The sequence below is a fragment of the Sneathiella sp. genome, assembly GCF_036960985.1.
Lineage (GTDB): Bacteria > Pseudomonadota > Alphaproteobacteria > Sneathiellales > Sneathiellaceae > Sneathiella.
Genome location: NZ_JBALWD010000012.1, coordinates 1 through 57,197, shown reverse-complemented (window position 1 = coordinate 57,197; position 57,197 = coordinate 1). Strand labels below are relative to the sequence as shown.

The window sequence follows — 57,197 nt, the reverse complement described above, 5'->3', positions numbered from 1 at the left end:
CATGCAGGACAACGACATTTTCAATCGGAATTTTGTAAAATCTCATGGCTTCACCAACGGATCGACCGGATTCATTCATATAAGTGGTAGGTTTCAGCGCGAGGATTTTTTGCCGCCGATTTTTCCATCTGCAACCAGTCCCTGAAATTTAATGCGTTCCGGCATAAAGGAATGGCGGTGAATGATTTCATCCACCGCCATAAATCCAAAATTATGCCGATTGTCGGTGTATCCCTTACCGGGATTTCCAAGACCAACCAGCAATATCATCTGTGGTACCTGCTACTCGTCGCTAGTGGCTTCAGCAGTGCCTTCAGCGGCTTCGCCTTCGGCACCTTCTTCGCCTTCAGCACCTTCTTCGCCTTCGACTTCTACTTCTTCCGGCTCTTCTTCAACCGTTGGTGAGGCAATCGTTGCGATCGTGAAGTCACGGTCAGAAATTGTGGGTTCACACCCTTCTGGCAGAGTTACTTCGGAAATATGGACACTGTCGCCAATGTCGTATTTTTCCAGATCAATCTCAATGGCTTCCGGAATGTTTCCGGCAGGCACCATCATTTCGATTTCATGGCGGACAACGTTCAAAACACCACCCCGTTTCAAGCCTTCACATTCTTCTTCGTTCAGGAAGCTCACGAGCACCATGACAGCGATCTGTGATTTCGCGGAAACGCGAAGGAAATCAACATGCATTGGCGACTCTTTAACCGGATGAAGCTGCATGTCACGAGGCAAAACGTTATGTTTCGTTGATCCGACTGTTACAGTGTAAACCGTTGAAAGAAAAGCATCCCGGTAAATGGCCTTAACCAATTCACGGGTTTCCAACGAAATCGAAATAGGGTCTTTCTTATCGCCATAGATGACGGCCGGTGTACGACCTTCACGACGCAATGCACGGGAGGTCCCCTTTCCAGCCCGGTCACGCGTTTCTGCAATTAATACTGCATTCTCGCTCATTATATTTCTCCTAAGTAACGAGCAACACCGGGAAAACCCGGTGCCAAAAATGACGCTTGCCTCCAGGGGTGCCCGCGCCGTGATATGTCTATTCGGTTAATCGAACAGACTGGAAACCGAAGTCTCCTTAGAAATTCTGAACATTGCCTCGCCGATCAACGGTGCAATGGATATTTGTCGCATCTTGTCGGAATGCTTAAAAGCCTCCGTCGCCATAATGCTATCTGTTGTGACCATTTCCCCTAGCTCAGAGTCGTTTATACGGGAGATTGCTCCCCCCGATAACACACCATGGGTTACATAGCCGGTTACGGACTTGGCACCTTGTTTCATCAACGCTTCCGCAGCGTTGCACAATGTGCCCGCACTATCGACGATGTCATCAACAAGAATGCAGCGCTGGCCTTTCACGTCACCAATAATATTCATGACTTCTGAGACGCCAGCTTTTTCACGGCGCTTATCCACGATTGCGAGGTCTGCGTCAAGCCTTTTAGCGTAAGCCCGAGCCCGGACAACACCGCCCACATCGGGAGAAACAATGGTTATATCGCTACCCCGGCCATAATTTTCTTCTATATCTGGTACGATGATGGGCGCTGAAAACAAATTATCGGTCGGAATATCAAAAAAGCCCTGTATCTGGCCTGCATGCAGGTCCATTGTCAGAACACGGTCGGCACCGGCTTTTGTGATGAGATTAGCAACTAGTTTTGCAGAAATTGGTGTGCGAGGTCCCGGTTTACGGTCCTGCCGTGCATAGCCAAAATAAGGAAGGACGGCCGTGATTCGAGCGGCAGATGCACGCTTGAGGGCGTCTATACAAACCAACAGTTCCATTAAATGGTCATTTGCTGGAAAGGAGGTCGGTTGAAGAACGAAAACATCCTCACCCCGGACATTTTCGTGGATCTCTACGAAAACTTCCATGTCCGAGAAACGTCGAACGTCTGCATTTGTCAAAGGTAGTTTCAAGTAGCTCGTAACAGCTTCAGCCAACGGCCGATTACCATTTCCCGTAAGCACTTTCATGTGAACAGTCCTTCGCCTATTTTAGGCTTTGTTCAGTCAAATATTACAAACTGCGCACGGCACCGAAACGACACTTGGGCAACAGCGGGCGGAACTTACCAAGGGCCTTTGATCCTGTAAACGGTATAAAGAGATTTTTTGGCAATATCGGGAAATAAATTCAGGATTTTGACTGGAAATACTCAGGTTCACTGCTTCGAAGCAATTTAAGAACCCCTTGTGCGCCACCTTTTGCGGCCAAAGGCGCGGTCGAGCCCCACGCACCATTTAATGACCCTGCCTTGATTCTATTGCGCTGCTGGATCTTACCGACTTGTTCGCCATTGCGACGTTCCAGGCTCCAGGTGAGAAGAATGACCTGTGTTCCAGCTTTTGCCGGCGTTAATTCTGCTTGTCCCCTGACAATATAATTGGCGCCGCTTTCCGTAGGCAACACGTCGAACCCCATGCGGACCAATTCTTCCTGAATGGCATAGGACAGACTTTCCGCGCCATCGCCCGGAGCACCGCGGACGATCGGAACATAAAGAACTGGCTTTTTCAACGTCGCAAAATTAAAACCGTCTCCGCCCAACAATCGATCAATATTGCTAGCTGAAAGCAGGACAAATTCCTCTATGTTCTGTGGCTTTGCAGAGCTTGTTTGCGCCATATCCGGAAGCTTTTCCAACGTGTAAAGGCCTGTATTCTGGTTTTGAGGATCGAATATGGTCCATTGAACGAACTGCAATCCACCTTCATCTATCATATCTCCGCGGACGTAATAGCGGCCGGGAACTTCCTCGCCGGCAAAGGCAGCAATACCCAATTCTTGCAGTTTTGTAGCAACAGCCGTATCAAGATCAGCAGGGCCATCCTGAACAGTCGCAACATACAGATAGGCCCGGGGTCCGGGAACAGTTCGCAAGCCCGTCTTTACCTCAGGCTGAAAAGGCCTCTCGAGTGGTTGGCAAGCAACCAGGAGAAGGACGCCAAGAATAGAATATCTTTTTATGAAATTCCTAAATCGCACAGGTTGCTAATATCCCCAGCAGACAAATTATTATAAAGACTACCATATACGGCATTTTGGACCTTCAGTACAAGTTTGCGATAAATTGTAGGTATTTTCGGTTATGCGCTTTTAAGGGCGATAGCCGATAATTGCCGACCGTAATCAGTTTCACCTCTTTTTGTCATGCGCCGATAACTATAGAACAGGTCTTCTTCGGCACATGTATCATTTTCAAGCATGTCAACGCGCCCAATTCCGGTTTCACGTAATCTGTCGCAGACAAATTCTTTCAGATTGAACATATGATGCCCTGAATTGACGGACGGCGTAAAATACCGGACCGCCTGCGGATCAACATCTAGAAAGGGGGCCGGGAATTCCGGACCAACTTCATATGAGTTTTGCGTGATCGCGGGGCCAACAGCCGCCGTTATGTCGGATTTATGGGCCCCCAACTGAATCATAGCCTCAACGGTGTTCTTGCCAATATTTGCCAGGGCACCCTTCCAGCCGGAATGGGCGGCCCCGATTACATGATGGGACGCGTCCGCAAAAAGTATAGGGACACAATCCGCCGTGAGAATGCCTAAGGCGACGCCCGGCACATTGGTGACCATTGCATCAGCTTTCGGTTTCTCGCGTAATTCTCGCTGATCTTGAATGACGACGACATCGGCACTGTGAATCTGATATATGGTCCTGAGTTTATCTGGCCCAATTCCAAGTTCCCGCATTGCCCGCGCCCGGTTTTCAGAAACATCTTCTGCGCGATCTTTTGAACCCGGACCACAATTCAGGCTGCCATAAATACCGTGCGATACACCGCCTTCGCGGGTAAAGAAACCGTGGGAAATGTCGTTACTTTCAAGTACAGAGCTGGTGAGCATTTTAAAGGTCAAATCCTTCCAGAGGTGCCGTCAAATTGTAAGAAATTGCGAGGACCTTGAATAGAGTTCCCATTTCCGTTGCACTAGTCAAGCGGCGCAGATCAGAGCCGATGGATTTTTCTTGTTCTTCTGTGGCAGATCGGCTCAACAGGGCGGCTCTGGCTTCAATTCCGAGACGCTCGAGGAACCGTCCTTGAGACGTTGGCCCCTGAATATCCACAAGATGTTTTTGCGCCTCTGCTATCAATTGAGGGAACTTGACATGCGCCGTGAGGTCTGACATTCCCGGATCTTCAAGTGGGTTCTGGGTCGTATGATCCCGCACAGCCTGAAAACTATCGCCATAAATGGCTTCAGCGGATCCATAGTCGATTATCAATGCTGCCCCGCCGGTTTTTTGCAAAGATTGGCTGATCTTTTCAATAAAGCGGATGCCCAGAGGGCAGATTTCCAGGATGTTTGTGCTGTCTGCTTCCGCAGGCGGCGGAAATCCCACCGTCGGATCATCAGCCAAAGAAAAAGCAAATTGATGGTCTTTCCAATTGATACGTCTCTCGTGCCATTGGCCAGCCGAAGATTCATATTGATGTATTGGCAATGCGTCAAAAAATTCGTTGGCAATGACAATTGTCGGATCGTTGTTCAAAATCGGAAAATCGGAATGCCAGAAAACGGAAGGGTGGTTTATGGCCGATTTTTGCCGTTCTCTAAGTTGTTCGCTGGTCTCAACCAAGTGGATTTGTGCGGCTTTGGCAAATTCAGGGACTAACATGCTACTTCTCAGAGCGTCCCCCATCAATGTGCCGTTACCGGGGCCAAGTTCCACTAAATTAAGTTTGGCCGGCGCTCCGAGCTTTGACCAGGTATCGATACACCACAGACCAATGAGTTCTCCAAACATCTGACTGATTTCCGGTGCTGTCACAAAATCCCCGGATTTACCGAATGGATTCTGACGGGCGTAATATCCATATTCCGGGTGAGTGAGGGCCATCTCCATATAATCATGAACCGAGATAGGACCGTGTTTCTCAATCTTGTCTCTGAGAATTTCGGTCAGCGGCGTCATTTTTTAACAGGAGATTTCCGGAATAGAAAATACAAACCGATAAGGATCATCGGGACGGACAGAAACTGCCCCATGGTAAAACCGCCGGCGAGGAAACCAAGATGCGCATCCGGCTGGCGGAAAAATTCGACAAATCCTCTTGCTAAAGCGTAGCCCAAGAAAAAGACACCGGTTAAGAAGCCCGGCTTTTTGACCAAGTCTGTCTTCCGCAGGATGAGCATGATGACGAAAAGCAGCAGTCCTTCCAGTAAAGCTTCATAAAGCTGGCTTGGATGACGCGGCAGATCACCACCGTTGGGGAATAATACTCCCCAAGGCACATCCGTGGTCCGACCATAAAGTTCCGCATTGATGAAATTGGCGATGCGGCCGAAAAACAAACCAACCGGTGCGACCGTCGCCAATAAGTCAGCGAAATCCAGCAAGGGAATTTTCTTCGATCTGGTAAAAAGAATGGTTGCAACAATAACCCCAAGGAAGCCGCCATGAAAGGACATGCCTCCTTGCCATACCATGAAAATTTCGGCCGGGTTGGACAGATAATATTCTGGCTTATAAAATAAAACGTATCCCAGCCGTCCGCCTAAAATAACACCTAAAGTTGCCCAAACCAGAAAGTCATCTACATTTTTGTCGGTGACGCTGGAGCCCGGCGCATTTGCAAATCTCATCATCAAACGCCACCCAATCACCAGTCCGGCAATATAGGCGAGGGCATACCATCTGATCGCAAAGGGGCCCAATTCGAAAATTATGGGATCTATTTCCGGAAAGGCAATGGCCAAAAATTGTGTCGATAAAGTCATGGCGGACACTATATAAAGCTATATGAGGAAACCGCAAGCTAATCGGCGTTCAAAGGGTTTGCTTTTGTAAAATACCCTTGCCATTATGCGCGCTAACCTGAGGAGCATGAGTGATGCAGACAAATTCGCGATTATTTGATGATCTGGCCCGCCTGGCCACCGGTGCGCTTGGAACAGCGCAAGGGGTCAAGTCAGAGTGGGAGAATCTTTTCCACCAGCGGCTCGAGCGATTTATCGCGGATATGGATCTGGTTCCGCGCGAAGAGTTTGACGCCGTGAAGGCCATGGCAGTTCTGGCGCGAGAGGAAAATGAAGCTTTGAGCAGTCGCCTCGACCAACTTGAAAAACAATTTGCCGCGTCGCAAAAAAAACCGGCAGCAAAGAAAACAGCACGAGCCGCTAGCGCGAAGTCTGCAAAAGAATAAACAGGCGTTCTGCACAGGTTAATTTTCTGCCTGTTCAATTTTATCCACAAGAAAATGCGAAATGATCCGCTTTCTTTGTTGCTAAGGTTCCAAAGGCAGATTACGCTACATGTATGGCGGCTGTTTTTTAATGCCACCATATATGGCCTGTAGTTGATTTCCTTTCTGGCGGCGATTCACGCCTGGGCCGAAGAAGAAAGCCGGTGAGGATAGTTCTGAAAGGAATGGCTCCATGACGTCATTGTACCTGTCCCACGAAGAGCTTGAAGACACCAACCCCCTCGATTTAGTCGAAAATATCATTGTTGAAAATGATTGGTCATTTGATCGTCAGGGCCGCAATGAAATTACGGTGGGTGTCGATGGAAGCTGGTGTCAGTATCATCTTTGGTTTTCTTGGCGTTCAGATTTAAAGGCCGTTCACTTCTCCTGTGCCTATGACATCAAAATTCCAGAACGCCAATATCAGATGATTTACGAACTTCTCGCCCGTGTGAATGAGCGGATGCCTGTTGGGCATTTCGACACATGGAGGGAAGAGGGAATGGTGTTGTTCCGGCATTCACTCTTGCTTGGCGGGGCCTCTGAGGTAAGGAGCGAGCAATTCCAGACGCTCGTTGAAATCGGAATGAAAGAGCTCGAGAAATTCTATCCGGCGATCCAGTTTTGTATCTGGGGCGGTAAAACCCCGGAAGAAGCAATTGACGCCGCAATGTTCGAAACCGTGGGTGAAGCTTAAAAAATATGTCTAATACTATACTTCTCGTCGGCTCTGGAAAAATGGGGCAAGCGATGCTGGGCGGCTGGATTGATACTTTCGTCAAGCCCTCGGATATCGTTGTGATTGATCCGAATGCAGAAAATCTTGCGGTGGCGAAAGGACTTGGATGTGCGGGCCATTCATCGCCGGATGATATTGAAGGCGCGTTTCGGCCCGATGTCATCGTGCTCGCGGTAAAACCCCAGATGATGGTAGATGTCCTGCCGACATTTCGAACGCTTGCGGCGGGCGGCGCGTTGATAATTTCCATTGCGGCGGGAACAGGCATTGCACAATTTGAAACGGCCTTCGGCGTGACCGCTTCAATTATCCGGGCCATGCCAAATACCCCCGCAGCTGTTCGGCAAGGCATGATTGTCTGTTGTCAGAACGGGCATGCTAGTCCGCAGCAACTGGAGATTTGCGACAAACTGATGACAGCAATCGGCACCGTCGCGTGGATTGAAGACGAAAAATTGATGGACGCTGTCACCGGCTTGTCGGGTTCGGGGCCAGCTTACGTTTTTTACATGATTGAAGCCATGGCGGCGGCCGGTGTTCGTGCGGGGCTTCCTGCGGATCTGGCGGAAACCCTTGCGGAAGTGACCGTAGCGGGCGCCGGAAAACTGGCCATCTCATCGGATGAGCCGGCCTCTAAATTGCGTGAGAATGTCACCAGCCCGAATGGCACAACTGCGGCAGGATTGGCGATTTTGATGGCGGAAGACGGCCTTGCCCCCCTTATCGAGAAGACCGTGGCTGCCGCGACTAAAAGATCCCGAGAGCTTGGTTAAAAGAGCCTTATCCTAAATAACACTTTAAAATAGAATAATATTTATCATATACACCTAAATAGAAAAAAGGGTGATGATAATGAATGATACAACGCAATCAAGTGGAGCGGGCGCACCGACAGTGGCGGGCGGACTGGTTATTCCAGATCTCAGTGCGTTATCGACACTGCAAAATCAGAATGTGAAGAAAATGACAGAAGCCGTGCAGACAGCTTCGCACGGGTTACAGGATATCGTCGGCCAGCAGAGAAATACGCTTCAGGAGACAGTAGAAAAACTACAGGCTTCTTTTCAGGCTTCCAGTCCATCCGGCCAATCCGGAACTGTTGCCTTTTCGGATATTCAATCCCAGATCAGCAATCTGACGACGATCATCGAGAATATGAACTCGGTTGCCACTAACCTGACCGCATCAACAACAAAATCATTCGATACGGTCACTCAATCCATGACCGCATCGTTGGCGACCATTGAGAAGGTTGCCCAGAAATTTTCGTCCGGCGGATGATTTCCTATTTTTTGGATTGTCCTTCGGCTTGCCGTCCCATAGCATTCGCGCTGGTTGGAAATAGAAGAGGCAGTTGATGACAAACGAAATTACATTTGACGATTTCCTAGCGGTGGATATTCGCGTAGGCCGGGTTTTGGAGGCCAGTGAATTTCCGGAGGCGCGGAAACCGGCGTATAAACTGAAAGTCGATTTTGGGGAGGACATAGGTATTAAGAAGACGTCTGCACAAATTACAGATTTGTATGAAATAGAGGATCTGGCCGGACGACTGGTTGTCGGAGTGGTCAATTTCCCGCCGCGACAAATCGGACCCTTTATGTCGGAAGTCTTGGTCCTGGGTTTTAGCGATGACGAAGGACGTATATCCTTGATTTCACCAGATCATAAGGTGCCCGTCGGCGGCCGCCTTCAGTAAAACAGGGACGCGAGAGGATGACGGAAAAGGACCAAAACGAGGAGCCGGCAGAACCGATGCCCGAGCCGCCTAAGTTGGATGCCCTTTTCAAAACCCAAACGCAGCAGATTGAGGATGCTATCCAGAGCGCCAATAAAGCGTTTGAGGTATTTAAAAGCCGCGATCGGGATGTGACCGTTCTTACCCAAACCCTCAATACGGAGGTCAATGCGGTCTTTCTTCTAGCAGCTGCCGCGCAAACACCGCAATTGGCGGCAGCAAGTATCCCGGCGGTGTTGGCGTTGGCAAATGCGGCTTTTGCGACCGTTCCGGTGACCCTGCAAAAGGCAACAATCGACATCTCGCAAGCCTTCGTACCGAGTGACGTGTGACCAACTAATAATAGATTATCGGGGAAACCGGATTTCAATACGTAAGCCACCCGTCGGGGCAACTCCAAGGCTGATTTGCCCGCCATGCCCGTGGATCACATCGCGGGCAATGGTCATCCCAAGGCCACTCCCACCAGTTTCCGTATTTCGGGAGGGGTCCAGTCGATGAAACGGTTTGAAGACGTCGTTGCGGCTGGCTTCGGGGATACCCGGACCATCATCATCAATGGTGACAATGACTTCAAAATCCACCGCATGGACAGTAATCCAGACTTCGGTTGCGTAGCGGGCGGCATTATTTATCAAATTGGTAATACAACGTTTCAAGCTGTTTGGACGTACGGTTGCCCATAACTCTTTGGGTGTATCGAGGGAGACAACCGTTCCTTGCCGGCGGGCATTGACAACAATGTCCTGAAACAAATCGGGTATATCCGTATTCTCAACCGCTTCCGCTTCCTGGCCTCGGGCAAAAGCGAGGTAGCCTTCGACCATTTTCTCCATATCAGCGACATCACCCTCAAGGCTTTGCTTATCATCTTGCTCCGGCATCATGGCGAGTTGAAGTTTCATCCGGGTCAGGGGCGTGCGTAAATCATGACTTACCCCTGCAAGCATTTCAGTGCGCTGCGTAATCTGCCTGAGAATACGATGTTTCATTACGTGGAATGCCCTGGACGCTAATCGTATTTCCTGCGCACCACTTGGCTTGAAGTCTTCTACATACTGACCCTTGCCAAATTTTTCGGCGGCGACGGAAAGCTGCCGGATTGGACGCATTTGATTGCGTAGAAATACCAGCGCGATTCCGAGCAATGCGAGGGATATCCCAACCATCCACATGACAAATATATATGTCGTGCTTGAAAACAGGCGCTTATCGCGAACGATTACCTGCATGACGGAATCTGGCAGCTGGATAAGTAAGACGACAGACTCAAGCTTTTTATTGGCGGAGATACTGAAGGGCCGAGCGGGGAGGCTTTCTTGAAGAGCGCGGGCGAGATGCCCTTCTAGAAACCCATATTTTGTAATAATCTCGCTGCCTTCCAGCAAAGTTGCTTCCGGGTCAATACTGACCGCAAGCCGCATTTGATTGCGAGCGCTATTGAGGATATCGGTTTGTGCCGTTGCGCCCGGAAATCTATCCATGAGGGAGATAACAGCGGCGACATCGCCAGCAACCCCTTGGGCCAATCGCCTGGCCACATTGTCCCAATGCCGTTCATAAAAAATATAGGTGACAAGCACTTGCAGCAAAATAATTGGCAAGACAACAATCAATATGGATCGACCGAAAAGCGTTCTCGGCATCAACTTCTTCAAGAAGTCAAAATTTACCTGCGCGAGGGCATTCTTTAGAAACCCTAATCCACCCATAAAACATATCCCTCACCACGGACTGTCTGCAAATAACGCGGTAATTTCGGGTCCTCTTCTATTTTCCGTCTTAACCGCGTTATCTGAACGTCAACAGCCCGTCCTTGATTGCCGCTCGTTAAGGATAGGTTGTCGCGGCTGATCGGGACGCCAGGTGTCGACGCCAGAGATTTAAGTAAAAGCGATTCACCGGAGGTTAAATTGATAATCGCTCCGCTGCGAAGAAGTTCGCCTTTCTCCGTATTGAACGTGAAGTCACCAAAGCTGAGCTCTTCAATTTTTTCTATTTTCGCCCGCCTGAGAATGGCGTCTATTCGCAAAAGCAGCTCTCGCGGTTCAAAAGGCTTTGTCAAATAGTCATCAACACCGCCTTCTAGGCCGTCAATTCGGTCGCTGGATTCGCCCATTGCTGTCAGCATTAAAATTGGAATATCCCGATTGAAATCCGAGCCCGTCCGAACTGTCTTGGCCATTTCGAGGCCATCTTCGCCCGGCATCATCCGATCCAGGACAATAAGGTCGAAGTCGAACCCAGACATTTTGCTGCGCGCCATATCAGCGGTTCCCGCCGTTGAGACACGATACTTGTTATCCATTAGGTATTTTCGAAGAAGCGATAACAACCGCGTATCATCGTCTACCACTAGGATATGGGGCGCATTGTCCAACATACGAATTTTTCTCCAGCCCTTTGCTCTTCAAGGGTTATAAATTCGGCCAAGGGCCATATCCCGATCTTTCTCGTCTATCAGGCCCGCGAGAACCTGACGGTATCCTGCTACGGCGTCTCCGCCGGCTTCGCGAAAAGCCTTTGCAACTAGATCCCGTTGAACGCGGCTTATCTTTTGCTCAAGTTGCTGCCCGCTTTCCGTCAGGTACAGCAATCGTTGGCGGCGATCTACTTTGCCAGCTCGTTGCTCAACAAATCCCCGATCAATCAACGTACTGAGAACCCGACTGAGGCTCTGTTTTGTTATACGTAATATATCGAGCAATTCAGAAACAGTCATTCCCTCATTGCGGCCAATAAAATGGATAACGCGATGATGAGCCCGCCCGAATTTATATTCTTTGAGGATTTCATCCGGCCCGGCGGTGAAGTCCCGGTAGGCGAAAAAAAGCAGCTCAATACTCTGCCTTAATTCTTCTTCCCGAAGGAAAAGAGGGTTGTTTGTAGATTTTACGTCAGTCATGTTGACATATATTTCTCATAATGTTACAAAATAGGAGTTCGATTCGACATAAACGAACTCTATACACGAATATACGACATATAATAACTCAAGGTGCTTTATTATGGATACCTCTTCTTTTGCTGATCGGGACGGCCTTATATGGTTTGATGGTGAACTCGTACCATGGCGAGACGCAAACATCCACGTCCTAACTCATGGATTACATTATGCGAGTAGCGTGTTTGAAGGAGTGCGGGTCTATGACGGTGAAATCTTCAAACTGGCCGAACATACGGACCGTTTAATTAATTCGGCTAGAATCCTCGGGTTTAAAATCGAGCAAACCGCAGACGAAATTAATAAGGCTTGTTGGGATACCATCGCGGCAAATAAGATCGTTGAAGGATACATCCGTCCGGTTGCCTGGCGTGGATCAGAAATGATGGCGGTATCAGCTCAACAATGCAGAATTCATCTGGCGATTGGCGCCTGGGTATGGCCGAGTTATTTTGATCCCGAAGCCCGCATGAAAGGGATAAAACTCAAATTATCGCCCTGGAAGCGGCCTTCACCGGAAACAATCCCGACGCAGTCCAAAGCAGCGGGTCTGTACATGATTTGTACGCTGAGCAAACATGAAGCAGAATCTGAAGGCTTTGACGATGCGCTGATGCTGGATTATCGAGGGCGGGTGGCGGAAGCGACCGGTGCTAATATATTCTTTGTCCAGGACGGCAAGCTGCATACACCGGATCCCGACTGTTTTCTCGACGGCATTACACGTCGAACCGTTATTGATTTGGCAAAAGCGCGGGGCATTGAAGTCATTGAACGCGCCATAATGCCAGAAGAGATGGCGAATTTTACCGAATGTTTCCTAACAGGTACCGCGGCCGAAGTTACGCCCGTCAGCTGCATTGACGATTACAAATTCGTTCCAGGCGAAATTTGTCAGCAGCTCATTGCCGATTATGAAAATTGCGTACGCCGAAAGGCTGCCGCGTAACGCAAGCGCTTCGTACTTATGCGCTTTTTTACCCGCTTGCTCTTGTCGCAAGCGGGTATTTTTTGCATTTTTAGGCAATTTACTTTAAAATACTGTATATTATATGTAGAAACAGGAATTCCGTATTTTCTGTGGGAACACGAAATAAATGTATTGTAAGCGAATAGGTGCGGCGATCGGTGTGTTTCTAATGGGAACACAATTGGCCTCGGCAGATTTTCAGGCCGGTCAGAAAGCCTTTGGCGAGAACGATTTTTCAACAGCCATTGAGCAATGGCGTCTCGCTGCCCATAAAGGGGACGAGCGGGCGCAGTTCAGTCTGGGAAAGTTATTTGAAGACGGCGCTGAGGGCGTTGAGACTGATTTGGTCAGGTCATATGCCTGGTTCAAATTGTCGGCGGCGCAAGATGCCGATGGCGCAGAAGACGCGTTGAAACGTCTGAAAAAAGATATGACACCGGGACAAATAGAAGAGGCTAATGCGGCAGCAGTGGCGGCTCTGGGTGTTTGGTATCGGAAGTTTTTAAATCAAGACGAAGACGCTTTTCAGAAAATGAAGGCGGATCTTGCAATTCAGGATCAACAAAAATTGGCTCTGGAAAAAGAGGCAACAAAATCCCGTGCGGATAATCAGGCGGATCTGATTGCACAAAGAAATGCGGACGCGAAAGTCGCTCTGCAATTGGAAGAAAACAATAAAAAAGTGGCACTTTTAGCCGCACAACAGCAAGCAGAAGAAGCAAAACTTATCGCTTTTCAAGAGCAGCAAAAAATTGAAGAGCAGCAACGTTTGACAGCATTTCAACAACAGCAAGACGAACAGAAGAAGCTGGACGAAGCTCGGACGCGGCTTGATGAACTCAAAGCCAAGCAGCAAGGAGTTGCGCCGGAAAAATCATCGACAGTATTGCGAACCGTGCCCGTTGCCGAAACGGCGGTTGCGGCAGTTGTCGTTAGTTCTGTGGCGACGCCCGCGGCTAGCAGTGCGGCCTCTGTTGCGAGCGCCGGTACCGCCGCATCTGCACCTGCCGCTGCCGCTACAAGTTCGCAAACAGCGGCTGTCGTCGCACCTGTAGTGGTAGCTGTCGTTGCGCCCGTAGCTCTGTCAGCCAGCGCGACGGAAAAGCCAGGTGGCTCCAATGTCGTTATGCAGGATGCCGAAACAACGTCTGAAAAGATTAAGCTTGAGGAAGAGGCGCCGGTTGCGCAAGAAACAGTAACGCTCGCGACGCAGCCGACAAATATTCCACCCGAACTGCTCAACCAACCCGGACTGGATGAGGCGGCCCTCACAGAAATGTTTGAATTGGCGCAATCAACACCGCTGGATTCAGAAGCCGCACAAACAGAAATTTCAGAATCTCTCGTGCGAATTGATGCGTTGAAATGGTCGCTGATCTCGGGTGTCAAAGGAGATGCTGCGGCGCCAAAAATGAATAAAGTGCTGATGTCAAAAATGACCCCGGTTCAGATTGCGGAGGCCAACCGGTTGGCAGGGCTATGGTTAGCAAAGCGGCAAAGCCGCCTCTAGTGGTGTTCAGATATTAGTCTTTCCAACGCTTCGCGGCCTCAATATCGCTCTGCCGTTCTTTGACCCAATCAAGGGTACCGCTTGAATTTTCTTCCTGTTTCCAGAACGGTGCTTTGGTTTTTAACCAATCCATCAAGAAAGACGCAGCCTCAAAGGCCTGTTCACGATGGGCGGAGGCAGTAACCACAAGCACGATTGGTTCGCCAAGGCCCATGGTGCCGAAACGGTGAATGATCAGGCTGGCTTGCAAATCCCAGCGGGAATTTGCTTCTTCCTCAATTTTTTCGAGCTCTCGTTCCGTCATCCCCGGGTAATGTTCCAGAGTGAGACTGGTGACGTCCGAGCCATCATTAAAATCTCGGACTAAACCGGTAAAGCTGACGACAGCTCCAATATCTGTTCTGCCCGCTGTCAGCCGCTCTATCTCTTGTCCGGTCTCAAATACTTCTGGCTGAACCCGGATCATGTCAACCTCCGGTAACCGGCGGGAAGAAGGCAACTTCATCGCCGTCTTTTAACGGAACGTTGGTGATGACATATTCCTGATTTACAGCGATACGCACAACATCCATATCGATAAAGGCCTCCTGAAATTGCGGCCCGCGAGATTTGATCCAGGCAACGAGGCTGTCAACGTCACGAATTTCTGCGCTGCAGGCAACTGTTTCCTCGGAGATACCAAGTTTGGTTTTCAACCAGGCAAAATAAAGAATTTTCATCTCATAAGCTCCGAGAACGGAAGAAACGTTACCAGATCTCCTTGATTAACTTCTATCACGTCGTCTCCCAGTTCGATCAATCCGTTTGCCCATATCATAGACGATAGCACGCCGGATCCATCTGTAAGAAATTTTTCGACATTGCCGATACTTTGCGGGGCAGCAGTATAGTGCCCGCGAAGCCATTCCGTGCGGCCATGCTTTTTTCGAATGGAGAAGGCTGCATGGGCCTGAAAAGACAAGGCGGCTGTCTGGGTTATACCACTTAATGCGGCGACAAGGGGCCGGACAAATTTCAGACAACAAACCATGGCGGCTATGGGATTGCCCGGAAGCCCGACGAAAGCCGCGTCCCCGATTTTCCCAAGCGCGAGGGGCCTGCCTGGCTTAATTGCGATGCGCCAAAAATTAAGCTCGCCAATTTCGAGGAGGGCATTCTTGACATGATCCTCATCCCCCATGGAAACCCCGCCCGACGTTATGACCAGGTCATGTGTCTCGGAAGCTTTTAACAGAGCGGGACGAACAATTTCCAGTTGATCTTTGAGGATACCGAGATCCGTCACGAGGCAGCCAAACGAGCGAAGTATTGCAGCCAGGATCATCCGGTTGCTGTCAAAAATACTTCCCTCAAATTCCGGGCTGCCAGGATTAAGCAGTTCATCTCCTGTGGAAAATAAAGCAATGGTGACGGGCCGATAAACCAAAACTTCTGATAACCCGACGGAGGCCAGATATCCGACTTCTTGCGGCCGCAAAAAAGTTCCTTTTTCCAACAATAAGTTGCCTTGCGTGATATCTTCTCCTGCTTTTCGGCAGTTGGCGCCGGGCTTTAAGCCCAAAGGAAGCTGGATTTCGTTGTCTTCAACCAGGACATCTTCGATCATCGCAACGCTATCCAAGGCTTTTGGCATTATTGCGCCTGTCAAAATCTTGACAGTGTCCTCCTTCGAGACTTGACCTTGGTACGGCGCGCCAGCGGCACTTCGCCCGACGACCTTTCTAAACTTCTGTGGTTCTTTTTCATAGTCGCTATAGGCGAATGCAAATCCATCTACCGCGGAATTATCGGCAGGTGGGACATTTCGCGAGGCGTAAATTGTCTCGGCGAGAACTCGGTTTGCACTATTGGCCAGCGCACATTTTTCGGTACCCACGGATTGATCAACTGCGTTATTAATACGTTTGAGCGCTTCTTGGGCGCTGATCATATCTTCGCTGTTGGCGAAACAATCGTTAACCAGCCGGGACATCTATGACGGCCTCCAGTTGGAAATAGGAAACAATAAAATCAGCTATTTCATTTTCGTCATTCAGGTTTAGTATGGGTATGGTTGCCTCAAAATCCTTATTGGGGCAGGCGAGGGCGATAATTGTCTTATCAACATCCATACGAGGGGTCGTGCCACTTTCTTCTCGCCAAACTTCGATTTTTGGAAAATCCTCAGTTTTAAATCCCTCAATCAGCAGCAAATCGACGGGCGCCATTTTTTCCACGAGCTGATCGAGATGCGCCTCCCCTTCGTCCAAATTTTCATGCATTAAAGCCCAGCGATTGGTTGAAGAGATCAGGACTTCATGAGCGCCGGCTTCGCGATGACGAAAAGAGTCTTTGCCTGGCCGGTCAATGTCAAACTTATGATGTGCATGCTTTATTGTCGAGACTGTATGACCACGTTGAATTAACGCCGGAATAAGGCGCGTGAGTAAAGTCGTTTTTCCATTCCCACTCCAACCCGAAATACCTAAAATATTCATATTGTCCATGCCTTTTGGAACTAATTCTGATTTTGCGCTGAAGCGTCAATTAAGCCCGTTAAGGGGCATCTTCCACCATATGCTTTAGACCGAGCCGCAAGTAGTCATAGCCGGTCCATACGGTCAGAATACCCGCCACCCATAGCAGCGCCTCGCCGATGAGCATGGCATCGAACGTCTCATGCACAGCTGGTCCACCGAGTAAGAAACACAAAGCCAGTATTTGCGATGCGGTTTTCCATTTTGCCAGTTTGCTGACAGGGAGGCCTACTCTGAGTTCCGCTAAATATTCTCGTAACCCGGATACCATAATTTCTCGACAAAGAATAATCACGGCGGGAATAAGCTCCCAACCGGACACACGACCGATGCCAACGAGAAACAATAGGACGGATGCCACAAGTATTTTGTCCGCCACAGGGTCGAGAAATCTGCCGAGGTTGGATGTTTGTTGATACCGCCGTGCAATGTAACCATCGAGGAAATCTGTGATTCCAGCAGCGACGAAAAGTCCAAGCGGTAACCAGCTGGATAAATCTCCTGGTAAAAACAGCGATGCCAAAAGCAACGGAATGACAACGATGCGTGACATTGTGAGTATATTCGGTAATTTAAAGAGCATGCGTCGTCGGACCTTGGAGGCCTATTGAAAAAGGCCAGTATAGGGTGCTCAAAGCGGGAGTGAAAGGGCTGAAATCAGCTTTCTTCATGGAAAAAATCGTAAATGATGGTCGCCGTTCTTTTGGAAATCCCGTCGACGGCTTCCAAATCGCTTAGTGCAGCTTGCTCGACTCCTTTGGCGGATCCAAATCTGTTAAGAAGTGCTTTTTTGCGCTTGCCACCGATCCCGGGAATTTCGTCAAGGGGTGAGCGGCCTATGGCCCGTGATCGTTTTGCCCGATGCGTTGTAATTGCAAAGTTATGCACTTCGTCTCGCAAGCGCTGTAAAAAATACAAAGTTGGGTCTTTTTCGGGAAGCGAAAAGGGCGCTTTTCCCGTCATGAAAAACCGTTCACGGCCTGCGTTTCTATCAGGGCCTTTCGCGATCCCGACCAGCGCCACATCCTTGATACCTAATTTATCGAAGACAGATTGAACCACGCTTAGTTGGCCTTGACCACCATCAATCAGGATGAGATCTGGCCATTGCTCTCGAGATCCAGATGAATCCGGACCGGCCTTTTCTGGATCTTCTTTTTGCAGTCGGATGAAGCGTCGTGTAAGGACTTCGCGCATCATTCCATAATCGTCTCCTGGCGTAATATCTTTGTCCTTAATATTGAACTTGCGATAGGCTTTTTTCTCAAACCCTTCGGGACCCGCAACGACCATGGCGCCCGTGGAATGTGCGCCGGAAATGTGGCTGTTATCGTAAACCTCTATTCTGTTGGGCGATGCCGAAAGATTAAATGCCGCAGCGACACCTTCTAAATGTTTTCGCTGCGTCGCGTTTTCCGCCATACGGCGTGCCAAAGCGCCTTTCGCATTTAATACCGCATGATCTACCAATTCCCTATTAAGTCCACGTTTTGGTGTTTCAATTTTAACAGCACGCTCTGCCGCAATTGAGAGGGCATCTCCAAGAAGACGAGCATCCCCTACGTCATGACTTGTCCAGATACGCCGCGGAGCCGGCCGGCCATCATAAAACTGGCCAATGAAAGCGCTGAGGATATCAGCGGGCTCGTCATCTTTTGTATGTGATGGATAATGCGCTCGATTTCCGAAATTTTGTCCAGAGCGAATAAAAAACACCTGAACGCATGTTTGCCCGCCTTCCTGATGCGCGGCAATGACATCAACTTCATCTATTTTCGGCAAGTTGATGGTTTGTTTAGATTGAATATGAGCCATGGCTTTCAGTCGGTCTCGCAGCACGGCGGCTTGCTCGAAATCAAGCTCGTCGCTCGCGGTTTGCATTCTATCGGCGAGTTTCTTTTGCAGGCTATGACTGCGACCGGATAAAAACGACCGAGCCTCTTCAACAACCGTCAGATAATCCTCGCGGCTAATTAATTCTACGCACGGGCCGGCGCACCGTTTGATTTGATATTGAAGGCAAGGACGTGTCCTGTTCTGAAACTCTGTATCTGAACAGGATCGCAACGGAAATATGCGTTGAAAGGTTGCCAAGGTCTCGTTAACCGCACCGGCTGAAGCAAAGGGGCCATAATATTCGCCCTTTCTGGATCGCCCGCCCCGATGTTTTGTGATTTGGGGCCATTCGTGATCGCTGGTAATCAAAATATAAGGGAAAGATTTGTCATCCCGAAGAATAATGTTGTAGCGCGGCTTTAATTTTTTAATCAAGTTGGCTTCTAGCAGCAGCGCCTCAACCTCTGTGTGCGTAGAGACAAATTCCATTGATCGTGTCAGCGATACCATCCGCATAATACGACTAGATTGCCCTGCCGTTTTAATATAGCTGCTTACCCGCTTTTTCAGGTTTTTGGCTTTGCCGACATATAATATGGCGCCACCTTGGTCTATCATTCGATAAACGCCGGGTGTGGATGGCAGATTTTTCAACACCTTTTGTATGATGTCCGCACCGCGCCGAAACGGCGATTCGGTCAACTTGCCGGATGATTCTATGTTTTCTGAAGCCAAATCTGACATATGAGCCATTTATGCGGTTAAGAGTTACGGAAACTATCTAATACTATGATCAATAAAATACCCTAACTCCCTTATAAAAAAAGAACATTAGTGAAATTATGATTTCGTATCATTTCTATTTTAACAGTTTTTTTACACTATCCACCAAACCTGTGGAAAACTTTGTGGGTAAGCCGGTTACATAACCCTGTAGGTCACAAGAAACCTAGACTTCGACGGGTCTGCCTAATTATTGTGCAATTTCGTAACTTATTGAATTTGTTATATTTTTTAAATGTCAAGCGCGACCCTGCAAGATTTTCACTATTATTCAAGAACATGACAGTTTGATTAAGGCACGCTCAACGCAATGTGCACAACTGTTTGTGGGATTCAACAAATTTTAGCCTAATTTGAACGAAAACACGTTGATTTTATTGCTTGCCGCGAACGATTTCAACGCCAACACTGGTGGTATTTTCAATAGCTTTGAGTTTCTCAATCTTCACTTTAACCAGACTAACCCGTTCATAGTTAAGGCAGATTACAGCTACTTTTTCTGCCAGCGTTTCGACTAAATTGACGTGTTCACGCATTGCAAGATCCACAACAGCAGATGCTATTGTCTGATAGCAAACCACGTTGTGATAATCATCTGCGACAGGTACCTGGCTATCATCAACAGTCATTTCGATAGAAACGCGAACGGGCTGCGGCGTTGTTTTTTCGTGGGCAAAGACACCAATCAGCATATTTATCAGAAGGTCAGTGATAAAAACAGTATGGGACGCCGTTGGGTGCGTTACCCGAAATGGGTGATGGAATTTCGCAGTTTCCGATTTAGCCATTGTGTTCCCCTTCCGTCGCGATCTTTGTGGCTGGCAAATGCTGTCCACCATCAAGAGCGATAAATTCGCCGGTCATTGAGGGCGATTCCAAAATAAAATGAACGGCCCTCGCAATTTCCTCCGGTGACGGTCCATATCCTAACGGTACGGACTGTTGTTGCTGTTTAAATTGCGCCGCTGATTGTCTCGTGTTGGCCAGAGTAGGGCCTGGACCGATAGCATTCACTCGAATATTTGGTGCCATGGCCATGGCCGTTGTTTGTGTCAATGTCCATAAGCCCGTCTTGCTTAAAGTATAAGATAGAAATTCCGGGCGTAAATTAAAGACGCGTTGGTCAATTATATTGATAATGTTTCCCTGAAGGTTCTCAGGTAATTGTTTGTGAAACTCCTGCGATAATAAAGCTGGTGCCAGAAGATTTGATTTAAGATGTGAATCAAAACTGCCGGCCGTAAGGTCAAATATACTGTCCACTTCAAAACGGGCAGCATTATTGACCAGGCATGATATCGGACCAATTTCGGCAGATGCGTTTGATATTATTTCTGATACAGCCGCTGGGTCACCTAAATCTGCTTTAAGCAATGCAACGCGGGCTCCGAGGGCTTCAAGCTCCGTTCCAGTTTTTTCCGCCGCATCACGCGAGGTGTTGAAATGTAGCGCGATGTCCCAACCGGCTTTTGCAAAAGATAAAGCAATGGCACGCCCTATGCGTTGGCTGGCGCCAGTTATTAAAACACTCTTCGACATTTGAATTGACGTTCCGCTGACAGATTATAAAGAAGCAGTATAGATCCCAGACATACCATAGAATTGTGTGGCGATATAGGCGACATACGCAACACAGAATACGCCACCCAGTATCCGTCCGATAGGTTTTTTCGAGAGAAAAATTGGAACCATGAGGAGTGAAACAAATAGCATGATCCACAAATCGAAATGAAGTATTTGCGTTGGTGCGCTCAATGGTTCAATCATCGCCGTCACACCGATAATGCCGGTAATGTTAAACAGGTTCGATCCAAGCACATTGCCAATGGCGACGTCGCCGTGGCGGCGAACGGCAGCTATTATGGAAGTTGCAAGTTCCGGCAATGACGTGCCAAGTGCAACGAGTGTTAAACCAATGATTTCATCTGATACGCCGGCGATTGTGGCAATAGTTACCGCACCGTCTACCAGTAATCGAGAGCCCAATATCAATCCGGCTAAGCCAAAAAGAATGAACAAGAGGCTTATCCATATGCTCTTTGGCATATTTTGCTCATATTCTTCCAATGCCTCCTCGGCACCTTCATCGCCTTCTTTTCGGGCTCTAAAATAGGAACGTAATATGACGGCGATAAGCACTCCGAGAAGGATTGCGCCTTTCCATAAGTCGATCATTCCATTCCAGGCCAAAACCATGAATAGAACTGAACCAGCGACCATCACCACGCTGTCTCGTAAAGCAGAGCGATTATCGCAGACAATGGGATATATTAGTGCAGGTACTCCCAGAACCAAGAGGACATTAGCGATATTACTACCGACTACATTGCCAATCGCGATACCCGGTGCACCGTCCAACGCAGCTTGAATACAAACGACCAGTTCCGGTGCAGACGTACCGAAGGCGACGATCGTAAAACCAATGACGAGCTTGGAGATGCCCATCTGTTCGGCCAATGCCACCGAACCTCTAACCAGAAGTTCACCACAGACAAGAAGGATTACCAAGCCGGCGGCCACCTGAAAATACATCATAAAATGCAATTATCCTGTGGTTTCATCCGTGTTTCTTCCATCCTGCATTTACGGTTTAAAGGTGGTGATCTGATGTTATATAGACATGGAGTACCAACAGTAAAAGAGTTATACCAAATAAAACCGCACAGAATAGGTTCGGCTGTGGCGCATTTGCAAATACGGCGGGCTATCAATACCGTTCAATACTTTTTCTCTATTGAATAACCTTTAGCCTGTAAAAGAGCCAATATCCCGTTTTCTCCTGGCAGGTGTAACGCGCCGATACCCACAAATACATTACCTTGCTTGAGTGTGGGCAGCATCCGGTCAACCATGCGCCGATTGCGAGCATCAACCAACTTTTCCGTCATCATATAGTTTAAACCTTTGCTGGCGGTCGCGAGGGTTTCTTCCAGATCGCAGGCAATCCATCCAGTGTTGCCTGACAGGTAATATGAAGTAATTGTTTCGAGTTCTTCGTCCAATCGGCCATGCTCAAGGATACTTTGGTCAAGGTACTCAAGTTGGACTTCTTCTGATGTCGTATCGAAAACATTCAATTGTTCTTTATTGGTTTCAAGAGCGAGGACAGTTTTTCCAGCATTGATTGCTGTTTTTTCCAGCTCCTTGTCTAGCAGCGCCATTTTTGGTGCATTGTCGTTCAACGTTGGAGGAGGTTGGTTGATGATGGCCGCTGCTGCCCAGATTTTAACACGGTTTAGGGTCTGCGGATCTAGCCCATAAGGGGCGGCTATTTCGGCGAGTTTTTTGAACCGCTCAGGTCCAATTTTTGTTCTCAAGTTTTGTCCTTGAGGTAACAACATCATTGCCTGACTGCGGGCCATATCTTCATTCTTCAAGGACGTCTCAAAAACAGCGGTATTCGAAGAGTTGAAAGCTTGCATGATGACACCCGGAAGGTGAAGTATGCGGGGATCTTTCGAATGCATGGTGCCAAAAATATAGCTTGGAGAAGTTCCCTCAAGTGTCACTTTCCAAAGCCGCCCTTTGTCAAAGGGTCTTGCCTCGCAGTTTTCGGGAGCATCTACCTTAGCTGCGACATTTTGAGAAGATATCGAGACGAGTGATAATGCGATAAGGCCAAAAATAAGTTTTGAAATTTCTTTCATATGAATTCTCTATGATTGCGAAAACTTAAGATTGACGGCAGAGTAACATATTATATGACGATAAGACGAATTAGCGTTTATATGGGGAAAGCGGATGCCAATCGGAAGACTTAGACCAAAAGAAATTTTTTCTACGTTGTTTGTCATTGCGGCAATTGTTGTCTTCGGTGTCCGGCCAGCCATTTCAGCTGAACAGAATATTGTTGTTTTTGCGGCGGCGAGTACGGCCGACGTGGTTGGTGCGATTGTTGTTGAATTCGAACGCCGTACGGGATTCCAAGTAACGACGTCTTTTGCCGGTAGCGGAACGCTCGCAAAGCAAGTTCGAGAGGGCGCCCCCGCAAATATCTTCATTTCGGCCAATAGAAAATGGCTTGATTACCTTGCGAAGGAAGACCTCCTGGTGGAAGGCAAGTATAAGGAAATCGCATCAAATCAATTGGTGCTCGTCGCACCTAAGGAAGAACGTTTGGCCGATCCTTTCGTCATCGATAATTTACCGTTGATGTTAGATGGCGGATTTCTTGCAATTGGAAATCCAGACCATGTGCCCGTGGGGATTTATGCGAAAGCGGCGCTACAATCCTTGAAATTATGGGATGCACTTAAAGGAAAGTATGTTGCATTACCAAACGCGCGAGCCGTTACAGCTTTAGTGGAAAGAGAAGAAGTTTCTTTTGCAGTTATTTATGAAACAGATGCCAAAAGGAGTAAGAACCTTAAAATCGTAACAGTATTTCCACCAGATTCTTACCCGGCCATTATTTACGGGCTAAGCCTCATCAAAGATTTTGACAGTCACGCAGCTAAGGCGTTTTACCAATTTGTCCTGTCGCCGGAAGGCAGAGAAATATTTGATCAGTACGGCTTCGTTACCTTGAAGAATTAGAATTATCGTGTGCGGCCACCAAGAACGTGACCATTTCCCGCGCGACCCTTGCTTGATCGCCCTTGAGGTCGACCTGTCCTCGGACCACCAATACCTAATTCGCGATCTTGTAATTTTTTGACTTCATCCCGGAGGCGGGCGGCTTCTTCAAATTCAAGATCGGCCGCAGCAGCTTTCATTTTCTTTTCCAGATCTCCAATATGGGCAGTAAGATTGTGACCAATCATATGTGTGGCATCTTCCAATCCGAGACCCACTTCATGATGATCTTGCTCATAGACACTTTGCATTACATCGGTAATATTCTTTCGGATCGAAACCGGCGTTATCCCATGTTCTGCATTGAAACTTTCTTGCTTGTCCTTGCGGCGCTTTGTTTCATCAAGAGCGTATTGCATACTCTTTGTTATTTTGTCTGCATAGAGTATGACCCGGCCGTCGACATGACGGGCCGCCCGGCCAATAGTCTGAATTAGTGAGGTCGATGACCGAAGAAACCCTTCCTTATCTGCATCGAGAATGGCCACGAGTGCACATTCGGGGATATCAAGCCCTTCTCGCAAGAGATTGATTCCAACCAGCACATCGAAAGTTCCAAGGCGTAAATCGCGGATAATTTCGATACGTTCCAATGTATCAATGTCTGAGTGTAGATAACGGACTTTAATTCCGTTCTCATGAAAATATTCGGTCAGGTCTTCGGACATTTTCTTGGTTAAAGTTGTAACCAAAACCCGTTCACCTTTTTCTGCGCAGAGCTTACACTCGCGCATCAAATCATCGACCTGTGTGTCGACCGGGCGAATGATGCAATCAGGATCTGTTAAACCGGTTGGCCGAATAACCTGCTCGACAAAAGCGCCACCTGTTCGCTCAAGCTCCCATGGGCCGGGGGTCGCAGAGACAAAAATTGTTTGTGGGCGCATTAATTCCCATTCTTCGAATTTTAGTGGGCGATTATCCATACAAGAGGGGAGCCGGAAGCCGTAATCTGACAGCGTTGATTTACGGCTAAAATCGCCTTTGTACATTGCGCCAATCTGGCTGACTGTGACATGGCTTTCATCAACCATCAAAACGGCATTATCAGGCAGATACTCAAATAGAGTTGGGGGTGGTTCGCCTGGTCCACGTCCTGAAAGATAGCGGGAGTAATTTTCAATCCCGGCGCAGGCGCCTGTTGCTTCCATCATCTCAAGATCAAACATCGTTCGTTGCTCGAGCCGTTGGGCTTCGAGTAATTTTTCTGTTGCTTCGAATTCTGATAGACGGGATTTAAGTTCAACTTTGATTTTTTCCTGAGCCTGCCGCAAAGTTGGCTTTGGCGTTACATAGTGGCTATTAGCATAAATACGAATTTCGCTAAGCTTTCCGGTTTTTTCACCTGTGAGGGGGTCAAACTCCGTGATTGTTTCTAATTCGTCGCCGAAGAGAGATAGCCTCCAGGCGCGGTCTTCTAAATGGGCTGGGAAAACTTCTATGGTATCGCCGCGAACCCGAAAGGTACCACGTGTGAAACTAGCATCATTGCGGCGATATTGGATCTCGACCAATCGCTTTAAAAGATCTTGACGGTTAAACGTCTGGCCAAGTTTCAGGTGCAATGTCATTTCGCTATAGGTCTCAACCGAGCCAATACCGTAAATGCAAGATACTGACGCAACAATGATGACGTCATCTCGCTCCAGAAGCGAGCGGGTAGCTGAATGTCGCAAGCGGTCAATCTGTTCGTTTACGGATGCGTCTTTTTCAATATATGTATCCGATCGGGCCACATAAGCTTCAGGCTGATAATAATCATAATAAGAAACAAAATATTCTACAGCGTTATCCGGGAAGAATGCTTTCATTTCTCCATACAGCTGAGCGGCCAGGGTTTTGTTATGAGCGAGAATAAGCGTTGGACGCTGAACTTGTTCAATGACCTTAGCCATTGTGAAAGTCTTTCCCGAACCCGTAACGCCTAAGAGGACCTGATCTTTGTCATGCTGATTAATGCTTGAAACCAGATCCTTGATGGCTTCAGGCTGATCTCCCGCGGGTTCATATTCGGAAACTACCCTAAACGCTATGCCACCGAGGGTTTTTTCAGGCCGTACAGGACGATGCGGTATGAATACCGCCGACGCTTCCGCCAAACCCGATGTTTCAGTTTTGTTCTGAATTTTCATGATCTGTTTATAGGCAGGTTAGCTAAAAAATTCTATCTCAAACTGGGGAGGTGGATAAAGAATTCATATATAATGTGATGAGGATCAAATATGAGGGAGCCGCTCGGAAGGGCCAGTAGACAGGAAGGAAAACAGGCTTGTATCCGAACGGCAGCTTAATTTTTTAGGTGCGCCAGAAAGGCTTTGAAATTTCATCTAAGGCATTTTGAGAAGAAACACCCATATCGACCAAATATTTCTTATCTAGCGAAGCGAGCTGGTGGCGCATGGATGCTCTTTCTTGCCATTTGACAACAGTTTCAACTACTGAACCAAAAAAGCCACGTTTAACTTCCGAATTGCGCGCTGCATTTCCACCTAAGTCATTAATAATGATATGATTTGATGCCATTTTCCTTCTCCTTCGAACTCGCCGGGATGACCCTATGTCTAAGCCCATTGGCGTTTTGATGAACTATATGTCGTCTATTTTTAACTTGATTACAAACGACAAATACTAATAGGATGAGTTAGTTTTTCTAATCTGAAATATTGCGAGAGAATCATGCGCTTGCCACCGCTTAATGCGTTAAGAAGTTTTGAGGCAGCTGCCCGTCAGTTAAGTTTTTCAAAGGCAGCAGAAGAATTATACGTAACCCCGGCAGCCGTTAGTCATCAGGTAAAGGCCCTGGAAGATTGGCTGGGGGTGGCGTTGTTTAAAAGATTGAATAGGGCGGTAATTCTCACCGACGAAGGCCAAAGTTACGTCGTGGGCGTTCGCGATGGATTGCATCAATTGAGTAGTGCGACGGAAAAGCTCATGAAGCAAGATGCTTCGGGTGCCCTGCATGTGGATACCATGCCTTCTTTTGCCGCACGTTGGCTGTTGCCAAGGTTAAGCCGATTTCGCGAAGAACACCCAGACATAGACGTCAGACTTTCGGCGTCTGATCAATTGACAGATTTTGACCGGAATGATGTCGATATCGTGGTGCGATATGGTCATGGGAATTATCCCGGACTTCGGGTCGAGAAACTTCTTACTGAGGATGTACTTTTTCCTGTTTGCAGCCCCAACTTGCTGACCGGGAAGCATCCTCTTCGTACGCCAGAGGATCTTCAGTATCACACGTTACTGCATGACGACATGCGGATTGACTGGGATACATGGTTGGCTGTTGCAGGTGTTAAAAATGTTGATCCAAAAAAGGGCCCCAGCTTCAATGATAGTTCCATGGTGCTAACAGCGGCGATGGCAGGGCAGGGCGTTGCTTTGGGGCGGAGCACCTTGGCGGCAGACGATCTCATTGCGGGACGCTTGGTGCGACCTTTTAACCAGCAACCTTTAAAAGCAGGGCACGCTTATTACGTTGTGTGTCCGGAGGAAACGGCTAATCGACCTCGTATCGCAGCTTTCCGCGCGTGGTTAATGAAAGAAGCAGCCATGGACCCGGGCCGGTTCATGTCTAGTTCAATTGAAGAAGGAGAGTGAAGAACTGATTTTATGGGGCAGGTTTGGAGGCAATGCGGCAGCTTCCCCAATGTCGGCCATTAACAATTATTGGTGCAAATAGATCTTTCATAACTGCAAATTCTCCACTGCCCATGTCACAGCGATAGGTTTGCAAAGGAATGGCTTTGTATTTTGCCCTGCAGCTAGCCCGGTTCTGTCATCAAATATACGTCGGTTTCGGCAATTTCCAGAATTTCAGTCGGGATAGCCAGGGCGTTGTGGATGAGAAAACTTATTGTTATGTGTTGGAAGAAAGCCGTTTCGGTCAACAGCAGCACAAAAAACAATACTATCGTTGAAAGCAAGGGCGGTTTCCTGAACATCCGGAAAAATTTCATCTGTCAGATCCACGAATTTTGTCATCTTTTGAACAGGATCCGTTCCTTCGATATCTAAATAGTTTTCGTCGAATAATTCAGAAGGTGAGATTTCCCTTTCCTCTATGGCTGGCGACCTCCGCCACTTCAACACTTAAATTACCTACTTTATCCGCCATTTCAGCGACGAAACCGTTTGTGTCATTTCGCATTATAGTTCCGAATTCTGTACCCAATTACTTGGCGAAACCATTGCGCCAAATCTCTTTTCAACGCAGAAACTAGTATCCTCAACTATGGTAAACATTGGTTTAAAATCTTCTATTTTGTGAAAAGCTTGAGAAATTGCCGTAAACAAGAGAAAATTTTATGGCTTACGACCCTATTTGTGAGTATAGAAGTGAAGCTTGGTAGGGCGAAAATATGTCGCTCTTTTATCCTAACTCAGAGAGAATAAGGTAATGTCTATAATCGCGGAAAGCTTAGGCCGTATTAAACCTTCAGTGACCATCGCTGTGACAACAAAAGCTGCTGAATTGCGAGCAGCCGGCCGGGATGTCATTGGCCTAGGAGCGGGAGAGCCTGATTTTGATACACCAGAAAATATCAAGGCAGCGGGCATACGGGCCATTGAAGAAGGTAAGACGAAATACACGGCTGTCGATGGAATAATTGAACTCAAGCAAGCTATTTGTGATAAATTTAAGCGTGAAAATGGTTTGAATTATGAGACATCTCAGGTAACTGTTGGAACTGGTGGTAAACAGATCTTGTATAATGCCTTTGTTGCCACCCTCAATCCCGGCGATGAAGTCATTATTCCGGCACCTTATTGGGTATCCTATCCTGACATGGTGTTGCTTGGTGGAGGCGAACCTGTATTCGTAGCATCAACGGCTGAGACGAATTTTAAAATGCAGCCGGCAGATCTTGAAGCCGCGATAACACCGCGCACGAAGTGGTTGATATTTAATTCACCGTCAAACCCATCTGGCGCTGGTTACAGCAGGTCAGAATTAAAAGCGATTACAGATGTCCTGTTAAAAAACCCTCATGTATGGGTACTGACAGACGATATGTATGAGCATCTGGTCTATGACGGATTTGAATTTGTGACACCGGCAGAAGTTGAACCGCAGCTTTATGACCGGACCTTGACTATGAATGGTGTCTCAAAAGCTTATGCGATGACTGGCTGGCGCATCGGTTATGGCGCCGGCCCCGTTGAATTGATCAAGGCAATGGCGAAAGTTCAATCTCAAAGCACGTCAAATCCCTCGTCTATCAGTCAACATGCAGCGTTAGAGGCGCTGGAAGGTCCGCAGGACTTTATTACCGAGCGTGCGAAAGTTTTTGAAGAGCGGCGTGATCTGGTGGTCAGTATGCTAAATCAGGCGCCAGGATTAAGTTGCCCAAAACCAGAGGGCGCATTTTATGTATATCCTTCTTGTGCTGGATGCATTGGTAAGAAAACTCCTGAGGGAGATCTAATCGAAAGCGACCTTGATTTTGCGTCTTCGCTATTGGAGTCGGAAGGTGTTGCGGTTGTCCATGGTGAGGCGTTTGGGCTGTCACCACATTTCAGGGTTTCTTATGCGACTTCTACCGAAGCGCTAACAGAGGCCTGCAATCGGATACAGCGGTTTTGTGCAAGCCTTTCCTAAATTGATGTTGAAAATTAAAATGAAGGCGGCCGGTGATTCGGCCGCCTTTTTTTATGGATCGCTCATATCGGATAAATAACATTTGAAAGCCCTGCAAAAGTGCGATTGGTGAATCTCAAATACATTTTTTTGTTGCAGGAGTTAGATAGGAGGACGAACATTAGTAAATCCTAACAAAAGGGAGGCACGTTATGGCCGTACTCAAGCCAAAGGGGCCTCGCAGCATTGCGCTGGTAGGCCCCTATTCAAGTGGTAAAACAACTCTTCTCGAAGCATTCCTACATATTTGCGGTGAAATTGACAGAAAAGGTAGTGTCAATGCTGGGACATCCACCGGGGACAGTTCCAAAGAGGCCCGTGATCGCAACATGAGCGTTGAAGTAAATGCCGCTCACATGACTTACCTTGGTGATAATTTCACTATTCTTGATTGTCCAGGATCCATTGAATTTTTTCAGGAAACCGAAAACGCTCTTCGTGGAGTGGATGTAGCTATTGTTGTTTGCGAGCCGGACCAAGATAGAGTTCTGACATTGTCGCCGATTTTGAAATTGCTTGAAGTTTACAACTTGCCGACATTTATTTTCGTCAACAAAATTGATAAGGCATATGGATCCGTACAAGAGCTGTTCAGCTCATTGCAAGCCGTTACAGATAGAGCTCTCGTGTTGCGCCAAGTTCCTATTTTTAAAGATGGAATTGTTACTGGATATGTCGATCTCGCGTCAGAACGAGCCTATGTATATAAGGAGGGCGAAGCATCACGAATTATCGATTTGCCACCAGAAATGGCCGAGGAAGAAGGGACATCTCGTTTCGCAATGCTGGAGAAACTGGCAGATTTCGATGATCATTTAATGGAAGAGCTTCTTGAGGACATTGAACCTGAACGCGAGGAAATTTATACCTTGTTACAGAACGATTTGGGCGACGGTGTTGTCACGCCCGTCTTCCTTGGATCTGCAGAAATGGATCATGGCGTTCGACGGTTGCTAAAAGCTCTGCGACATGAAGTGCCCGAAGCGCAAGTCTCTGCACAGCGTAGCGGTTTTGCCGTCAACACAGACACCACGATGGCTCAAATTCTTAAGACCTATATGTCGGCTCAGGGCGGAAAATTATCGCTCGCCCGCATATGGTCAGGCAAAATAAATGATGGCAACAGTTTTTCAACGGGTCGCATAGGAGGCCTCTTTAAACTACAGGGCAGCAAGATTGAAAAAATATCGTCGGCAAGTGCCGGTGAAATTGTCGCATTTGGGAGACTGGACGATGCTCATACGGGAGACATTTTAACGACGGATGAAACAATACATGACAGCCCTGTTTCTTTGTTGGAACCTGTCTACAATTTTGCGCTATTCGCGGAGAAGCGAGAAGATGACGTAAAGCTTTCCGCTGCGCTGGGAAAACTTACAGAAGAAGATCCGTCTTTGGTTACTGAACACAAGCAGGAAACTCAAGAATTGTTACTTTGGGGGCAAGGAGAAATACATTTGAAGGTTGCGTTGGAACGATTGCGCAATAAATATGGTCTGGATGTGAAATCAAGAAAGCCAAAAGTCGCTTATAAAGAAGCTATTCGCAAATCGGCGACCCAACATGCACGCTACAAAAAACAAAGTGGTGGGCATGGGCAATTTGGCGATGTGCAAATAGAAATTAAACCGCTGCCGCGCGGTTCCGGATTTAATTTTGAGGAAAAAATTGTCGGTGGCTCTGTTCCCCGTCAATATATTCCGGCAGTAGAGCATGGTGTGAAGGAATATCTGGTGGAGGGCCCGTTGGGTTTTCCTGTAGTGGATGTTGAAGTAACATTGTTTGACGGCCAATTTCATTCCGTCGATAGTTCTGAAAATTCATTTCGATCAGCAGCGCGTATTGCCATGAGTGAAGGCATGCCCAAATGTGATCCAGTGTTATTGGAACCGATCTACAAGGTTGAAGTCGCCATGCCGTCTGACTATACGTCAAAAGTAAACAGCATTGTAAGCGGCCGGCGTGGGCAAATTTTGGGTTTTGACGCGCGGCAGGGCTGGGATGGTTGGGACCTGTTAGTTGCCATGATACCTGAATCTGAAGTGCAGGATCTAATTGTCGACCTGCGTTCAGCTACTCTGGGTGTCGGTACTTATCGACGTGAATTCGACCACCTGCAAGAACTTACCGGCCAAAATGCAGAAAAAGTTCTACAAAACCGGAACTGAACGAGATGCGCAAGCTCCTGTCCACGGTATCGATAGTAACGAGGGCCAGAGGCTTCTCACGGACTATTGAATTGTAGTTTATCGGTAAAGTGTCAATTATCCTTGAAACAAGTATGATTGTTGAAGGAGTGGGCGCGTGCTAATAAAAATTCGTAAAAGTTGGGAACTATCTGAATCCCAAGTTACTTCAGAAAGTGATTATTTAAATCGTCGGTCGATATTAAAGGGTTTCGCAGGTGCCGGCATGTTTGCTGCTGCTGGTGCGTTTTCTCCTCTCCGGCAGGCTATCGCTGCGGAAGGGGATCCAAGTGCTGGTCTTTATCCTGTGCCGAGGAATGAACGCTACACGGTTGTCCGCGATCTCACGCCAGAAAAAATTGCAACGACATACAATAATTTTTACGAGTTTGGCTCGCATAAAAGTATTTCTGAAGCCGCACAAGCACTTCCTATTCGGCCGTGGACAGTTAAGATTACTGGCATGGTTGAGAAAGAAATGGAAATTGATATTGATGAGCTGCTCGCCAAAATGCCACTTGAAGAGCGGGTCTACCGCCACCGTTGTGTCGAGGCTTGGTCCATGGCTGTTCCCTGGAGCGGATTTGCACTGAAAGAACTGGTGAAGATGGCCGCGCCGACCTCGAACGCTAAATATCTTGTTATGCAAACATTTGAGAATAAGGCTGTTGCTCCCGGACAGAGACAGTTTTGGTACCCTTGGCCCTACACTGAAGGGCTGACAATTGAGGAAGCGACGAATGATCTCTCCTTTATTGTGACTGGTATGTACGGGAAGCCAATGCCTAAACAGAATGGCGCTCCCTTACGGTTGGCTGCACCATGGAAGTATGGTTTTAAACAGGCAAAATCTCTTGTGAGTTTTCATTTTTCAGACAAGAAACCGGAAACTTTTTGGGAAAAATTAAATGCATCTGAGTATGGGTTTTGGGCAAATGTAAACCCTGAAGTCGATCATCCTCGTTGGTCCCAGGCAACAGAGCGAGATATTGGTACCGGTGAACGCATTCCGACGTTAATCTATAATGGTTATGGTGAATTTGTTGCTGACCTATACAAAGACATGAAGGGTCAAAACTTGTTTATGTGAGCCTGATCTGGGATCAGTTGAAAACTACAGGATTTTCAAAAACACGCTAATATCTTTTGGTACTAGCGTGTTTTTTTTGGAGTTATGCTATTGGACTTTGCCGGCACATATTCACAATATGAGATGAATCGAATTATCCAAAAAAATGCCGGCCAATTAAATGGCCGGCAAGTCTAACAGGGAGGTTGCATCTCTTGCGAGATACGGGACAGGTCGGGCAGGGAGGCGCCCTAATGTCCAACACCAGAGGGGTCTGGTGGTTAGCACGCTGCATTGCAGCATCGCTACTACTCTATATTGGCTATAATTGAAAAAATTGAACCTGCAATAATTCATGGCAGATATGCGTTACATGCATACCAAAAAAAGGCCGGCCCCTTGCGAGGCCGGCTTAGTCTAAAGGGAGGTATATCTTTCGATAATACCGATTGTATGCGTCTGGGAGGAAAACACACAATCTACATATCAACAAGGAGCTGATATTCGGGCAATGCTGCGATGCAACATTAATAAATTAAATCTAGTGTATGAGGGGAGATAATTCAATAGAAATGTTGCGCTGCACCCATGTGATTTTTGCATGTCAGGCCAGCGTTAAATGGAAACGTTAGTGAAGCCAGGATTCTCGATACATTATATGCAGTTGCCCTAAAAAAGTGCCGGCCAAATGAATGGCCGGCAAGTCTAACAGGGAGGTGTCATGTCAGGGAGACATGACGTTGCAAAAAACTGGGAGGAATTTTTGCAACATTCACAAAGACCAAAAGATCTTTCGTGAAATCTGATATTGCGATGCAACATCGTATGCCCTTTTGTATGAAATTCTGGGGGGCAGGGAAAGATCAATCTCGGCAAAGCCGATATGCATTTACTGCATGGCTCGTTAAGGAGTTGATTTAAAAAGCAGATTCTGCAACTTTTTGAATTAAGAAGTCCCGGAAAATAGTCACACGCTTGGATTTTCGTAGTTCTTCTGGATAAACATAGTAACTATCGAAAGACGGACCGCCTAAATCGGGTAGAATTCGGACGACATTATTATGACCTTGGACGATGTAATCGGGCAAGCTTGCGATACCGAGGCCGCTTTGAACAGCCAGCAATAATCCATACACATTATTGACTTTGAAAACGGGCGCTATTTCCTTTTCGAATTTGGAAAGCTCCTTCAACAACCAGTTGACGTTAGCGATATTTGTCGGTGCTTCATCGCCATAAACGATAAGGTTAAGGCCAATAACGTCTTCAATAGTTGATGGTGTCCCATGTTTTTTTAGAAAATCAGGCGAGGCATATAAGTGATGATTTACCGTCATTAATTTGCGTTGAATGAGATCAGGTTGGACGGGCGCTCGCAGCCTGATGGCAATATCCGCCTCCCTCATCCCAAGATCGAGCTCTCGGTCGGCGAGGATAAGGTTGACGGTAATTTCCGGGTACAGTTCGATAAACTCACGAATACGGGGAGTAAGCCAGTTCGCACCGAGACCTACTGTCGCCGTGACACGGATCTCACCTGATGGTTTTTCTCTTGCATCCATCAATTGTGCTTCGGTCATGGCCAATTTGGCGAAAACGTCATGCGCAGTTCGAAAAAGCAATTCGCCCTGTTCAGTCAATAAGAGGCCGCGGGCATGGCGATGGAAAAGAGCAACTTTAAGACTGTCTTCAAGTGCACTAATCTGCCGGCTCACGGCGGACTGGCTCAAATGCAGTGTTTCGCCAGCATGAGTAAAGCTACCCGCTTCGGCTACAGCATGAAAAACGCGAAGTTTATCCCAGTCCATCTTGATGTCCAGATTACAGATTAAGGGCACCCAAGAATACTGGGACTAACCTTTTCTAATTGTCATATCAGGTTACTCGATAATTTGTGTTGAAGACAAGGTCGTGTCGCAAATTTCAAGTAGCCTTACTTCACTCAGCAGCTTCTTTAGATGAAGAACTTTCATCGGCAGCAATAAATTTTTCGGCTTCCAGGGCCGCCATGCATCCGGTTCCCGCCGCAGTTACGGCTTGGCGGTAAATTTTATCTTGCACATCGCCACAGGCAAAAATGCCGGGAATATTTGTTGCGGTCGAATCAGATGCTGTACGCAGGTATCCTTCGTCATCCATATCCAATTTACCGTTAAACAGCTCAGTATTCGGGTTATGACCAATTGCAATAAACACACCGTGAACCGAGACATCTTGCGTCTCGTTTGTCTGAACGTGGCGGATTCTGGCAGCGGTTACGCCAAATGGATCCTCTTCGCCGATGATTTCTTCGAGAACGTGATCCCAGATAATTTCGATCTTCGGGTTTTTCTTTAATCGTTCGATCAGAATTTTCTCTGCTCGCAAAGAATCGCGGCGATGGACCAAGGTAACTTTGTCCGCATGATTGGTCAGGTAGATTGCCTCTTCAACGGCTGTGTTGCCGCCGCCAATTACCATGACTTCTTTTCCGCGGTAGAAAAATCCATCACATGTCGCGCAGGCGGAGACGCCAAATCCCATATACTTTTCTTCAGATGGTAAACCAAGCCATTTCGCGGCTGCACCGGTCGCAATGACGACAGTTTCCGCTATATATTTTGTCCCTGAATCCGCTGTGGCGACGAAGGGACGTTGAGATGTATCCAACTCCGTGATGTAGTCGTTGAAAATTCGTGTTCCAACATTCTTGGCCTGAGCTTCCATTTGTTCCATTAGCCATGGGCCTTGGATCGGCTCTGCAAATCCTGGGTAATTTTCGACGTCTGTTGTAATTGTCAATTGTCCGCCGGGCTGCAATCCATGGACAAGGATCGGATCCAATGACGCACGTGCTGCGTATACCGCAGCGGTATCGCCTGCCGGGCCAGAGCCAATTATAAGAACTTCAGTATTGTGGATTTCAGCCATGGGGTTCTCCGGTGCTCAAACAGCAGATTCTAAGTTGCGGTATCCGACTATGTATAATGTGCGGCGAGGGCATGCAAGTAGGCGTGTCAGTTTTGCGGCGCAGATCACTAAATTAAGTGTGGTCGGACAGGATTTTTTGAACTTGACCGGCAATTTTTCGCGTTTCAAGCAGTGGCGTAGAAGACCATTGTTCCAATTTACCGATAAAGGGGCGGGTGTAGCCCAAGTTTCGCATTCTTTGGTGAAAATGTCGGAATTTTCGATTCCCACCAGGTAGTTCAAAAACATAGACCGGTTTTCCCATCGAACTCGCTTCACATACCATATTGACGGAATCGGCCGTCACAATAATCGCTGATGCTAGATTGAGAAAACCAAAGTAGGGATTGTCTCCTTTCCCGGTCCATAATTGATGAGGAAGGTTGGCAAGTGCTTCGGTTAATATAGCTTCATTTTCGTGCCCGGTTCGCCGTGATGTTGTAACGAGAAAGCTGCAGCCACTTTGATCGTGTAAGGAGGATAAATCATCTGCTAGCTTTGTCATGACGTCCGGTGTCAAGTCGTAGCATTTGTTGCTTCCACCGACGAGGACCGTGACAATTGGTTTTGGGAGGCTCTTAATTGAAGAGCTTAATTTCTTCCCTTCTGATTCCAATAATTCAAGCGTGATACGCCCTAAAGCGCCCTCAGTAACCAAGACATTTGGGCCACGGAGCTTGTCATGCTCGGGAACAATGACGACGTCAAAATTAGTGGGATTGGTATTTGGAGTTTGGATATGGATAGTGAATGTTTTTTGGCCACTTGCCTTTTTTATAGCCATGCTCAAAGGGATCGCTTGCCGACCACAAGTGATTAGTACACTTGGCCAAGGCGCTTTTAGCTGATCACCTTCAGGCTTTAAACGAGAAAGTGGCGCGTGCCAGAGTGCGGGCGGTAACCATCGCCACGGTTTAGCGGTTTTGATGCGCTTTACTGAGAAATCCAAAGTCAGCGCTTCCGCTAAACCAATGCATTGAATTTCCATGCCTGCACTGCCATCAGTAACAACCCAGCAACTCATTTCGTTTTTCAGACCGTCAACCTTCATTTAATTCCTGTAAGCTGTCCTCTTCACTAAGGTCAAGCGTTATGCCGTTAATATAAACTTTTTTCTGCAATTGGCATAATCCCTGCTTCTATCGCTTGGCGGAATTCAATCCTTGTAATATTATTGCGCACATCTGATAGCCGGAGGAAATAATGCAACGTGTCAAACTAGACGAAATCGATCGCCGTATTCTGCACGATTTGCAGGAAAACGGCAGAATTACTAATGTTGAGCTGGCAAAAAATGCTGGTATATCAGCTCCCCCATGCTTGAGGCGCGTTCGCGCCTTGGAAGAAACTGGCTACATTCAAGGGTATCATGCGCAACTAAATTCCGAGAATCTTGGTTTCGGCGTAACGGTATTCGCTTTAGTCGGCTTGCAAAGCCAGGCAGAAGTCGATTTATCTGCATTTGAGGAGAGGGTAACTGCATGGCCGCTGGTACGGGAATGCTACATGTTGGCCGGTGAAAACGACTTTATTCTAAAAGTCGTAGCAAAAGACTGGGATACCTATCAGCATTTTTTAACCCATGAATTAACGGCCGCGCCAAATGTGGCCCATGTAAAAACGTCGCTTGGTATAAGAGTGTCCAAATACTTGCCGGGTGTTCCAGTTGAAACAAACGCTACGGGAAACGGCGAAGTCTAACGCATAGAAGCGTCGAATATTAGAATTATATAAATACACCATGTGAGAGACAACAAATGGCCGTAAATCCCTTCGAAACAAATCTTGGCATGAATGCAGCAAATTTCGAATGTCTTTCGCCGCTGACTTTCATCGAACGTTCAGCCCAAGTTTATCCAGATCAAACGGCAGTAATACACGGCGACTGGTCTTACAATTATCGAGAATTTTATGCCAGGACGCGCCGGCTGGCGAGTGCTCTCAAAATTAAGGGTATTGGATTAGGTGATACAGTCTCCGTGATTGCGCCCAATATTCCAGCTCTGTTGGAAAGTCATTTTGGAATCCCCATGATAGGCGCCGTCCTGAATGCGCTTAATACACGGCTTGATGCCAAGGCACTGGCCTTTATTCTCGATCACGCGGAATGCAAACTGTTGATTGCCGACCGCTCTTTTTCTTCTCTCATTACCGAAGCGTTGACCTTATGCGGAGTAAAGCCAATTGTCATTGACATTGATGACCCGTTGGCGGAATCGGGCACATTGATAGGAGAAATGGATTACGAAACTTTCCTCGCAACTGGTGACCCGAAATTCGCATGGCAGCCGCCAAAGGACGAATGGCAAGCCCTGTCGCTAAATTACACATCGGGAACAACTGGCGATCCAAAAGGTGTCGTATATCATCATCGCGGCGCCTATTTAGCAGCGACAGGGTCTGCAATGACATGGAATTTGCCGAAATTCGCAACCTATTTATGGACGCTACCTATGTTCCATTGCAATGGTTGGTGTTTTCCTTGGACTATTACCTCTGTGGGCGGCACGCATATCTGCCTGCGTAATGTCGAAGTTAATGCGATATATGATCAGATGCAGAAACACGATGTAGATCATATGTGTGGAGCACCCATTGTTTTATCAATGATGATTAATACTACTGACGAGAACAAAGCAAAAGCACCCAAAGGTGTTAAAGCGATGGTTGCAGGCGCGCCACCCCCTGCCGCAGTACTCGCCCAAATAGATGCAATGGGCTTTGACATTACACATGTTTATGGGTTGACCGAAACGTACGGGCCTGCTGTTTATTGCGACTGGAAGTCTGAATGGAACAATAAGTCAAAAGACGAACGAGCGGCATTAAAAGCCCGCCAAGGCGTACGATATCATGCGCTGGCCGGGCTAGACATCATGGATCCAGAAACGATGACCCCAGTTCCGTGGGACGGACAGACCATGGGCGAAGTTATGTTGCGAGGAAATTTGGTGATGAAGGGTTACTTAAAAAACCCCATGACGACGGATACCTCATTTGAAAATGGTTGGTTCCATTCTGGAGATCTAGGGGTCATTCATGAAGATGGATATATCGAATTGAGAGATCGTTCAAAAGATATCATTATTTCTGGCGGTGAGAACATTTCGACGATAGAGGTTGAAAATGTCCTTTATAAGCATCCAAAAATTCTTGAAGCAGCCGTCGTTGCGCGTCCAGATGAAAAATGGGGCGAGACACCTTGTGCTTTTGTTACGCCGCGTGAAGGAGAAACTCCCTCCGTTGAGGAAATTATCACTTTTTGCCGGGAAAATCTCGCACATTTCAAATGCCCGAAAACCGTTGTTTTCGCGGACCTACCAAAAACGTCGACAGGTAAGGTACAAAAATTCGTCCTCCGAGAAACCGCTAGAAACCTATAATTATCGAAAAATTAACCAAGTTCTGCATATTGTCTACTCCTTAATATAGATCGGAGGATGCAGCCTTGACCCACTATCTTGTTACAGAAGAAAATCCGGCTGGTAAAAAGCTTGAAGATGTTTTGGCGATGATCCGGAACGATATATTGGAGCGCTGCCTCTTGATCACTGATGATCCGCGCGCTGAGGCCAAATCAGTACTTGCGAACAATATGCGCATACTTAACTTGCTTACTGAAAGCATTGAACTTGCAGAAGATAGCACAACTACTTTGGATAAGGCTTTTGGCCCTAGTCAGGCTGGTAAAGGAGGGCCTCCTCGCATCGGTCACTAGCTAATGGAATTAGGCCCACGGGCACATTAGAAACTCTAAATTATTAAGGGGGCTGCCGTTTTCGGCGCCCCCTTTTTTTATTAGCCTCTACCTGTCAGACTTGTTCTGAACGCGGAATTAAAACGCTGAATGGGAATAAGAGTCAAGAGACTCTGTCAAGAACATGTCAAATAAATAACTTTTTTTAGTCATAGTTGGGTCAAAAAAAGAGCCGCCTAAGTAAGGCGGCTCAAGTCAACAGGGAGGCGTCATAAGGACTGGAATTGGGATTCCAATCCCTGTAACCCGTATTGGGGTACATCTAACAATGTAACGATAATCTATTAAATTACAATTAACGAATACACACATGAGGATTTATCGTGACCACTTGTGGTCACTAATTAAGCGTGATTCGGCTGATATCTGAGAATGGCAATAGTTTTCAAGAATCGCCCTTTCTATTTTTTGAAAAAGCTGTCGGCGGTATTTTGAGCCGCTAGTTTCTTTTCGATGATCAGTTTTACTTTTTCAATCTCTGCTGCCATATCTGCGATATACTCATGCAGGTCGTCAATCGACATCGTGTCGTAATTAACATTCGAAGACAGATTTCGAGAAGTTTCTTCATCGTTGCTTGTCATCGCAATTTTCCTCAATATGCTATGCGTCACGGGCGCCCGTATATATCAATCAACATTCTAACCCGCTGCTTTGCATGCAGACAAATAAAAAGTCGGAGAAAAATATGACCACGTTGCCTACAACGATGACAGCGATCGAGATCAAGGAATTCGGCGGGCCCGATGGATTAGTTCCAACAACGCGCCCTTTGCCTTTGCCTGGACATGATGACGTTCTGGTGAAAGTTGCTGCAGCAGGTGTTAACCGTCCTGATGTTTTGCAACGTATGGGAGGGTATGCCCCGCCACCAGGTGCTTCTGATATCCCGGGTTTAGAGATCTCCGGCACAGTTGCAGCTGTTGGTGCCGGTGTTACACGTTTCAAAGTTGGCGATACATTATGTGCTCTGGTTGCCGGTGGCGGCTATGCGGAATATTGCGTTGCCCCGGAGGCGCAATGTTTGGACGTTCCCGCAGGTTACGATCTCGTTCGCGCCGCCGCAATTCCGGAAACATATTTTACGGTATGGACGAACGTTTTTAATCGGGGCGGTCTTAAAGGCGGCGAGACATTTTTGGTTCATGGCGGCGCCAGCGGAATAGGCACAACAGCCATTCAATTGGCAAAGTCCTTTGGTGCACGTGTCTTTACGACGGCGTCAACCGATGCCAAATGCAGAGAAATTGAGGCATTGGGCGCGGAGCGAGGCATCAATTACAAAGATGAAGATTTCGTCGGGGTTGTCAAAGAATTGACTGACGGCCGCGGTGTTGATTTGATTTTGGATATGGTAGGTGGTGACTACATCCAACGAAATATATCAGCCCTTGCTGTGGAGGGTCGGCTCGTCTACATCGCTTTTCTCGGCGGCGCGATGGCCGAGGTTAATTTTGCACCTGTCATGATGAAACGCCTGACGATCACCGGCTCAACGCTTCGTCCGCAATCCATTCAAGCGAAATCTGAAATTGGCTCGGAGCTAGAAGAGAAAGTCTGGCCGCTCCTGGCATCCGGTTCTATTGGCCCCGTTATGGATAGTGTGTTTCCTCTAAAAGAAGCGGCGGCAGCTCATAAACGCATAGATGATTCATCACATATTGGAAAAATCGTCCTGGAGGTTTGATTTAAACGCTTGCCAGAGAGAGATATTGGCGTATACAGCCTAGACTTTAGGGGCTATTTCCGCCATATACAGTGAAGAAATAGCAGTAGGCTCTTCTCTTGCTGAGAAGGACCACATAAGGAGATATTATGGTTACGCCATTATTGCCAAAGGCAACGGCTGTTTGGTTGGTTGATAATACAGCTTTGTCATTTGCACAGATTGGTGATTTCTGTGGTCTGCATTCACTTGAAATTCAAGGGATAGCGGATGGTGAAGTCGCTGTTGGCATCGTTGGGCAGGACCCGATTGCAAACGGCCAGCTCACGCGAGAAGAGCTGGATCGCTGTCAGAACGACCCTACAGGTCGCCTTGAGCTGAGCAAGCCAGCGGGTGACGTGCCGCAACCGCGTCGACGTGGTGGCCGTTATACGCCTGTCTCTCGTCGCGGAGACCGTCCGGACGCCATTTCCTGGTTGGTAAAATTCCATCCGGAACTAACAGATGCACAAATTTCCAAATTGATTGGAACCACAAAAACAACGATCACCGCCATTCGGGATAAATCCCACTGGAATACGCAAAATATCCGGCCGCGTGATCCTGTCAGTGTCGGCATTTGCACCCAGCTTGAATTGGATGAAGCGGTTAAAAAATCGGCTCATCGCCGGACAGACGAGGACCGGGGTAAATTGATGGAAGAAGTTGCAGCCGCTGTTGCAGCTGAAGCCGCTGCAGTTCCGTTGACACCTTATGAGCGTAAAAAACAGCAGGCGCAAAAGGAAGAAGCCTATGACCCTATGGCTGAAGCAGAAGCTGTTTTCGGGAAGACCGATACCAATACGGATAAACAAGACGAGGCGGCTAAAATTGCCAAAAGCTTTGATGATATATTTAAGCCATCCTCTAGCTAGCCTTTAAAGCATTTTGTTGATCTAAAAACCGCGAGAATTTTCTCGCGGTTTTGTTTTGTATCAATGAAATCGAGCAATTCTTGTGTCTTATAGTGGTCTCTATTGACTTTGTGCGGTAACCGTTGTTTTTCTTAGGATAAATTAAGAATAGATTCAGGGAGTAACTTATGGCCACTTATGAAGAAGATTATCTGCGTTCTTTGCAGGATCCAAATGGGTTTTGGGGAGATGCAGCCTCGGACATAAGCTGGTACAAGCCGTGGACGACTGTTCTCAACGATACTAACCCCCCTTTTTATAAATGGTTCGAGGGAGGGGAACTCAATACTTGTTACAACTGCCTCGATCGGCATGTTGATGAAGGGCGAGGCGATCAAGATGCCTTAATTTATGACAGCCCCATGACGAACCAAATCAAGAAATTTACGTATCGAGAACTCACGGAAATTGTTGCACGATTTGCCGGTGCGTTGGCAAGCCTTGGTGTTAGTAAGGGCGACAGGGTTTTGATCTATATGCCGATGGTACCTGAGGCACTTGTCGCAATGCTTGCCTGCGCGCGATTGGGCGCGGTGCATTCTGTGGTTTTCGGCGGCTTTGCACCAAAAGAGCTCGCGACACGAATTGATGATGCAAAACCTGTTTGTATTGTCGCTGGGTCGTGCGGTTTGGAACCAGGAAGAATTGTTGAGTACAAACCGTTACTGGACGATGCTATTGATCTTTCAACCCATAAGCCGTCAAGCTGCGTCATTTTACAACGACCTGAATGTGTAGCGTTGATGATAGAGGGACGTGATCATGATTGGCAGGAATTATCAGCAGCTTCCGATCCGATAGACTGTGTGCCTGTTGCGGCAACAGACCCGCTTTATATCCTCTATACATCTGGAACCACCGGTGTCCCGAAAGGGGTTGTTCGCGACAATGGTGGACATGCAGTAGCGTTGAAATGGTCCATGAAATATGTCTATGACATCAACCCCGGAGAGGTCTTTTGGGCGGCGTCAGATGTTGGCTGGGTTGTGGGGCACTCCTATATCGTATATGCACCTCTATTACATGGCTGCACGACAATTCTATTCGAAGGAAAGCCAGTTGGCACGCCGGATGCGGGTACCTTTTGGCGAGTCATTCAAGACCATAAAGTAAAGGCGTTGTTTACGGCGCCAACGGCGTTCCGGGCCATCAAGCAATATGATCACGAAGCCAAGTTACTCGCAAATTATGACCTGAGTAACTTTGAAACACTCTTTCTTGCGGGAGAACGCGCTGACCCTGATACAATTATTTGGGCTCAAAACGCGTTGAAGGTGCCTGTTATTGACCATTGGTGGCAGACTGAGTCTGGTTGGCCGATTGGGGCTAATTGTATGGGATATGGAATGAAACCCGTAAAGCTGGGAAGCCCAACTTTACCAGTGGCAGGCTACGACATTCGAATTATAGATGAAGAGGACGCATGCTCGGAAAAAGCAGCCGGTGATATTGGTGTAATTGCTATTAAACTACCTCTTCCGCCCGGTACTTTGCCTACTTTGTGGCATAATGATCAAGGTTATATCAATTCCTATCTAAGCGATATTCCGGGATATTATAAAACGGGTGACGCTGGATATGTGGATGAAGATGGATATCTCTTCATCATGGCGCGAACGGACGATATTATTAATGTTGCGGGCCACCGGCTTTCGACCGGCGGTATGGAAGAAGTTTTGGCAGGGCACAAGGATGTAGCCGAATGTGCGGTAATCGGCGTACAAGATGAATTGAAAGGGCAGGCTCCAATGGGGTTTGTCGTGTTGAATATCGGTGTGAACCGTGACCATGACGATGTGAGAAAAGAACTCGTAAGTCTAGTACGAGAAAAAATTGGTCCCGTCGCTGCATTTAAAATTGCTCTTGTCGTATCTCGATTACCAAAAACACGCTCCGGAAAAATACTAAGAGGTGTCATGCGAAAAGTAGCTGACGGTGAAGAATTTTCAGTGCCAGCCACTATCGATGATCCTGCAATAGTAACAGAAATTGCTGCCGTCCTCGCGGCGGCTGGATTTCCAGCAGCGAAGTAATACAAAGGGAAATGACTATGCGGTTAAAAGGCAAAGTTGCAATAGTGACAGGTGCCGCCCAAGGCATCGGATATAGTATTGCCCAGCGTTATTTGGAGCAAGGCGCTATTGTCTATATGGCCGACATCGATGGTGTAGCTGCGGCTAAAGCGGCAGAAAAACTAGGCCAATCCGCAATTTCTGCGACTTGTGATGTCTCAAAAAAAGCAGAGTGTGTCGCACTGGTTGAAAAAGTAATGGGCGACCAAGGATGTATCGATATCTTAGTCAATAATGCAGGCATTCTACGTACTGGCGATGTTCTGGAAATTTCCGAGGAAGATTTTGATATTGTTCTCGGTGTTAATCTTAAAGGTGCGTTCTTGCTGAGTCAGGCGGCCGGCAAAGTTATGGTCACTCAAGATAGCGGTGGCAGTATCATCAATATGTCTTCGGTGAACGCGCTTCTGACGATCCCGAATATTCTGCCGTATAATGTGTCGAAAGGCGGTTTGAACCAATTAACGCGTGTTATGGCTGTTTCCCTAGCTCAGCGTGGCGTCAGGGTGAACGCTATAGGTCCAGGCTCGATCGCGACTGATATGTTGAACCAGGTGATGGAGGATGAAGCAGCCCGTCACGCAATTTTATCGAGAACACCCATGGGACGGACTGGAAAACCGGAGGAAATAGCCGATGTCGCTTTGTTCCTGGCGACTGATGAGAGTTCATATATCACCGGTCAGGTTATTTACGTGGACGGTGGGCGTTTGGGGCTTAATTATACGTCGCCAGTTCCTGAAGTGTGATCAGGGCACGTGTCAGGCAACAACTTTCGCATTTTCCAAAGCTTTCAAAAGCATTTTGGATCGCGGGTCGTTTAATGCCCCGACGCGGTTTGCCGCAGACCAGCTGAGAATGTCAATATGTGCATTTATGAGGTCCAGGTTTAACGCTTCAACTTCAATAGCTTCATCTGTCAGTAAGCAAATTTTTTCTCCAACAAAACTTATGAGAGGGAAACCAAACGACCCACCCATTCCCTTTAGATCATGGCAATTATCAAAGACAACGTTTCGATCTAAGCATGTGCCTCGGTTTTCTTTGAGCGCAAGCCAGGATTTTTGAATAGTTTTAATGCTTACTGAAACTCCATCTAGAAACTTTTCCACAAGATTTTCCATATTTTGCTCGGCACGTTCTTCAATTTCGTCATATGGCATTCCGCTGTCGCGCTCAACCTTAGTTTTCAATCGATCCGGCGCATGATGGATCTCATAGGTGTCTTTTTTTTCTATTTCGATCATGGGATGCCTCTAAATTAAACATACTACGTACTGGGAAGCATAAATCAGGATAAATTTAATCTCGCCTTTCAAGACCTTCATAACCGCGCATAGCGCGGCGTCTGTCGGGGCCTAAAAATTCTTCTGCCTTAATAAATGGACGTGGGTTCTCGACCATCCATACCAGACGATCATACAATGATCCAACGGACGCTGGTTTTGCAAGAAATTCAGTGGCGCCGGCATTGCGTGCCTTGATTACGGTATCAATCTCGGTTTGCCCTGAGAGGACGAGAATTGGCAGATAAGGATCACAGCCGCCTTCGCCCTTTCTAATGCGCTCAATGAGCTCAAAACCGTTTAACGATCCCATTTTTAGGTCTGTGATCAAAATATCCGGCAGCTGATTTTTTATCATTTTAAGGGCATTGTTTGCGTTGAGGCATCCGCGGAAATTGTTTATATCCATCGCCTGCAACAAGTGCTTTACGATTAGATGCATGTTCTTATTGTCGTCGACAAACAAGATATCAAGCTTCTTAAAATTATAGTTTTTCGGCATCAAAAACCTATCGGATCATTTAGTGACAAAGTATTTTGCTTTTTGTTAACCAGGATTGTACCTGTAATTTATTAATTCTTCACAAACACCAGAAAAGTCAGAATATGCTATATATCAGGTTTAATTTTGAAGGTGATAACTGTTCAAGTGCTTTTTTGCACAAAGATTTGGGCCGCTGGCCCCAAGGCCGCGTGATTTGCGCGTTAAACTGAGGTGGGTGATGCCAAAAGCTATCGATATTCAAGCCGAATTGTCGGCTTTAACGCACTTAAGAAGTCGACAAAAAGATACACCTGAAGATGTTGTCGGAGATGCCTTTACAAGATTGGCTGAGTATGACGAAGGTGCTGTTTTTACAGGTAGTTTCGATGGCGAAAGCGCTTGGGAGCGTCACACTAAAGGTGATGAGCTGGTCCATGTATTGGCGGGAAAAACCAGGCTGATTATTTTAGGAGAGCAAGGGGAAAATATATTGGAATTAGGGGCAGGCATGCTTGCAGTGGTTCCTAAATCTTGTTGGCATCGGTTTTACTCGTCCGGGGGAGTCACTATATTGACAGTTACACCGCAGCCGACGGACCATTCACTAGCCGATGATCCGCGCTAACTTGATTTTAGGCAATGGCGATTGCTTCGATTTCAAGTAACCAAGAGGCGTCAAAAATTCCTGCGATAATTACGGTAAGGGCTGGCTTGTGATCACCTAGTGCAGTGGCCCTAGCCGTCCTGTTAGGAATGGTATATTGTCGGTCCGCAAGAAAAATAGTGACTTTGACCAAGTTTTCAATACTCATGTTTGCGGTCGATAATTGGGCTTTGATATTGTCCCAGGCAACTTGTGCCTGGTCCTCGAAACTGGAAGGGGTTTTACCGTCTACAGTAACCGGGATTTGGCCGCTTATGTATAGGGTGCGCTTGCCATCAAATACTTCACGTGCCTGTGCATAACCTCCTGCCGCGGCAGGGGCGTTTTCGGAGTTGATTTCTTGCGATTTCATAGCATCATTCCCGGTTGTGTTGTCCTATTAGTTAATAGGCTCGACTTCTTGGAGCCAAAACAACAAAGCCTTCCCAGATTACCGGAAAGGCTTTGGTAAAAAAGTTAGTTGGACGAAACTTAGTCGGTGTAAATAACTTCTACAATTTCATAGGCTTTCGATCCACCCGGTGTCGTCACCTCAATGCTATCGCCCTGTTCTTTTCCGATCAAAGCACGCGCAAGGGGTGCCGTGATGGAGAGCCGACCTTGTTCAATGCTGCTTTCGTCTTCACCAACAATTTGATACCTGGTTTCCTCATCAGTATCTTCGTCGGCCAGCAGGATTGTCGCGCCGAACTTAACCTGGTTCCCTGAAATTGAGGTTACATCAATGATTTCAGAGCGACCGAGTTTGTCGGCAAGCTCAGCAATCCGACCTTCGATCAGAGACTGCTGTTCTTTTGCAGCGTGATATTCGGCATTTTCTGAAAGATCGCCGTGCTCGCGAGCTGTCGAAATCGCCTGGATGACCGAGGGGCGCGCATGGGACTTCAACTCTTTCAATTCAGCTTCAAGCCGAGTGAAACCAGCTGCTGTCATCGGTATTCTTTCCATTGTCTTCTCAAATCACGTATTACACGTAAAAGCCTTATGTTTCGCCTAATCAAAAAGGCGACTTGAATAATATCTCATATAACAGTTGTCAAGGAATTAAGAATAGGATTGAAGTGGCTTAACTTCAAGAGTTCCTGTTTTTATTTTTTCAATAGCCAACACAGTAGCATGTGCACCAGCGACAGTCGTCGAATAAGGAGTCTTCATCATGAGCGCAGTATTACGGATGTCGTAACTGTCCCGAAGTGCTTGTGCGCCTTCAGTTGTATTAAAGACCATGGCGATATCACCATTTTTCATATCGTCTACGATATTTGGCCGGCCTTCCATGACTTTGTTGACGCGCCTAACTTTAAGGCCTTCACCATTTAGAAACTCTGCCGTCCCGCCGGTAGAGACAATATCAAATCCAAGGTCGATAAGTTTTGCCACTGCGGTTTTGATTGAAGCTTTGTCCAAATCCTTGACCGAAACAAATACGGTCCCTGCTGTTGGTAATTTAACACCAGCCGCAATCTGAGATTTCAGAAAAGCTGATCCAAAATCTGAATCTATTCCCATCACTTCGCCCGTGGACCGCATTTCTGGTCCGAGGATGACATCTACGCCAGGAAACCGGCTGAAAGGGAAGACCGCTTCCTTGACAGTGACGTGATCAAGTTTTCGATATTCAAGATTAAATGATGACAGTTTTTCTCCAGCCATTATCCGGGCAGCAATTTTGGCTATCTGATAATTTATGCTTTTCGCAACGAATGGTACTGTTCGGCTCGCCCTCGGGTTGACCTCAAGTATAAAAATAATATTGTCCTTGATAGCAAATTGAACATTCATCAAGCCGACAGCATTTAGGGCCAAAGCCATTGCTTTTGTTTGCCGCTTAATCTCATGAATGAGATCATCGGAAAGCGTATGCGGTGGTAGCGAGCAGGCACTATCGCCAGAATGAATGCCGGCTTCCTCAATATGCTCCATAATTCCGGCGACAAATACGGTTTCACCGTCACACAGGCAGTCTACGTCGACTTCAATAGCGTTTTGTAAATATCCGTCGACGAGAACTGGATTTTCCTCTGAAACTTGAACCACTTCGCGCATATAGCGTTCGAGTGAATCAGCATCTCTGACAATTTCCATACCGCGACCACCCAAGACATAGGACGGGCGAACGACGACGGGAAATCCAATTCTTTCGGCAATGCTAAAAGCTTCGTGAACGGAGCGCGCGATACCGTTTTCAGGCTGTTTCAGATCTAACTTATGTAAAAGTTGTTGAAACCGTTCGCGATCTTCCGCCAAGTCTATGGCATCTGGCGTCGTTCCCAAGATTGGAACACCAGCGGCTTCCAGGCCCGCGGCTAATTTCAAAGGTGTTTGACCTCCAAATTGTACGATTACACCATGTAAGGTTCCATTGCTTTGTTCTTTACGAATAATAGCTAATGTATCTTCGACAGTTAGAGGTTCGAAATACAACCGGTCAGAGGTGTCATAGTCCGTTGAAACTGTTTCTGGGTTACAGTTCACCATTATAGTTTCGTAACCGGTCTCCGACAGAGCGTAAGCAGCATGTACGCAGCAATAATCAAATTCTATCCCTTGACCAATCCGATTTGGCCCGCCACCAAGAATGATAACTTTCTTTTTGTCAGTTGGCTCCGCTTCACAAACCGCCGGATCCCACTCATTCCCTTCATAGGTCGAGTACATATAAGGTGTTTGTGAAGTAAATTCTCCAGCACAGGTGTCAATACGTTTGAACACCGGATGAATTTCAAATTTTTCACGCGCAGCATAAACATGGGCTTCTTTTGTGCCAGCGAGCTCTGCAAGCCGATTGTCGCCAAAACCCATTGATTTTAACTTTAATAAGCCGCCCTTTGTGATAGGGATGCCAGATTCCTTGACGGCTGCTTCCATAGCGACAATCTCTTGAATTTGAGAAAGAAACCACGGTTCATACTTACTTGCAGTCCTAACCTCTTCTAAGGTCAATCCTTCGCGAAACGCCTGAGCAATGTTTAGTAGCCGGTCGGGTGTTGGGTAAGCGAGGATAGCTTGGATGCGTTGCTTGTCCGCCGGCTGCTCTCCAGGGCCCGCAAACGTCTGTTCGTTCAAACCGGTCAGCCCAGTTTCGAGCGAACGCAGCGCTTTCTGCAGACTTTCAGCGAAGGTCCGGCCAATGGCCATAGCTTCTCCGACGGATTTCATCGCGGTACCAAGTTTTGGTTCTGCACCTGCAAATTTTTCAAACGTAAAGCGCGGGATTTTTGTGACGACATAATCGATGGTCGGCTCAAATGACGCGGGTGTTATGCCGGTAATATCATTGTCCAGCTCGTCCAATGTGTACCCAACTGCCAGTTTTGCGGCTATTTTGGCAATGGGAAAGCCCGTTGCTTTGGACGCCAATGCACTTGAGCGTGAAACACGTGGATTCATTTCAATGATTATTAGTCGACCATTCTCCGGGTTGACGGCGAACTGAACATTGGAGCCACCAGTTTCGACACCTATCTCGCGCAGAACTGCGATAGAGGCGTTGCGCATCAACTGATACTCTTTATCTGTCAGAGTGAGGGCAGGCGCAACTGTTATAGAATCTCCCGTATGCACACCCATTGGATCAACATTCTCAATTGAACAAATGATAATGCAGTTGTCCGCTTTGTCCCGGACCACTTCCATCTCATATTCTTTCCAACCTACAATACTTTCCTCAACCAGAACTTCTGTGGTCGGCGAAGCATCGAGGCCGGATGCGATGACTGCTTCAAATTCTTCGCGGTTGTAGGCAATACCGCCACCCGTACCACCAAGTGTGAAGGAGGGACGAATAATACACGGGAGCTTTACTCTTTCGAGAACTCTCCAAGCTTCTTCAAGCGAATGTGCAACCCCGCTCACCGGCATATCAAGACCGATTTTGAGCATAGCGGTTCTGAATTGATCCCGATCTTCCGCTTTGGCGATGGCTTCACGATTGGCACCGATGAGCTGAACACCAAGCCGATCAAGTGTACCGCGTTCGGCCAATTCCAAGGCTGTATTCAAGGCGGTTTGTCCGCCCATTGTCGGAAGGATCGCATCGGGACGTTCCTTTTCCAGAATTTTTTCAACAAAGTCCGCAGTTATTGGTTCGACATATGTCGCATCGGCAAGTCCGGGGTCAGTCATAATGGTCGCTGGGTTCGAATTTACAAGGATGACCCGATAGCCTTCTTCCTTCAAGGCTTTACAAGCTTGAGTTCCGGAATAATCAAATTCGCAAGCCTGCCCTATTATTATCGGGCCGGCGCCAATGATCATGATGGATTGTATATCGGTACGTTTAGGCATGTTTGTCGACCAGATCTATAAACCGCTGAAAAAGGTAGTGACTGTCTTGTGGCCCTGGGCTGGCCTCAGGATGATATTGGACTGAAAAAACAGGCTTACCATCAACGCTCAATCCTTCGACCACACCGTCGAACAATGACTTGTGCGTTTCTGTGACGCCGTCCGGTAAACTATCTCGAACGACGACGAAGCCATGATTTTGCGAGGTGATTTCTACTTTACCTGTCGTTAAATCTTTAACTGGTTGGTTTGCGCCGCGATGGCCCTGGTGCATTTTCATGGTGTCCGCACCGAGGGCTAAGGCCAGCATTTGATGGCCTAGGCAAATACCGAATGTCGGTATCCCGCTTTCCACACACGCGCGAATTACGGGAACAGCATATGTACCGGTGGCCGCCGGGTCTCCCGGTCCGTTAGCCAAGAATATACCGTCTGGCTTCAGGTTTGTAATTTCTTCAAAGCTTGCTGTTGCGGGGACAACGGTAAGCCGACAGTCCAATTCTGCGAAACAACGCAGAATATTACGCTTTATACCGTAATCTATAGCGACAATGTGCCTGCGCGGGTTTGTCTGGTTGCCGTAACCTTCTTTGATGTCCCAATTAGATTCCGTCCAGTCATAGGCTTCCGTGCAGGAAACTACTTTCGCCAAATCCATTCCTTCTAGGCCTGGCCAAGCGGCAGCCTTCATTTTCAGGTCATCCAGATCAAACTTACCGTCTTTACTATGGGCTATTACACCGTTAGGTGCCCCAGTTTTACGCACAATATGCGTAAGGCGTCTTGTATCAACTCCCGATATGCCGATCAGGCTTCGGGACTGCAACCAGGCATCCAAATGTCCCGTCGCCCGCCAATTTGCTTCGTCGGTTATTTCGGCACGAATGATGAGGCCATTTGCAGCGGTCCCACTTGTTTCAATATCTTCATCGTTAAAGCCGACATTACCAACATGGGGAAAGGTAAAGGTTATAAGTTGACCGGCAAAGGAAGGGTCTGTCAGGCTCTCCTGATATCCAGTCATGGACGTATTGAAACAAACCTCACCGGTCGTTTCACCTTCGATTCCAACGCCAAATCCGTGAAAGACACTACCGTCTCCAAGTACAAGGACGGCCGTTGCAGTCCGTTCAATATTTAAGTCCGTGGGGTTGCTCGCATTAGACATGTTGATAGGGACCCTCTCGCGGAATTTCCGCCGAGCCGTTTTACTTTAGGCCAAATGTTGATATTTCCGCTGGAACATAGGGAGTTTGGCCGGGTCCGTCAAGTTTTCCGTGGTAAAAATTTCCTTTTAAAATCAATAGGTTACAAAGAAAAATTGGTTTGCTATAAATTTGGCTATCGGTTAGTATGGCGCCTTTCTTCATAATAGATGTGCCTGTATATGCTGCGAATTAATATCAAGTTGAACCTGAAAGACGCAATGAAATCAAAGGATAAGCGTAAAACTTCAACGCTTCGTCTCATCATTGCAACCCTACAGGATCGTGATCTGGCCGCCCGCGACAAGGGGGCAGAAGAAGGAATCACAGAGGATGAGATTCTTCAAATGCTGACAACTATGGTTCGCCAGCGAAAAGAGTCGATCGCAGCTTATGAAAAAGGCGGCCGGATTGACTTGGCAACGTCTGAGCAAGAGGAAATTGATATAATCTCTGATTTTCTCCCTAAGCAGTTTGATGAAGAAGAAATCAGAAATGCAGTTGGTGAAATAATTGCAGAGATCGACGCACAAGGCCTCAAGGACATGGGAAAGACCATGGCGACCTTGAAGGGAAAGTACGCCGGCTGCATGGATTTTTCAATTGCAAGCTCTATTGTTAAAGAGACATTGGGCGCGTAGTTAAAATACGCCATTTCTATTGGCGCGTTGACTAAGGGCCCTTAACGGTTGTGGGAGAATAAATGGCCTTTCCGCCGCAATTTCTTGAAGAAATACAAAATCGAGTTAGCCTTTCGGAGGTTATTGGTCGAAGAACTAAACTGGTAAAAAAAGGCCGCGAATTTTCAGGCCTTTGCCCTTTTCACAATGAAAAAACACCGTCATTTACGGTCAATGAGGAAAAAGGCTTTTATCATTGCTTTGGCTGTGGTGCCAATGGAGATTTAATAGAATTTATTAAGCAAACTGAAGGTGTCGCGTTTCCGGAAGCCGTCGAGCGTTTGGCCTCGATCGCTGGGTTGCAGATGCCTGTAGAACGCCCGGAAGATCAAGCTCAGCGGCAAAAGGCTGCGACCCTACATGATGCCATGGAACTAGCCGCAAAATGGTTTTCCTCCCAATTGGCGACGCAAGCGGGATCTGTTGCCCGACAATATCTCGCAAAACGACAGGTTTCTGACGAGGCTATTGGAAGCTTTAGGATTGGCTCGGTCCCAAATTCTCGTACAGCACTGAAGGAAGCGCTTCTTGCCCGTGGCATTAGCGAAGAGACAATGCTTGAAGGTGGCTTGATAATTAGACCGGATGACGGTCGCCCAAGTTACGACCGTTTCCGCGATCGCTTGATGTTTCCAATTTCTGACCGAAGAGGGCGGGTTATTGCCTTTGGTGGTCGTGCGTTAGGAGACGCGCCGGCGAAGTATCTCAATTCGCCTGATACCCCGCTCTTTCATAAAGGCCACGTGCTCTATAATATGGCAGTGGCGCGTCAAAAAGCCTTCGATATTGGAAATGTTATTGTAGCCGAGGGTTATATGGATGTTATAGCCCTTTCGGAGGCCGGATTTGCACAATCAGTAGCACCGCTGGGCACAGCGATTACCGAAGATCAGCTAAAAGTTTTATGGGGGATGGCCGCAGAGCCAATCCTGTGCCTTGACGGGGATGATGCTGGATGGCGCGCTGCCTTACGCGCCGCAGAAAGAGCGTTGCCGTTATTGAAACCTGGTTACTCTTTGCGGTTTGCTTTACTGCCCAAAGGTGTCGATCCGGACGACCTTATCCGAAATGAAGGCGCTGAAGCGATGGCGGCTGTTCTTGAGAAAGCTATACCCCTTTCCGAAATACTTTGGCGAAAGGAAACAGATGGTCGTTCAACAGACACGCCGGAGCGAAAAGCGGCGTTCGAACAATCAATTTATACCTTGTGCAGTCATATTGCAGATCCTACGGTTCAGGGACATTATAAAACATATTTCAAGGATCGATTATGGAAAGCTTTTCGACCGGAAAAACAACCTGGAAATCAAAGGTCAGCGAGTTCCTCATCACGGGAGCGATTCGGGCGATTCGCGAATCAGAAGCGTGATTCGCGATTATTGGCACCTTCTCGACTCTCTGCCGGTAATTCGCAAAGAACCGGCAGGCGGGAAGAATTAATCCTGCTAACCGTTATAAACCACCCGGAAATAATGGAAAATCACTTTGAAGAATTTACGCGGTTGAAACTACATTCAGCTCAGCTTGACAGACTAAGGCGGTCGATAATAGATATTGTGGCTGTCGAATCATCTCTTGACTATGCGGGCATGACGCACCATCTAGCTAAACGTAAATTGTCTGCACAGGTAAATAGGTTAAAAGCTTCTATGAGCGGCTCGATAGAATGGTTCGTCGGACCAGATGCGGCACTGGAAGATGCGGTTAGCGGTTGGCGTCATATTCTGTCTCGACAGAAGAGAGAGATATTGGAGCAGGAATTGGCAACGGCACAACAAAAACTAGGTGCAGAAGCGACCAGTGAGAATTTTGACCGGTTGAAACTGGCAAAAAAAGCGCTGCAGGATTCTGGGGGAAATGAAGCGGATTTAGATGGATTTGGATTTGCTTCGGGACGAAAGAACGATATTTAAACACTTTTTACCTAAGCATTCTTTATTGAGTCGCGTAAATGGGTAAATTTCGAGGAGTAATATTTTAATGGCGACGAATAGTGCGGAAGCTGTTGATACGTCGGATCAACGCGAAGAATCTCCCGATAGTCCGTTAATCGATGCGTCTCAAGCAGCTGTTAAAAAGATGCTCGCTAAGGCAAAGGAGAAAGGCTACGTCACCTTTGACGAATTGAACACTGTGTTGCCTCAGGATCAAATGTCTTCAGAGCAAATCGAAGACACAATGTCATTATTGTCGGAGATGGGAATTAATGTCGTTGAAAATGACGAAGCAGGTGAGGAACCTGCAGCCGATAAGGTCGATGACGAAACCCAGGAAACTAAACCAGAAAAAGTAGTTGCCGAAAAACCAGCTTCGACTGCAGGCGACCGAACAGATGATCCCGTGCGTATGTATTTGCGTGAAATGGGAACGGTTGAGCTGTTGTCCCGCGAGGGCGAAATTGCAATAGCAAAACGCATCGAAGCGGGCCGCGGCAAAATGATCGGTGCTATTTGTGAAAGCCCGCTTACTATTCGAGCTATCCTGAATTGGCGTGAATTGATGCTTCAGGAACAACTTCTTTTACGTGATGTGATTGATCTGGATGCGACTTATGGCGCAGGTGCAGCAGCTGAAAAAGCGTTGCAAGAGGGCTTTAGCGAAGACAGCGAAGATGATGAGCTGCCAGCGGCCGGTTTGAATGATGATGAGCCTGAAGCGGGATCAGACTCTGAAACTGACGAAACTGACGAAAAGAACGAAAAAGGCGAGGAAGATGGGGATGCAGAGGGCGAAAAAGCCCGGAAGCAAGAAGAGGAAGATGATGACGCCGAAGAAAATACAATGTCTTTGGCTGCATTGGAAGAATCCCTAAAGCCGGAAGTCTTCGAGCGGTTTGATGAGATCGCGAAAACCTATAAAAAGCTTCATAAACTACAGGAAGCTCGCCTGACGGCAGCTCTCGAGAATGATGTTGTTTCGAATGCTCAAGAAAAGAAGTACGAGAAACTGAAATTGGAATTGGTTAAACTGATGGACGATGTCCATCTGACCAATAATCGTATTGAAGCTCTGGTTGACCAGCTCTACGGTATCAACCGTCGCCTGATGAGCTTGGAAGGTAAACTCTTGCGTTTAGCTGAACGCCATAAAGTAGCCCGGACCAGTTTCCTCGAAAACTATTTTGGATCTGAGTTGGATCCAGGCTGGGTCGAAAAAATGAGCGGCCTGAAGGCAAAAGGCTGGAAGGATTTTACGACAAACGAAATCGAAGGAATTACAGAAATCCGGTCGGAAATTATCAAGATTTCTTCGGAGTTCGGAATGCCGATGCTCGAGTTCCGTCGCATTGTAAGTTCTGTTCAGCAAGGTGAACGCGAAGCCAGCCGTGCAAAAAAAGAAATGGTCGAGGCGAACTTGCGGCTTGTTATTTCAATAGCCAAAAAATACACAAATCGTGGCCTGCAGTTTCTGGATCTTATCCAAGAAGGTAATATCGGTTTGATGAAGGCCGTTGATAAGTTTGAATATCGCCGTGGCTATAAGTTCTCTACATATGCGACATGGTGGATCCGACAGGCCATAACGCGTTCTATTGCCGATCAGGCACGAACAATTCGTATTCCGGTTCATATGATCGAGACAATCAATAAACTCGTGCGGACATCTCGTCAGATGCTGCATGAAATTGGCCGCGAACCAACACCGGAAGAATTAGCTGTGAAACTCGGTATGCCGCTTGAGAAAGTTCGAAAGGTGATGAAAATTGCCAAGGAACCCATTAGCCTGGAAACGCCGATCGGTGATGAAGAAGATAGTCATCTTGGTGATTTCATTCAAGATGAGAACGCGGTACAGCCTTTGGATGCCGCCATTCAATCCAATTTGCGTGAGACGACTACACGGGTTTTAGCATCTTTGACGCCCCGTGAAGAACGGGTGCTGCGGATGCGATTTGGAATTGGAATGAATACGGATCACACCCTGGAAGAGGTCGGGCAGCAATTCTCCGTAACACGTGAGCGTATTCGGCAAATTGAAGCCAAGGCGCTTCGTAAGTTGAAGCATCCAAGTCGGTCACGAAAACTACGGAGTTTCCTCGACACATAATTCCGAATAATCGGCATAAGACAAAAATTGGCGAAAGGACGATTTCGCCAATTGCGTCTTGCGTCCGAACAGGCTAAATAGTCACAACGCCATCAATTAACCGTCTATTGCATATAATATTCGGGCCTGTAGCTCAGCTGGTTAGAGCGCACGCCTGATAAGCGTGAGGTCGGTAGTTCAAGTCTACCCAGGCCCACCATGCTTGTTTTGGTTTGTTGAGGGGGCATAGCTCAGTTGGGAGAGCGCGTGCTTTGCAAGCATGAGGTCGTCGGTTCGATCCCGTCTGCCTCCACCAACGACTTAATCCAGGAGAAGAACAGAGATACCGTGCAAGCGGTTAGCGAGGGTTTAGGCCTTTGCGTGTTAATTGACATTGTGAAGAGGAAATGAATACATCCTAACTGTGGATGTTCGGGTTCGAG

General features: G+C 47.4%; 56 protein-coding genes, 2 tRNA genes and 1 pseudogene (1 of these 59 running past the window's edge). 26 read left to right on the top strand and 33 right to left on the bottom strand.

Annotated elements, in window-relative coordinates; all coding sequences use genetic code 11:
* From pth to lgt, 7 genes and pseudogenes are all read right to left on the bottom strand, one after another.
* A pseudogene (gene pth, locus V7723_RS09265) lies at positions 1–270 on the bottom strand (aminoacyl-tRNA hydrolase) (it extends 326 nt beyond the left edge of the window).
* 12 nt (positions 271–282) lie between these two features.
* Entirely contained in the window at positions 283–960 is a 678-nt protein-coding gene (locus tag V7723_RS09260) for a 50S ribosomal protein L25/general stress protein Ctc (protein ID WP_335684177.1), read from the bottom strand.
* A gap of 96 nt (positions 961–1,056) precedes the next feature.
* Positions 1,057–1,992 carry a ribose-phosphate pyrophosphokinase gene (locus V7723_RS09255; RefSeq protein ID WP_335684176.1) on the bottom strand — a complete coding sequence of 312 codons (936 nt, stop codon included), beginning with the start codon at positions 1,990–1,992 and terminating at the stop codon, positions 1,057–1,059.
* Positions 1,993–2,152: 160 nt separating this feature from the next.
* Positions 2,153–2,899 (bottom strand): hypothetical protein, encoded by a 747-nt coding sequence (locus V7723_RS09250; RefSeq protein WP_335684175.1) that lies wholly within the window; start codon positions 2,897–2,899, stop codon positions 2,153–2,155.
* Between the two features lie 206 nt (positions 2,900–3,105).
* Positions 3,106–3,873, bottom strand: coding sequence for a peptidoglycan editing factor PgeF (pgeF, locus tag V7723_RS09245; RefSeq protein ID WP_335684174.1), 768 nt, complete (start codon positions 3,871–3,873; stop codon positions 3,106–3,108).
* Between the two features lies 1 nt (position 3,874).
* Positions 3,875–4,942 (bottom strand): class I SAM-dependent methyltransferase, encoded by a 1,068-nt coding sequence (locus V7723_RS09240; RefSeq protein WP_335684173.1) that lies wholly within the window; start codon positions 4,940–4,942, stop codon positions 3,875–3,877.
* Positions 4,939–5,748, bottom strand: coding sequence for a prolipoprotein diacylglyceryl transferase (lgt, locus tag V7723_RS09235; protein ID WP_335684172.1), 810 nt, complete (start codon positions 5,746–5,748; stop codon positions 4,939–4,941). Before lgt ends, V7723_RS09240 begins: the two co-directional genes overlap by 4 nt.
* 113 nt (positions 5,749–5,861) lie before the next feature.
* On the opposite strand from lgt, the gene V7723_RS09230 reads away from it, so the two are divergent.
* The 6 genes from V7723_RS09230 (at position 5,862) to V7723_RS09205 (ending at position 9,024) form a co-directional block, all read left to right on the top strand.
* Positions 5,862–6,173, top strand: a complete 312-nt coding sequence (locus V7723_RS09230; RefSeq protein WP_335684171.1) for an accessory factor UbiK family protein — start codon at positions 5,862–5,864, stop codon at positions 6,171–6,173.
* Between the two features lie 232 nt (positions 6,174–6,405).
* Positions 6,406–6,912 carry a YbjN domain-containing protein gene (locus V7723_RS09225; protein ID WP_335684170.1) on the top strand — a complete coding sequence of 169 codons (507 nt, stop codon included), beginning with the start codon at positions 6,406–6,408 and terminating at the stop codon, positions 6,910–6,912.
* Positions 6,913–6,917: 5 nt separating this feature from the next.
* Entirely contained in the window at positions 6,918–7,727 is an 810-nt protein-coding gene (gene proC, locus V7723_RS09220; protein ID WP_335684169.1) for a pyrroline-5-carboxylate reductase, read from the top strand.
* Positions 7,728–7,806: 79 nt separating this feature from the next.
* Complete coding sequence (locus V7723_RS09215; protein ID WP_335684168.1) at positions 7,807–8,235, top strand: hypothetical protein; 429 nt, start codon at positions 7,807–7,809, stop codon at positions 8,233–8,235.
* A gap of 76 nt (positions 8,236–8,311) precedes the next feature.
* Positions 8,312–8,653, top strand: a complete 342-nt coding sequence (locus V7723_RS09210; RefSeq protein ID WP_335684167.1) for a tRNA-binding protein — start codon at positions 8,312–8,314, stop codon at positions 8,651–8,653.
* A 17-nt stretch (positions 8,654–8,670) separates the two neighbouring features.
* Complete coding sequence (locus V7723_RS09205; RefSeq protein WP_335684166.1) at positions 8,671–9,024, top strand: hypothetical protein; 354 nt, start codon at positions 8,671–8,673, stop codon at positions 9,022–9,024.
* Between the two features lie 15 nt (positions 9,025–9,039).
* Here V7723_RS09205 and V7723_RS09200 read toward each other — a convergent pair whose 3' ends face one another.
* From V7723_RS09200 to V7723_RS09190, 3 genes are read right to left on the bottom strand one after another with little or no spacing between them, the layout of a single operon-like run.
* On the bottom strand, positions 9,040–10,404 hold the full coding sequence (locus V7723_RS09200) for an ATP-binding protein (protein WP_335684165.1): 1,365 nt from the start codon (positions 10,402–10,404) through the stop codon (positions 9,040–9,042).
* The gene (locus V7723_RS09195) at positions 10,392–11,075 is read right to left on the bottom strand and encodes a response regulator (protein WP_335684164.1); all 684 of its coding nucleotides are present in this window, start codon (positions 11,073–11,075) and stop codon (positions 10,392–10,394) included. Before V7723_RS09195 ends, V7723_RS09200 begins: the two co-directional genes overlap by 13 nt.
* A gap of 27 nt (positions 11,076–11,102) precedes the next feature.
* Positions 11,103–11,597 carry a MarR family winged helix-turn-helix transcriptional regulator gene (locus V7723_RS09190; protein ID WP_335684163.1) on the bottom strand — a complete coding sequence of 165 codons (495 nt, stop codon included), beginning with the start codon at positions 11,595–11,597 and terminating at the stop codon, positions 11,103–11,105.
* Positions 11,598–11,700: 103 nt separating this feature from the next.
* Between V7723_RS09190 and V7723_RS09185 the strand changes: the two genes are divergently transcribed.
* Positions 11,701–12,585, top strand: a complete 885-nt coding sequence (locus tag V7723_RS09185; protein ID WP_335684162.1) for a branched-chain amino acid aminotransferase — start codon at positions 11,701–11,703, stop codon at positions 12,583–12,585.
* Between the two features lie 148 nt (positions 12,586–12,733).
* Positions 12,734–14,116 (top strand): hypothetical protein, encoded by a 1,383-nt coding sequence (locus tag V7723_RS09180; RefSeq protein WP_335684161.1) that lies wholly within the window; start codon positions 12,734–12,736, stop codon positions 14,114–14,116.
* Between the two features lie 13 nt (positions 14,117–14,129).
* Here V7723_RS09180 and V7723_RS09175 read toward each other — a convergent pair whose 3' ends face one another.
* From V7723_RS09175 to V7723_RS09130, 10 genes are all read right to left on the bottom strand, one after another.
* Positions 14,130–14,582 (bottom strand): molybdenum cofactor biosynthesis protein MoaE, encoded by a 453-nt coding sequence (locus V7723_RS09175; RefSeq protein WP_335684160.1) that lies wholly within the window; start codon positions 14,580–14,582, stop codon positions 14,130–14,132.
* 1 nt (position 14,583) lies between these two features.
* Complete coding sequence (gene moaD / locus V7723_RS09170; protein ID WP_335684159.1) at positions 14,584–14,835, bottom strand: molybdopterin converting factor subunit 1; 252 nt, start codon at positions 14,833–14,835, stop codon at positions 14,584–14,586.
* Entirely contained in the window at positions 14,832–16,088 is a 1,257-nt protein-coding gene (moeA, locus tag V7723_RS09165) for a molybdopterin molybdotransferase MoeA (RefSeq protein ID WP_335684158.1), read from the bottom strand. Before moeA ends, moaD begins: the two co-directional genes overlap by 4 nt.
* Complete coding sequence (gene mobB / locus V7723_RS09160) at positions 16,072–16,593, bottom strand: molybdopterin-guanine dinucleotide biosynthesis protein B (protein WP_335684157.1); 522 nt, start codon at positions 16,591–16,593, stop codon at positions 16,072–16,074. The genes moeA and mobB overlap by 17 nt, the downstream gene beginning before the upstream one ends.
* A 58-nt stretch (positions 16,594–16,651) precedes the next feature.
* Positions 16,652–17,215: a CDP-diacylglycerol--glycerol-3-phosphate 3-phosphatidyltransferase gene (gene pgsA, locus V7723_RS09155; protein ID WP_335684156.1), complete on the bottom strand. Its 564-nt coding sequence runs from the start codon at positions 17,213–17,215 to the stop codon at positions 16,652–16,654.
* A gap of 74 nt (positions 17,216–17,289) precedes the next feature.
* A complete protein-coding gene (uvrC, locus tag V7723_RS09150) occupies positions 17,290–19,212 on the bottom strand; it encodes an excinuclease ABC subunit UvrC (protein ID WP_335684155.1) in 1,923 nt (640 codons plus the stop codon).
* Between the two features lie 413 nt (positions 19,213–19,625).
* Positions 19,626–20,039, bottom strand: a complete 414-nt coding sequence (locus tag V7723_RS09145) for a dihydroneopterin aldolase (protein WP_335684154.1) — start codon at positions 20,037–20,039, stop codon at positions 19,626–19,628.
* Complete coding sequence (locus V7723_RS09140; RefSeq protein ID WP_335684153.1) at positions 20,032–20,790, bottom strand: SDR family oxidoreductase; 759 nt, start codon at positions 20,788–20,790, stop codon at positions 20,032–20,034. Before V7723_RS09140 ends, V7723_RS09145 begins: the two co-directional genes overlap by 8 nt.
* 24 nt (positions 20,791–20,814) lie before the next feature.
* Positions 20,815–21,786, bottom strand: coding sequence for a calcium/sodium antiporter (locus V7723_RS09135; RefSeq protein ID WP_335684152.1), 972 nt, complete (start codon positions 21,784–21,786; stop codon positions 20,815–20,817).
* Between the two features lie 182 nt (positions 21,787–21,968).
* The gene (locus V7723_RS09130) at positions 21,969–22,898 is read right to left on the bottom strand and encodes a TraB/GumN family protein (protein ID WP_335684151.1); all 930 of its coding nucleotides are present in this window, start codon (positions 22,896–22,898) and stop codon (positions 21,969–21,971) included.
* Positions 22,899–22,992: 94 nt separating this feature from the next.
* Here V7723_RS09130 and modA point away from each other — a divergent pair, with 94 nt between their 5' ends.
* Positions 22,993–23,787: a molybdate ABC transporter substrate-binding protein gene (modA, locus tag V7723_RS09125; RefSeq protein WP_335684150.1), complete on the top strand. Its 795-nt coding sequence runs from the start codon at positions 22,993–22,995 to the stop codon at positions 23,785–23,787.
* A gap of 2 nt (positions 23,788–23,789) precedes the next feature.
* Here modA and uvrB read toward each other — a convergent pair whose 3' ends face one another.
* A complete protein-coding gene (uvrB, locus tag V7723_RS09120; RefSeq protein ID WP_335684149.1) occupies positions 23,790–25,958 on the bottom strand; it encodes an excinuclease ABC subunit UvrB in 2,169 nt (722 codons plus the stop codon).
* A gap of 163 nt (positions 25,959–26,121) precedes the next feature.
* Complete coding sequence (locus tag V7723_RS09115; protein WP_335684148.1) at positions 26,122–26,349, bottom strand: DUF1127 domain-containing protein; 228 nt, start codon at positions 26,347–26,349, stop codon at positions 26,122–26,124.
* Positions 26,350–26,502: 153 nt separating this feature from the next.
* Between V7723_RS09115 and V7723_RS09110 the strand changes: the two genes are divergently transcribed.
* On the top strand, positions 26,503–27,429 hold the full coding sequence (locus tag V7723_RS09110; RefSeq protein WP_335684147.1) for a transcriptional regulator GcvA: 927 nt from the start codon (positions 26,503–26,505) through the stop codon (positions 27,427–27,429).
* A 216-nt stretch (positions 27,430–27,645) separates the two neighbouring features.
* Here the strand turns inward: V7723_RS09110 and V7723_RS09105 are convergent, their stop codons facing one another.
* Complete coding sequence (locus V7723_RS09105; protein ID WP_335684146.1) at positions 27,646–27,813, bottom strand: hypothetical protein; 168 nt, start codon at positions 27,811–27,813, stop codon at positions 27,646–27,648.
* Between the two features lie 415 nt (positions 27,814–28,228).
* Here V7723_RS09105 and V7723_RS09100 point away from each other — a divergent pair, with 415 nt between their 5' ends.
* From V7723_RS09100 to msrP, 3 genes are all read left to right on the top strand, one after another.
* Positions 28,229–29,431 (top strand): pyridoxal phosphate-dependent aminotransferase, encoded by a 1,203-nt coding sequence (locus tag V7723_RS09100; RefSeq protein WP_335684145.1) that lies wholly within the window; start codon positions 28,229–28,231, stop codon positions 29,429–29,431.
* Positions 29,432–29,622: 191 nt separating this feature from the next.
* A complete protein-coding gene (locus V7723_RS09095) occupies positions 29,623–31,638 on the top strand; it encodes an elongation factor G (RefSeq protein WP_335684144.1) in 2,016 nt (671 codons plus the stop codon).
* 136 nt (positions 31,639–31,774) lie between these two features.
* The gene (gene msrP / locus V7723_RS09090; RefSeq protein WP_335684143.1) at positions 31,775–32,746 is read left to right on the top strand and encodes a protein-methionine-sulfoxide reductase catalytic subunit MsrP; all 972 of its coding nucleotides are present in this window, start codon (positions 31,775–31,777) and stop codon (positions 32,744–32,746) included.
* 896 nt (positions 32,747–33,642) lie between these two features.
* Here the strand turns inward: msrP and V7723_RS09085 are convergent.
* The 3 genes from V7723_RS09085 to V7723_RS09075 form a co-directional block, all read right to left on the bottom strand.
* Positions 33,643–34,533 carry a LysR family transcriptional regulator gene (locus tag V7723_RS09085; protein ID WP_335684142.1) on the bottom strand — a complete coding sequence of 297 codons (891 nt, stop codon included), beginning with the start codon at positions 34,531–34,533 and terminating at the stop codon, positions 33,643–33,645.
* 130 nt (positions 34,534–34,663) lie between these two features.
* A complete protein-coding gene (trxB, locus tag V7723_RS09080) occupies positions 34,664–35,635 on the bottom strand; it encodes a thioredoxin-disulfide reductase (protein ID WP_335684141.1) in 972 nt (323 codons plus the stop codon).
* A gap of 112 nt (positions 35,636–35,747) precedes the next feature.
* Complete coding sequence (locus V7723_RS09075; RefSeq protein ID WP_335684140.1) at positions 35,748–36,725, bottom strand: mitochondrial fission ELM1 family protein; 978 nt, start codon at positions 36,723–36,725, stop codon at positions 35,748–35,750.
* A gap of 152 nt (positions 36,726–36,877) precedes the next feature.
* On the opposite strand from V7723_RS09075, the gene V7723_RS09070 reads away from it, so the two are divergent.
* From V7723_RS09070 to V7723_RS09060, 3 genes are all read left to right on the top strand, one after another.
* Entirely contained in the window at positions 36,878–37,375 is a 498-nt protein-coding gene (locus V7723_RS09070; protein ID WP_335684139.1) for an Lrp/AsnC family transcriptional regulator, read from the top strand.
* 56 nt (positions 37,376–37,431) lie between these two features.
* Entirely contained in the window at positions 37,432–39,057 is a 1,626-nt protein-coding gene (locus tag V7723_RS09065; RefSeq protein ID WP_335684138.1) for an acyl-CoA synthetase, read from the top strand.
* Between the two features lie 65 nt (positions 39,058–39,122).
* A complete protein-coding gene (locus V7723_RS09060; protein WP_335684137.1) occupies positions 39,123–39,392 on the top strand; it encodes a hypothetical protein in 270 nt (89 codons plus the stop codon).
* A gap of 440 nt (positions 39,393–39,832) precedes the next feature.
* Here V7723_RS09060 and V7723_RS09055 read toward each other — a convergent pair whose 3' ends face one another.
* Positions 39,833–40,015: a DUF1192 domain-containing protein gene (locus tag V7723_RS09055; RefSeq protein WP_335684136.1), complete on the bottom strand. Its 183-nt coding sequence runs from the start codon at positions 40,013–40,015 to the stop codon at positions 39,833–39,835.
* Positions 40,016–40,119: 104 nt separating this feature from the next.
* Here V7723_RS09055 and V7723_RS09050 point away from each other — a divergent pair, with 104 nt between their 5' ends.
* The 4 genes from V7723_RS09050 (at position 40,120) to V7723_RS09035 (ending at position 44,871) form a co-directional block, all read left to right on the top strand.
* Entirely contained in the window at positions 40,120–41,118 is a 999-nt protein-coding gene (locus V7723_RS09050) for an NAD(P)H-quinone oxidoreductase (RefSeq protein WP_335684135.1), read from the top strand.
* Positions 41,119–41,246: 128 nt separating this feature from the next.
* Positions 41,247–42,011: a DUF1013 domain-containing protein gene (locus V7723_RS09045; protein WP_335684134.1), complete on the top strand. Its 765-nt coding sequence runs from the start codon at positions 41,247–41,249 to the stop codon at positions 42,009–42,011.
* Between the two features lie 167 nt (positions 42,012–42,178).
* Positions 42,179–44,083 (top strand): propionyl-CoA synthetase, encoded by a 1,905-nt coding sequence (locus V7723_RS09040; protein ID WP_335684133.1) that lies wholly within the window; start codon positions 42,179–42,181, stop codon positions 44,081–44,083.
* Between the two features lie 17 nt (positions 44,084–44,100).
* Positions 44,101–44,871 carry an SDR family NAD(P)-dependent oxidoreductase gene (locus tag V7723_RS09035; RefSeq protein ID WP_335684132.1) on the top strand — a complete coding sequence of 257 codons (771 nt, stop codon included), beginning with the start codon at positions 44,101–44,103 and terminating at the stop codon, positions 44,869–44,871.
* A 12-nt stretch (positions 44,872–44,883) separates the two neighbouring features.
* Here V7723_RS09035 and V7723_RS09030 read toward each other — a convergent pair whose 3' ends face one another.
* Positions 44,884–45,369: a hypothetical protein gene (locus V7723_RS09030; RefSeq protein ID WP_335684131.1), complete on the bottom strand. Its 486-nt coding sequence runs from the start codon at positions 45,367–45,369 to the stop codon at positions 44,884–44,886.
* 55 nt (positions 45,370–45,424) lie between these two features.
* The gene (locus V7723_RS09025; RefSeq protein WP_335684130.1) at positions 45,425–45,910 is read right to left on the bottom strand and encodes a response regulator; all 486 of its coding nucleotides are present in this window, start codon (positions 45,908–45,910) and stop codon (positions 45,425–45,427) included.
* A gap of 220 nt (positions 45,911–46,130) precedes the next feature.
* On the opposite strand from V7723_RS09025, the gene V7723_RS09020 reads away from it, so the two are divergent.
* Entirely contained in the window at positions 46,131–46,517 is a 387-nt protein-coding gene (locus tag V7723_RS09020) for a cupin domain-containing protein (protein ID WP_335684129.1), read from the top strand.
* Between the two features lie 7 nt (positions 46,518–46,524).
* Here V7723_RS09020 and V7723_RS09015 read toward each other — a convergent pair whose 3' ends face one another.
* The 4 genes from V7723_RS09015 to carA form a co-directional block, all read right to left on the bottom strand.
* Positions 46,525–46,908 carry a RidA family protein gene (locus V7723_RS09015; protein ID WP_335684128.1) on the bottom strand — a complete coding sequence of 128 codons (384 nt, stop codon included), beginning with the start codon at positions 46,906–46,908 and terminating at the stop codon, positions 46,525–46,527.
* A gap of 119 nt (positions 46,909–47,027) precedes the next feature.
* Positions 47,028–47,504 (bottom strand): transcription elongation factor GreA, encoded by a 477-nt coding sequence (greA, locus tag V7723_RS09010; RefSeq protein WP_335684127.1) that lies wholly within the window; start codon positions 47,502–47,504, stop codon positions 47,028–47,030.
* 96 nt (positions 47,505–47,600) lie between these two features.
* Positions 47,601–50,843, bottom strand: coding sequence for a carbamoyl-phosphate synthase large subunit (gene carB / locus V7723_RS09005; RefSeq protein ID WP_335684126.1), 3,243 nt, complete (start codon positions 50,841–50,843; stop codon positions 47,601–47,603).
* Positions 50,836–52,011, bottom strand: coding sequence for a glutamine-hydrolyzing carbamoyl-phosphate synthase small subunit (carA, locus tag V7723_RS09000; protein WP_335684125.1), 1,176 nt, complete (start codon positions 52,009–52,011; stop codon positions 50,836–50,838). The genes carB and carA overlap by 8 nt, the downstream gene beginning before the upstream one ends.
* Positions 52,012–52,230: 219 nt before the next feature.
* Between carA and V7723_RS08995 the strand changes: the two genes are divergently transcribed.
* The 5 genes from V7723_RS08995 to V7723_RS08975 all read left to right on the top strand — a co-directional run bounded on the left by V7723_RS08995 (position 52,231) and on the right by V7723_RS08975 (position 57,070).
* Positions 52,231–52,689 (top strand): GatB/YqeY domain-containing protein, encoded by a 459-nt coding sequence (locus V7723_RS08995; protein ID WP_335684124.1) that lies wholly within the window; start codon positions 52,231–52,233, stop codon positions 52,687–52,689.
* A 62-nt stretch (positions 52,690–52,751) separates the two neighbouring features.
* The gene (gene dnaG, locus V7723_RS08990; protein ID WP_335684123.1) at positions 52,752–54,641 is read left to right on the top strand and encodes a DNA primase; all 1,890 of its coding nucleotides are present in this window, start codon (positions 52,752–52,754) and stop codon (positions 54,639–54,641) included.
* Positions 54,642–54,708: 67 nt separating this feature from the next.
* Positions 54,709–56,775 carry an RNA polymerase sigma factor RpoD gene (gene rpoD, locus V7723_RS08985; protein WP_335684122.1) on the top strand — a complete coding sequence of 689 codons (2,067 nt, stop codon included), beginning with the start codon at positions 54,709–54,711 and terminating at the stop codon, positions 56,773–56,775.
* 122 nt (positions 56,776–56,897) lie between these two features.
* Positions 56,898–56,974 (top strand) — tRNA-Ile (locus tag V7723_RS08980).
* Between the two features lie 20 nt (positions 56,975–56,994).
* Positions 56,995–57,070: transfer RNA gene (locus V7723_RS08975), tRNA-Ala, on the top strand.
* Positions 57,071–57,197: the final 127 nt, after the last annotated feature.

Excerpts from the sequence above, each read along its gene's own strand:
- V7723_RS09260 (WP_335684177.1), bottom strand. The coding sequence starts at position 960 with ATGAGCGAGAATGCAGTATTAATTGCAGAAACGCGTGACCGGGCTGGA.
- V7723_RS09255 (WP_335684176.1), bottom strand. The coding sequence starts at position 1,992 with ATGAAAGTGCTTACGGGAAATGGTAATCGGCCGTTGGCTGAAGCTGTT.
- pgeF (WP_335684174.1), bottom strand. The coding sequence starts at position 3,873 with ATGCTCACCAGCTCTGTACTTGAAAGTAACGACATTTCCCACGGTTTC.
- V7723_RS09240 (WP_335684173.1), bottom strand. The coding sequence starts at position 4,942 with ATGACGCCGCTGACCGAAATTCTCAGAGACAAGATTGAGAAACACGGT.
- lgt (WP_335684172.1), bottom strand. The coding sequence starts at position 5,748 with ATGACTTTATCGACACAATTTTTGGCCATTGCCTTTCCGGAAATAGAT.
- V7723_RS09230 (WP_335684171.1), top strand. The coding sequence starts at position 5,862 with ATGCAGACAAATTCGCGATTATTTGATGATCTGGCCCGCCTGGCCACC.
- V7723_RS09225 (WP_335684170.1), top strand. The coding sequence starts at position 6,406 with ATGACGTCATTGTACCTGTCCCACGAAGAGCTTGAAGACACCAACCCC.
- proC (WP_335684169.1), top strand. The coding sequence starts at position 6,918 with ATGTCTAATACTATACTTCTCGTCGGCTCTGGAAAAATGGGGCAAGCG.
- V7723_RS09215 (WP_335684168.1), top strand. The coding sequence starts at position 7,807 with ATGAATGATACAACGCAATCAAGTGGAGCGGGCGCACCGACAGTGGCG.
- V7723_RS09210 (WP_335684167.1), top strand. The coding sequence starts at position 8,312 with ATGACAAACGAAATTACATTTGACGATTTCCTAGCGGTGGATATTCGC.
- V7723_RS09205 (WP_335684166.1), top strand. The coding sequence starts at position 8,671 with ATGACGGAAAAGGACCAAAACGAGGAGCCGGCAGAACCGATGCCCGAG.
- V7723_RS09200 (WP_335684165.1), bottom strand. The coding sequence starts at position 10,404 with ATGGGTGGATTAGGGTTTCTAAAGAATGCCCTCGCGCAGGTAAATTTT.
- V7723_RS09195 (WP_335684164.1), bottom strand. The coding sequence starts at position 11,075 with ATGTTGGACAATGCGCCCCATATCCTAGTGGTAGACGATGATACGCGG.
- V7723_RS09190 (WP_335684163.1), bottom strand. The coding sequence starts at position 11,597 with ATGACTGACGTAAAATCTACAAACAACCCTCTTTTCCTTCGGGAAGAA.
- V7723_RS09185 (WP_335684162.1), top strand. The coding sequence starts at position 11,701 with ATGGATACCTCTTCTTTTGCTGATCGGGACGGCCTTATATGGTTTGAT.
- V7723_RS09180 (WP_335684161.1), top strand. The coding sequence starts at position 12,734 with ATGTATTGTAAGCGAATAGGTGCGGCGATCGGTGTGTTTCTAATGGGA.
- V7723_RS09175 (WP_335684160.1), bottom strand. The coding sequence starts at position 14,582 with ATGATCCGGGTTCAGCCAGAAGTATTTGAGACCGGACAAGAGATAGAG.
- moaD (WP_335684159.1), bottom strand. The coding sequence starts at position 14,835 with ATGAAAATTCTTTATTTTGCCTGGTTGAAAACCAAACTTGGTATCTCC.
- moeA (WP_335684158.1), bottom strand. The coding sequence starts at position 16,088 with ATGTCCCGGCTGGTTAACGATTGTTTCGCCAACAGCGAAGATATGATC.
- mobB (WP_335684157.1), bottom strand. The coding sequence starts at position 16,593 with ATGAATATTTTAGGTATTTCGGGTTGGAGTGGGAATGGAAAAACGACT.
- pgsA (WP_335684156.1), bottom strand. The coding sequence starts at position 17,215 with ATGCTCTTTAAATTACCGAATATACTCACAATGTCACGCATCGTTGTC.
- uvrC (WP_335684155.1), bottom strand. The coding sequence starts at position 19,212 with ATGTCAGATTTGGCTTCAGAAAACATAGAATCATCCGGCAAGTTGACC.
- V7723_RS09145 (WP_335684154.1), bottom strand. The coding sequence starts at position 20,039 with ATGGCTAAATCGGAAACTGCGAAATTCCATCACCCATTTCGGGTAACG.
- V7723_RS09140 (WP_335684153.1), bottom strand. The coding sequence starts at position 20,790 with ATGTCGAAGAGTGTTTTAATAACTGGCGCCAGCCAACGCATAGGGCGT.
- V7723_RS09135 (WP_335684152.1), bottom strand. The coding sequence starts at position 21,786 with ATGATGTATTTTCAGGTGGCCGCCGGCTTGGTAATCCTTCTTGTCTGT.
- V7723_RS09130 (WP_335684151.1), bottom strand. The coding sequence starts at position 22,898 with ATGAAAGAAATTTCAAAACTTATTTTTGGCCTTATCGCATTATCACTC.
- modA (WP_335684150.1), top strand. The coding sequence starts at position 22,993 with ATGCCAATCGGAAGACTTAGACCAAAAGAAATTTTTTCTACGTTGTTT.
- uvrB (WP_335684149.1), bottom strand. The coding sequence starts at position 25,958 with ATGAAAATTCAGAACAAAACTGAAACATCGGGTTTGGCGGAAGCGTCG.
- V7723_RS09115 (WP_335684148.1), bottom strand. The coding sequence starts at position 26,349 with ATGGCATCAAATCATATCATTATTAATGACTTAGGTGGAAATGCAGCG.
- V7723_RS09110 (WP_335684147.1), top strand. The coding sequence starts at position 26,503 with ATGCGCTTGCCACCGCTTAATGCGTTAAGAAGTTTTGAGGCAGCTGCC.
- V7723_RS09105 (WP_335684146.1), bottom strand. The coding sequence starts at position 27,813 with ATGACAAAATTCGTGGATCTGACAGATGAAATTTTTCCGGATGTTCAG.
- V7723_RS09100 (WP_335684145.1), top strand. The coding sequence starts at position 28,229 with ATGTCTATAATCGCGGAAAGCTTAGGCCGTATTAAACCTTCAGTGACC.
- V7723_RS09095 (WP_335684144.1), top strand. The coding sequence starts at position 29,623 with ATGGCCGTACTCAAGCCAAAGGGGCCTCGCAGCATTGCGCTGGTAGGC.
- V7723_RS09085 (WP_335684142.1), bottom strand. The coding sequence starts at position 34,533 with ATGGACTGGGATAAACTTCGCGTTTTTCATGCTGTAGCCGAAGCGGGT.
- trxB (WP_335684141.1), bottom strand. The coding sequence starts at position 35,635 with ATGGCTGAAATCCACAATACTGAAGTTCTTATAATTGGCTCTGGCCCG.
- V7723_RS09075 (WP_335684140.1), bottom strand. The coding sequence starts at position 36,725 with ATGAAGGTTGACGGTCTGAAAAACGAAATGAGTTGCTGGGTTGTTACT.
- V7723_RS09070 (WP_335684139.1), top strand. The coding sequence starts at position 36,878 with ATGCAACGTGTCAAACTAGACGAAATCGATCGCCGTATTCTGCACGAT.
- V7723_RS09065 (WP_335684138.1), top strand. The coding sequence starts at position 37,432 with ATGGCCGTAAATCCCTTCGAAACAAATCTTGGCATGAATGCAGCAAAT.
- V7723_RS09055 (WP_335684136.1), bottom strand. The coding sequence starts at position 40,015 with ATGACAAGCAACGATGAAGAAACTTCTCGAAATCTGTCTTCGAATGTT.
- V7723_RS09050 (WP_335684135.1), top strand. The coding sequence starts at position 40,120 with ATGACCACGTTGCCTACAACGATGACAGCGATCGAGATCAAGGAATTC.
- V7723_RS09045 (WP_335684134.1), top strand. The coding sequence starts at position 41,247 with ATGGTTACGCCATTATTGCCAAAGGCAACGGCTGTTTGGTTGGTTGAT.
- V7723_RS09040 (WP_335684133.1), top strand. The coding sequence starts at position 42,179 with ATGGCCACTTATGAAGAAGATTATCTGCGTTCTTTGCAGGATCCAAAT.
- V7723_RS09035 (WP_335684132.1), top strand. The coding sequence starts at position 44,101 with ATGCGGTTAAAAGGCAAAGTTGCAATAGTGACAGGTGCCGCCCAAGGC.
- V7723_RS09030 (WP_335684131.1), bottom strand. The coding sequence starts at position 45,369 with ATGATCGAAATAGAAAAAAAAGACACCTATGAGATCCATCATGCGCCG.
- V7723_RS09025 (WP_335684130.1), bottom strand. The coding sequence starts at position 45,910 with ATGCCGAAAAACTATAATTTTAAGAAGCTTGATATCTTGTTTGTCGAC.
- V7723_RS09020 (WP_335684129.1), top strand. The coding sequence starts at position 46,131 with ATGCCAAAAGCTATCGATATTCAAGCCGAATTGTCGGCTTTAACGCAC.
- V7723_RS09015 (WP_335684128.1), bottom strand. The coding sequence starts at position 46,908 with ATGAAATCGCAAGAAATCAACTCCGAAAACGCCCCTGCCGCGGCAGGA.
- greA (WP_335684127.1), bottom strand. The coding sequence starts at position 47,504 with ATGGAAAGAATACCGATGACAGCAGCTGGTTTCACTCGGCTTGAAGCT.
- carB (WP_335684126.1), bottom strand. The coding sequence starts at position 50,843 with ATGCCTAAACGTACCGATATACAATCCATCATGATCATTGGCGCCGGC.
- carA (WP_335684125.1), bottom strand. The coding sequence starts at position 52,011 with ATGTCTAATGCGAGCAACCCCACGGACTTAAATATTGAACGGACTGCA.
- V7723_RS08995 (WP_335684124.1), top strand. The coding sequence starts at position 52,231 with ATGCTGCGAATTAATATCAAGTTGAACCTGAAAGACGCAATGAAATCA.
- dnaG (WP_335684123.1), top strand. The coding sequence starts at position 52,752 with ATGGCCTTTCCGCCGCAATTTCTTGAAGAAATACAAAATCGAGTTAGC.
- rpoD (WP_335684122.1), top strand. The coding sequence starts at position 54,709 with ATGGCGACGAATAGTGCGGAAGCTGTTGATACGTCGGATCAACGCGAA.